Origin of the sequence: Serratia sp. BNK-17, from assembly GCF_048684935.1 — a bacterium.
Lineage (GTDB): Bacteria > Pseudomonadota > Gammaproteobacteria > Enterobacterales > Enterobacteriaceae > Serratia > Serratia nematodiphila.
Window position 1 is genome coordinate 675740 of sequence record NZ_JBLQTR010000001.1, and the last position, 55861, is coordinate 731600.

57 protein-coding genes and 2 tRNA genes (2 of these 59 cut by a window edge) are annotated in these 55861 nt (G+C 60.7%); 22 read left to right on the forward strand and 37 right to left on the reverse strand.

The annotated features are described in order from the left end of the window. A protein-coding gene (gene ada / locus ACMGF7_RS03355) for a bifunctional DNA-binding transcriptional regulator/O6-methylguanine-DNA methyltransferase Ada (protein WP_049242853.1) crosses the window boundary here: on the reverse strand, nt 1–299 show its 5' portion. 757 nt of this gene lie to the left of the window's left edge; the window shows 299 of its 1056 coding nt (coding positions 1–299); it begins with the start codon at nt 297–299; the stop codon falls past the left edge of the window. Between the two features lie 237 nt (nt 300–536). Here ada and leuE point away from each other — a divergent pair, with 237 nt between their 5' ends. Both leuE and ACMGF7_RS03365 read left to right on the forward strand, forming a co-directional pair. After that, complete coding sequence (gene leuE / locus ACMGF7_RS03360) at nt 537–1175, forward strand: leucine efflux protein LeuE (RefSeq protein WP_004940625.1); 639 nt, start codon at nt 537–539, stop codon at nt 1173–1175. A 159-nt stretch (nt 1176–1334) separates the two neighbouring features. Next, nucleotides 1335–2834, forward strand: coding sequence for an aldehyde dehydrogenase family protein (locus ACMGF7_RS03365; RefSeq protein WP_049242855.1), 1500 nt, complete (start codon nt 1335–1337; stop codon nt 2832–2834). A 33-nt stretch (nt 2835–2867) separates the two neighbouring features. On the opposite strand, the gene feaR is transcribed toward ACMGF7_RS03365, so the two are convergent. The 3 genes from feaR to ACMGF7_RS03380 all read right to left on the reverse strand — a co-directional run bounded on the left by feaR (nt 2868) and on the right by ACMGF7_RS03380 (nt 5059). Next, complete coding sequence (gene feaR / locus ACMGF7_RS03370) at nt 2868–3767, reverse strand: transcriptional regulator FeaR (RefSeq protein ID WP_049242857.1); 900 nt, start codon at nt 3765–3767, stop codon at nt 2868–2870. A 138-nt stretch (nt 3768–3905) separates the two neighbouring features. Next, nucleotides 3906–4547, reverse strand: coding sequence for a DsbA family protein (locus ACMGF7_RS03375; RefSeq protein ID WP_197798681.1), 642 nt, complete (start codon nt 4545–4547; stop codon nt 3906–3908). Nucleotides 4548–4654: 107 nt separating this feature from the next. Next, nucleotides 4655–5059 carry an Exc2 family lipoprotein gene (locus ACMGF7_RS03380; protein ID WP_015376778.1) on the reverse strand — a complete coding sequence of 135 codons (405 nt, stop codon included), beginning with the start codon at nt 5057–5059 and terminating at the stop codon, nt 4655–4657. A gap of 193 nt (nt 5060–5252) precedes the next feature. Between ACMGF7_RS03380 and ACMGF7_RS03385 the strand changes: the two genes are divergently transcribed. Continuing rightward, nucleotides 5253–5501: a hypothetical protein gene (locus ACMGF7_RS03385; RefSeq protein ID WP_004940639.1), complete on the forward strand. Its 249-nt coding sequence runs from the start codon at nt 5253–5255 to the stop codon at nt 5499–5501. On the opposite strand, the gene ACMGF7_RS03390 is transcribed toward ACMGF7_RS03385, so the two are convergent. After that, a complete protein-coding gene (locus ACMGF7_RS03390; protein ID WP_049188727.1) occupies nt 5498–6265 on the reverse strand; it encodes an NAD(P)H-dependent oxidoreductase in 768 nt (255 codons plus the stop codon). The genes ACMGF7_RS03385 and ACMGF7_RS03390 overlap by 4 nt on opposite strands. Nucleotides 6266–6348: 83 nt before the next feature. Between ACMGF7_RS03390 and ACMGF7_RS03395 the strand changes: the two genes are divergently transcribed. Continuing rightward, nucleotides 6349–6729, forward strand: coding sequence for a winged helix-turn-helix transcriptional regulator (locus ACMGF7_RS03395; protein WP_004940645.1), 381 nt, complete (start codon nt 6349–6351; stop codon nt 6727–6729). On the opposite strand, the gene ACMGF7_RS03400 is transcribed toward ACMGF7_RS03395, so the two are convergent. Beyond that, the gene (locus tag ACMGF7_RS03400; protein WP_049242861.1) at nt 6726–7307 is read right to left on the reverse strand and encodes a flavin reductase family protein; all 582 of its coding nucleotides are present in this window, start codon (nt 7305–7307) and stop codon (nt 6726–6728) included. The genes ACMGF7_RS03395 and ACMGF7_RS03400 overlap by 4 nt on opposite strands. A 174-nt stretch (nt 7308–7481) precedes the next feature. Here ACMGF7_RS03400 and ACMGF7_RS03405 point away from each other — a divergent pair, with 174 nt between their 5' ends. The 5 genes from ACMGF7_RS03405 (at nt 7482) to ACMGF7_RS03425 (ending at nt 13118) form a co-directional block, all read left to right on the forward strand. Further along, complete coding sequence (locus tag ACMGF7_RS03405; protein ID WP_033634060.1) at nt 7482–9083, forward strand: ABC transporter substrate-binding protein; 1602 nt, start codon at nt 7482–7484, stop codon at nt 9081–9083. A gap of 277 nt (nt 9084–9360) precedes the next feature. Further along, on the forward strand, nt 9361–9885 hold the full coding sequence (gene cybB, locus ACMGF7_RS03410) for a cytochrome b561 (RefSeq protein WP_080356249.1): 525 nt from the start codon (nt 9361–9363) through the stop codon (nt 9883–9885). A 53-nt stretch (nt 9886–9938) separates the two neighbouring features. Beyond that, nucleotides 9939–11225, forward strand: a complete 1287-nt coding sequence (locus ACMGF7_RS03415) for a hypothetical protein (RefSeq protein ID WP_049243214.1) — start codon at nt 9939–9941, stop codon at nt 11223–11225. After that, nucleotides 11222–12397, forward strand: coding sequence for a hypothetical protein (locus ACMGF7_RS03420; protein ID WP_164095445.1), 1176 nt, complete (start codon nt 11222–11224; stop codon nt 12395–12397). The genes ACMGF7_RS03415 and ACMGF7_RS03420 overlap by 4 nt, the downstream gene beginning before the upstream one ends. 16 nt (nt 12398–12413) lie before the next feature. After that, on the forward strand, nt 12414–13118 hold the full coding sequence (locus tag ACMGF7_RS03425; protein WP_164095444.1) for a hypothetical protein: 705 nt from the start codon (nt 12414–12416) through the stop codon (nt 13116–13118). A gap of 3 nt (nt 13119–13121) precedes the next feature. Here ACMGF7_RS03425 and ACMGF7_RS03430 read toward each other — a convergent pair whose 3' ends face one another. After that, nucleotides 13122–14219, reverse strand: coding sequence for a hypothetical protein (locus tag ACMGF7_RS03430; protein WP_049243215.1), 1098 nt, complete (start codon nt 14217–14219; stop codon nt 13122–13124). Between the two features lie 457 nt (nt 14220–14676). Between ACMGF7_RS03430 and ACMGF7_RS03435 the strand changes: the two genes are divergently transcribed. Beyond that, the gene (locus tag ACMGF7_RS03435) at nt 14677–14994 is read left to right on the forward strand and encodes a hypothetical protein (protein ID WP_420286355.1); all 318 of its coding nucleotides are present in this window, start codon (nt 14677–14679) and stop codon (nt 14992–14994) included. A 94-nt stretch (nt 14995–15088) separates the two neighbouring features. On the opposite strand, the gene ACMGF7_RS03440 is transcribed toward ACMGF7_RS03435, so the two are convergent. The 8 genes from ACMGF7_RS03440 to gpt form a co-directional block, all read right to left on the reverse strand. After that, a complete protein-coding gene (locus tag ACMGF7_RS03440) occupies nt 15089–15307 on the reverse strand; it encodes a TM2 domain-containing protein (protein ID WP_019454291.1) in 219 nt (72 codons plus the stop codon). A gap of 456 nt (nt 15308–15763) precedes the next feature. Continuing rightward, on the reverse strand, nt 15764–16543 hold the full coding sequence (locus tag ACMGF7_RS03445) for an alpha/beta hydrolase (protein ID WP_049243207.1): 780 nt from the start codon (nt 16541–16543) through the stop codon (nt 15764–15766). Between the two features lie 231 nt (nt 16544–16774). Continuing rightward, a tRNA-Thr gene (locus ACMGF7_RS03450) sits at nt 16775–16850 on the reverse strand. A 190-nt stretch (nt 16851–17040) separates the two neighbouring features. After that, complete coding sequence (gene proA / locus ACMGF7_RS03455) at nt 17041–18294, reverse strand: glutamate-5-semialdehyde dehydrogenase (protein ID WP_019454296.1); 1254 nt, start codon at nt 18292–18294, stop codon at nt 17041–17043. A 9-nt stretch (nt 18295–18303) separates the two neighbouring features. Beyond that, nucleotides 18304–19407 carry a glutamate 5-kinase gene (proB, locus tag ACMGF7_RS03460; protein WP_015376738.1) on the reverse strand — a complete coding sequence of 368 codons (1104 nt, stop codon included), beginning with the start codon at nt 19405–19407 and terminating at the stop codon, nt 18304–18306. Nucleotides 19408–19523: 116 nt separating this feature from the next. After that, nucleotides 19524–19925 carry a sigma factor-binding protein Crl gene (gene crl, locus ACMGF7_RS03465; protein ID WP_033651027.1) on the reverse strand — a complete coding sequence of 134 codons (402 nt, stop codon included), beginning with the start codon at nt 19923–19925 and terminating at the stop codon, nt 19524–19526. 60 nt (nt 19926–19985) lie between these two features. Beyond that, nucleotides 19986–21233 carry an esterase FrsA gene (frsA, locus tag ACMGF7_RS03470; RefSeq protein WP_049241373.1) on the reverse strand — a complete coding sequence of 416 codons (1248 nt, stop codon included), beginning with the start codon at nt 21231–21233 and terminating at the stop codon, nt 19986–19988. 303 nt (nt 21234–21536) lie between these two features. Then, entirely contained in the window at nt 21537–21995 is a 459-nt protein-coding gene (gene gpt / locus ACMGF7_RS03475; RefSeq protein ID WP_004930253.1) for a xanthine phosphoribosyltransferase, read from the reverse strand. Between the two features lie 339 nt (nt 21996–22334). Between gpt and pepD the strand changes: the two genes are divergently transcribed. Further along, nucleotides 22335–23795, forward strand: coding sequence for a beta-Ala-His dipeptidase (gene pepD, locus ACMGF7_RS03480; RefSeq protein WP_049241371.1), 1461 nt, complete (start codon nt 22335–22337; stop codon nt 23793–23795). A gap of 42 nt (nt 23796–23837) precedes the next feature. On the opposite strand, the gene dinB is transcribed toward pepD, so the two are convergent. Continuing rightward, a complete protein-coding gene (gene dinB / locus ACMGF7_RS03485) occupies nt 23838–24899 on the reverse strand; it encodes a DNA polymerase IV (RefSeq protein ID WP_021505001.1) in 1062 nt (353 codons plus the stop codon). A 183-nt stretch (nt 24900–25082) separates the two neighbouring features. Between dinB and ACMGF7_RS03490 the strand changes: the two genes are divergently transcribed. Beyond that, nucleotides 25083–25979 (forward strand): glycerophosphodiester phosphodiesterase family protein, encoded by an 897-nt coding sequence (locus ACMGF7_RS03490; protein ID WP_164095996.1) that lies wholly within the window; start codon nt 25083–25085, stop codon nt 25977–25979. 31 nt (nt 25980–26010) lie between these two features. On the opposite strand, the gene nqrM is transcribed toward ACMGF7_RS03490, so the two are convergent. Genes nqrM through ACMGF7_RS03530 form a run of 8 tightly spaced genes read right to left on the reverse strand, consistent with a single transcriptional unit; the run spans nt 26011 to nt 33120 of the window. After that, nucleotides 26011–26238 (reverse strand): (Na+)-NQR maturation NqrM, encoded by a 228-nt coding sequence (gene nqrM / locus ACMGF7_RS03495; protein ID WP_004930244.1) that lies wholly within the window; start codon nt 26236–26238, stop codon nt 26011–26013. 7 nt (nt 26239–26245) lie between these two features. After that, nucleotides 26246–27277 (reverse strand): FAD:protein FMN transferase, encoded by a 1032-nt coding sequence (locus ACMGF7_RS03500; RefSeq protein WP_197842942.1) that lies wholly within the window; start codon nt 27275–27277, stop codon nt 26246–26248. Then, a complete protein-coding gene (gene nqrF, locus ACMGF7_RS03505; RefSeq protein ID WP_197842943.1) occupies nt 27278–28501 on the reverse strand; it encodes an NADH:ubiquinone reductase (Na(+)-transporting) subunit F in 1224 nt (407 codons plus the stop codon). Between the two features lie 15 nt (nt 28502–28516). Beyond that, entirely contained in the window at nt 28517–29113 is a 597-nt protein-coding gene (gene nqrE, locus ACMGF7_RS03510) for an NADH:ubiquinone reductase (Na(+)-transporting) subunit E (protein ID WP_015376732.1), read from the reverse strand. Between the two features lie 6 nt (nt 29114–29119). After that, nucleotides 29120–29749 carry an NADH:ubiquinone reductase (Na(+)-transporting) subunit D gene (locus ACMGF7_RS03515; protein ID WP_004930232.1) on the reverse strand — a complete coding sequence of 210 codons (630 nt, stop codon included), beginning with the start codon at nt 29747–29749 and terminating at the stop codon, nt 29120–29122. Beyond that, nucleotides 29742–30536: a Na(+)-translocating NADH-quinone reductase subunit C gene (locus ACMGF7_RS03520; protein ID WP_015376731.1), complete on the reverse strand. Its 795-nt coding sequence runs from the start codon at nt 30534–30536 to the stop codon at nt 29742–29744. Before ACMGF7_RS03520 ends, ACMGF7_RS03515 begins: the two co-directional genes overlap by 8 nt. Further along, nucleotides 30526–31767: an NADH:ubiquinone reductase (Na(+)-transporting) subunit B gene (locus tag ACMGF7_RS03525; protein WP_164095997.1), complete on the reverse strand. Its 1242-nt coding sequence runs from the start codon at nt 31765–31767 to the stop codon at nt 30526–30528. Before ACMGF7_RS03525 ends, ACMGF7_RS03520 begins: the two co-directional genes overlap by 11 nt. Before the next feature lie 3 nt (nt 31768–31770). Continuing rightward, nucleotides 31771–33120 (reverse strand): Na(+)-translocating NADH-quinone reductase subunit A, encoded by a 1350-nt coding sequence (locus tag ACMGF7_RS03530; protein WP_049241361.1) that lies wholly within the window; start codon nt 33118–33120, stop codon nt 31771–31773. A gap of 554 nt (nt 33121–33674) precedes the next feature. Between ACMGF7_RS03530 and dpaA the strand changes: the two genes are divergently transcribed. Next, the gene (gene dpaA, locus ACMGF7_RS03535) at nt 33675–34445 is read left to right on the forward strand and encodes a peptidoglycan meso-diaminopimelic acid protein amidase (RefSeq protein WP_197763862.1); all 771 of its coding nucleotides are present in this window, start codon (nt 33675–33677) and stop codon (nt 34443–34445) included. Here the strand turns inward: dpaA and ACMGF7_RS03540 are convergent. Then, nucleotides 34380–35183, reverse strand: a complete 804-nt coding sequence (locus ACMGF7_RS03540; protein ID WP_004930222.1) for a class II glutamine amidotransferase — start codon at nt 35181–35183, stop codon at nt 34380–34382. The genes dpaA and ACMGF7_RS03540 overlap by 66 nt on opposite strands. A gap of 101 nt (nt 35184–35284) precedes the next feature. Then, nucleotides 35285–35866 (reverse strand): D-sedoheptulose 7-phosphate isomerase, encoded by a 582-nt coding sequence (gene lpcA, locus ACMGF7_RS03545; RefSeq protein WP_004930220.1) that lies wholly within the window; start codon nt 35864–35866, stop codon nt 35285–35287. Between the two features lie 246 nt (nt 35867–36112). On the opposite strand from lpcA, the gene fadE reads away from it, so the two are divergent. Then, on the forward strand, nt 36113–38569 hold the full coding sequence (gene fadE / locus ACMGF7_RS03550; RefSeq protein ID WP_049241357.1) for an acyl-CoA dehydrogenase FadE: 2457 nt from the start codon (nt 36113–36115) through the stop codon (nt 38567–38569). A gap of 284 nt (nt 38570–38853) precedes the next feature. Then, a complete protein-coding gene (locus tag ACMGF7_RS03555) occupies nt 38854–39006 on the forward strand; it encodes a Hok/Gef family protein (RefSeq protein ID WP_004930217.1) in 153 nt (50 codons plus the stop codon). Between the two features lie 73 nt (nt 39007–39079). On the opposite strand, the gene mtnK is transcribed toward ACMGF7_RS03555, so the two are convergent. Then, nucleotides 39080–40279: an S-methyl-5-thioribose kinase gene (mtnK, locus tag ACMGF7_RS03560; protein ID WP_075685768.1), complete on the reverse strand. Its 1200-nt coding sequence runs from the start codon at nt 40277–40279 to the stop codon at nt 39080–39082. A 146-nt stretch (nt 40280–40425) separates the two neighbouring features. On the opposite strand from mtnK, the gene mtnA reads away from it, so the two are divergent. Further along, nucleotides 40426–41454 carry an S-methyl-5-thioribose-1-phosphate isomerase gene (mtnA, locus tag ACMGF7_RS03565; RefSeq protein ID WP_197800769.1) on the forward strand — a complete coding sequence of 343 codons (1029 nt, stop codon included), beginning with the start codon at nt 40426–40428 and terminating at the stop codon, nt 41452–41454. 17 nt (nt 41455–41471) lie between these two features. Here mtnA and ACMGF7_RS03570 read toward each other — a convergent pair whose 3' ends face one another. The 3 genes from ACMGF7_RS03570 to ACMGF7_RS03580 are packed head-to-tail and all read right to left on the reverse strand — an operon-like array spanning nt 41472 to nt 43311. Beyond that, nucleotides 41472–42014, reverse strand: a complete 543-nt coding sequence (locus tag ACMGF7_RS03570) for a 1,2-dihydroxy-3-keto-5-methylthiopentene dioxygenase (protein WP_049241352.1) — start codon at nt 42012–42014, stop codon at nt 41472–41474. Continuing rightward, on the reverse strand, nt 42011–42700 hold the full coding sequence (gene mtnC, locus ACMGF7_RS03575; RefSeq protein ID WP_197800770.1) for an acireductone synthase: 690 nt from the start codon (nt 42698–42700) through the stop codon (nt 42011–42013). Before mtnC ends, ACMGF7_RS03570 begins: the two co-directional genes overlap by 4 nt. Then, nucleotides 42697–43311 (reverse strand): methylthioribulose 1-phosphate dehydratase, encoded by a 615-nt coding sequence (locus tag ACMGF7_RS03580; protein WP_075685772.1) that lies wholly within the window; start codon nt 43309–43311, stop codon nt 42697–42699. Before ACMGF7_RS03580 ends, mtnC begins: the two co-directional genes overlap by 4 nt. A gap of 142 nt (nt 43312–43453) precedes the next feature. Here ACMGF7_RS03580 and ACMGF7_RS03585 point away from each other — a divergent pair, with 142 nt between their 5' ends. Continuing rightward, nucleotides 43454–44614 (forward strand): pyridoxal phosphate-dependent aminotransferase, encoded by a 1161-nt coding sequence (locus ACMGF7_RS03585; protein WP_171403020.1) that lies wholly within the window; start codon nt 43454–43456, stop codon nt 44612–44614. Beyond that, nucleotides 44602–45375 carry an amidohydrolase gene (locus ACMGF7_RS03590; RefSeq protein WP_197842948.1) on the forward strand — a complete coding sequence of 258 codons (774 nt, stop codon included), beginning with the start codon at nt 44602–44604 and terminating at the stop codon, nt 45373–45375. Before ACMGF7_RS03585 ends, ACMGF7_RS03590 begins: the two co-directional genes overlap by 13 nt. Here ACMGF7_RS03590 and hpxK read toward each other — a convergent pair whose 3' ends face one another. From hpxK to ACMGF7_RS03610, 4 genes are all read right to left on the reverse strand, one after another. Then, nucleotides 45376–46620 carry an allantoate amidohydrolase gene (gene hpxK / locus ACMGF7_RS03595; protein ID WP_197842949.1) on the reverse strand — a complete coding sequence of 415 codons (1245 nt, stop codon included), beginning with the start codon at nt 46618–46620 and terminating at the stop codon, nt 45376–45378. After that, nucleotides 46617–47861 (reverse strand): pyridoxal-phosphate-dependent aminotransferase family protein, encoded by a 1245-nt coding sequence (locus ACMGF7_RS03600; RefSeq protein WP_015376720.1) that lies wholly within the window; start codon nt 47859–47861, stop codon nt 46617–46619. Before ACMGF7_RS03600 ends, hpxK begins: the two co-directional genes overlap by 4 nt. Nucleotides 47862–48069: 208 nt before the next feature. Next, nucleotides 48070–48909, reverse strand: coding sequence for a MurR/RpiR family transcriptional regulator (locus ACMGF7_RS03605; RefSeq protein ID WP_088381257.1), 840 nt, complete (start codon nt 48907–48909; stop codon nt 48070–48072). 136 nt (nt 48910–49045) lie between these two features. Continuing rightward, nucleotides 49046–49924, reverse strand: coding sequence for a siderophore-interacting protein (locus ACMGF7_RS03610; RefSeq protein WP_049241344.1), 879 nt, complete (start codon nt 49922–49924; stop codon nt 49046–49048). Nucleotides 49925–50158: 234 nt separating this feature from the next. Here ACMGF7_RS03610 and ACMGF7_RS03615 point away from each other — a divergent pair, with 234 nt between their 5' ends. Continuing rightward, complete coding sequence (locus ACMGF7_RS03615; RefSeq protein ID WP_049241342.1) at nt 50159–52399, forward strand: TonB-dependent siderophore receptor; 2241 nt, start codon at nt 50159–50161, stop codon at nt 52397–52399. 105 nt (nt 52400–52504) lie between these two features. Here ACMGF7_RS03615 and ACMGF7_RS03620 read toward each other — a convergent pair. Together ACMGF7_RS03620 and dnaQ are read right to left on the reverse strand one after the other, a co-directional pair. Then, nucleotides 52505–52581 (reverse strand) — tRNA-Asp (locus ACMGF7_RS03620). Nucleotides 52582–52725: 144 nt separating this feature from the next. Beyond that, complete coding sequence (dnaQ, locus tag ACMGF7_RS03625) at nt 52726–53469, reverse strand: DNA polymerase III subunit epsilon (RefSeq protein ID WP_004930195.1); 744 nt, start codon at nt 53467–53469, stop codon at nt 52726–52728. Between the two features lie 72 nt (nt 53470–53541). On the opposite strand from dnaQ, the gene rnhA reads away from it, so the two are divergent. Further along, nucleotides 53542–54009: a ribonuclease HI gene (rnhA, locus tag ACMGF7_RS03630; protein ID WP_004930193.1), complete on the forward strand. Its 468-nt coding sequence runs from the start codon at nt 53542–53544 to the stop codon at nt 54007–54009. On the opposite strand, the gene ACMGF7_RS03635 is transcribed toward rnhA, so the two are convergent. Continuing rightward, entirely contained in the window at nt 54006–54725 is a 720-nt protein-coding gene (locus ACMGF7_RS03635; RefSeq protein ID WP_004930191.1) for a class I SAM-dependent methyltransferase, read from the reverse strand. The genes rnhA and ACMGF7_RS03635 overlap by 4 nt on opposite strands. A gap of 44 nt (nt 54726–54769) precedes the next feature. On the opposite strand from ACMGF7_RS03635, the gene gloB reads away from it, so the two are divergent. Further along, a complete protein-coding gene (gloB, locus tag ACMGF7_RS03640; RefSeq protein WP_015376716.1) occupies nt 54770–55525 on the forward strand; it encodes a hydroxyacylglutathione hydrolase in 756 nt (251 codons plus the stop codon). Nucleotides 55526–55596: 71 nt separating this feature from the next. Further along, on the forward strand, nt 55597–55861 hold the 5' portion of the coding sequence (mltD, locus tag ACMGF7_RS03645) for a murein transglycosylase D (RefSeq protein ID WP_004930188.1). Its footprint extends 1118 nt past the window's final position; the window shows 265 of its 1383 coding nt (coding positions 1–265); the start codon lies at nt 55597–55599; its stop codon lies off the right edge, out of view.

Sequence of the window (55861 nt, forward strand, 5' to 3'; positions counted from 1 at the left end):
GGCGCTTTCTCCGCCCGTTCGATATAGCGGCAGGCCTCGGCTATCTGCCGCGCATGCTGCTCTGTCAACGGCGTCAGCCCCTGGCGGCAGCGTTTGCAGGGCCGATAACCCGCCGCCTCCGCCTGTTCCGCATCGTCGAACAGCTCCACGTTTTGCCGATTCGGCTGGCGTGACGGGCAGGAAGGCGAGCAATACACGCCGGTGGTTTTCACCGCGTAGATAAAGCGGCCGTCGGCGTGCTTGTCGCGGCTGACGATCGCCAGCCAGCGCGGATCGGCGCTGTCGATTACGTTTTTCATCATCCGTTCCTCACTGCGGTTTCGATGTTAACCAGCATAGTGACGGGCCGTTGGCGAAACACGCCGACTCTTGCTTTTTAATTCGACGCCGACGTTTTCAACAATCTTTCGACAATTTTTAACCAACAACATGAAGTTTATTACGTTGCCAACCCGCTTGCACGGCGTTAGGATCGCGGCCGGCCACGGGCGTGGCCAGTGTTTTTGCCTGTTAGTTGCGCGCATGGAGAGGTTATTGTGTTAGAGAGTTTTGGCGTCCTGAATTTATGGACCTATTTGGCCGGGGTGGTCTTCATCATCATTCTGCCGGGGCCGAATACGCTGTACGTGCTGAAAACCGGCATATCGCGCGGCGTGCGCGCCGGCTACACCGCGGCGCTGGGCGTGTTTATCGGCGATGCGATCCTGATCTTCTGCGCCTATATCGGCGTGGCGTCGCTGATCCGCACCACGCCGTTCCTGTTTACCCTGGTGCGTTTTCTCGGCGCGATTTACCTGCTGTTCCTCGGCGCAAAAATCCTCTACGCCACCTTCGTGCAGAAGGCGCAGGCGCAACAGCAGCAAATTGAAGGCGGCCACAGCATTCTGCGCAAGTCGCTGACGCTGAGCCTGACCAACCCGAAAGCCATTCTGTTTTACGTGTCGTTCTTCGTGCAGTTCATCGACTTCAACTACGCGCACACCGGGCTGTCGTTCACCATTCTGGCGCTGATCCTCGAAGCCGTCAGCTTTATCTACATGAGCACGCTGATCTTCTCCGGCGCGATGCTGGCGCATTTCTTCAACCACAAGAAAGGCCTGGCGAAGCTCGGCAACGGCCTGATCGGCCTGCTGTTCCTCGGTTTCGCCACCCGTCTGGCGACCCTGAGCTCGTGATCCTTTCCGGCCGGCGCCCGCCGGCCGCGGTTTACTCTCCCGTCACGGCAAAATGACACGCAGGACAAACCGAATGTCAGGCAGACCAAAGCCGCCGCTTTCCCGCTGATCTAGACTCTCAGGGTTAACGATAACCTGATGAGCCTGATCGGAGGATGTATGTCTGACAATACCGTAGCCGTGCTGGATAGCGTGTCGCGTTTTCTCGATCGTCAGCATGGGCTGTATATCGACGGCCAGTGGCGCGCGTCCGCCGCGGAAGGCCGCCTGGCGGTGTACAACCCCGCCAATGGGCAGCAGATCGCCACCACCGCCGACGCCAATGAACACGACGTCGCGCTGGCGGTGCAGTCCGCCCACAAAGCCTTCAGCGAAGGCGTCTGGGCGCAGCGTCTGCCGGTAGAGCGTGAACGCATCCTGCTGCGCTTCGCCGATCTGGTGGAGCAGCACGCCGAAGAGCTGGCGCAGCTCGAAACCCTTGAGCAGGGCAAATCCATCAACATCGCCCGCGCCTTCGAAGTCGGCAGCACCCTGAACTGGATGCGCTACACCGCCGGGCTGGCGACCAAAATCACCGGCCAGACGCTGGATGTCTCCATTCCGATGCCACCGGGCGCCAAATATCAGGTTTATACCCGCAAAGAGCCGATCGGCGTGGTCGCCGGCATCGTGCCCTGGAACTTCCCACTGATGATCGGCATGTGGAAAGTGATGCCGGCGCTGGCCGCGGGCTGCTCCATCGTCATCAAGCCGTCGGAAACCACCCCGCTCACCCTGCTGCGCATGGCCGAACTGGCGAGCGAAGCCGGCGTGCCGCCGGGCGCATTCAACGTGGTCACCGGCCGCGGCACCGTGTGCGGCAAGGCGCTGACCGAACATCCGCTGATCGCCAAAGTCAGCTTTACCGGCTCCACGCCGGTGGGCAAAAGCATCGCGCGCGCGGCGGCGGATCGCCTGACCCGCGTGACGCTGGAGCTGGGCGGCAAAAACCCGGCCATCGTGCTGAAAGATGCCGATCCGCAGCAGGTGATCGAAGGCCTGATGCTCGGCAGCTTCCTCAACCAGGGGCAGGTGTGTGCCGCCAGCTCGCGAATCTATATCGAAGCGCCGATTTATGATCGGTTGGTGGCCGGATTCGAACAGGCGGTGAAATCGCTGTCGGTCGGGCCGGGGATGGATACCGGCGCGCAAATCAACCCGCTGGTGTCGCTCGCGCACCGCAACAAGGTGGCGGCCTATCTGGACGATGCCCGGGCGAAAAACGCCGAGCTTATCGGCGGCGCGGCCGGGCCGGACGCCAACGGCTTCTACATTCCGCCGACCCTGGTGATCAACCCGGACGATCGGCTGAACCTGACGCGCGAAGAAGTGTTCGGCCCGGTGGTCAACCTGATCCGGGTGGCGAGCGCCGAAGAAGCGCTGAGCAAGGCCAACGACACCGACTTCGGGCTGACCGCCAGCCTGTGGACCACCAGCCTGCAGCAGGCGATGGCGCTGACGCCGCGCATTCAGGCCGGCACCGTGTGGGTCAACACCCATACGCTGATCGACCCGAACATGCCGTTCGGCGGGTTCAAACAGTCGGGCAGCGGCCGTGATTTCGGCCCGGATTGGCTGGATGCCTACACCGAAACCAAATCGGTCTGCATCCGCTATTGAGTGAAGCGGCGCGGGCCTGGCCCGCGCCCTGACTTACTGATACTGCCGGCGATACTCGCTCGGCGACATGCCGAAACGCTGCTTGAAAGCGGTCGAGAAATGGCTGTGATCGGCGAAGCCCCAGTCGAGGCCAACTCCGGCCAGCTTTTCTTGCCCGGCGGCGCTGCGCAGCGCCTGCGCGCACAGATCCAGCCTGCGGTTCCTGATGTACTGGGCCACCACCAGCCCCTGGCGGGCGAACAGCCGATACAGACTGCGCAGCGACACCCCCAACTCGGCCGCCACCCACTCAGGGCGCAGCTGCGCCGACTGAATATGCCTGTCGATCAACACCAGCGCCTTGTCGAAGACCGGTTGTTGCCCCTCCGGACGCGCCTGTTCGAGCGCCAACGCCGGGCGCAGCAGCGCCGCCAGCGCATTCAGCACCGCCTCGCTTTCCGCCGCGGCGAGCTGAGGATCCTGCATGCTGCTCAGCACCAGCTGGCGGCTGAGGCGCACCGCGCTGAGCTCGGCCCCGAGACGCTGCGCACCAGGCGGCGGCAGCGGCAGGCAGCCGCGCGGCAACAACAGGGAGATTTGGCGCGAATCGCGCTGGAAGGTGAAGCTGCTGGGCCGTGAGGCATCGATCAGCGTCATGTCGCCGGGGGAGAGCAGCGTTTGGCGATCGCCCTGCTCCATCAACGCACTGCCGCGCAGCTGGATGACGGTGAAAAAGTGCGCGCCGTCGCTGCGGGCGATCTCACGCGGCGTGCGGTACAACCGGGCCTGGGACACGTCGACCACGCTCAGGCGCAGGGCATGGGCGCGAAACTCCTGCATCGCCCCGCGAAAGCCGGGCCCCAACGTTTTCGCGCAGAATCGGCCGCAGGCGGTGTTGATTTTCCCCAGCCACTCTTCGAAGCCGACGTCCCGGAGCGTTGCCAATGCCGTCATGATCTCTCCCTTCAAACAGCAGCGGAGCTGCGCCGTTGAACAGAAAAACACCATAACAATCCGTTAACACACAATCAATGGCGAGCGGGGGATTTGGCGCCGCGATCACAGATCACCGGGCGCCGGGGAGGCATCGCCTTAAGGCTGCGTATCCAACAGATGGCGCACCACTGCCGCGTACTCTTTGGCGTAACCTTCGACGCTGGTGCTGGCCATGCCGGCATTATCTATCTTGTATTTGCCTGCCACGTAGAACGACGGGGTGCCGCGCACCTCGAACGCTTTCACCGCTTCGTTCTGCTTGGCGATCAATCCTTTGACCAGCAGGCTGTGGCGCGCGTTTTCGTAGGTGGCGGCATCGATGCCGGCCGCCGTGAACACCCGCTGAATATCCTCGGCGCCGTTGACGGCGCGCTGTTTCTGCACCGCGTCAAACATCGCCCCTTCAATCTTGTCTTCCACGCCCAGCACCGTCGCCACCGCCCAGGCCTCGGTCAGCTCATTGCCCAGCTTGCCCATCAGGCTGACGTGATATTTGGTGACTTTCTCGCCGGCGGGCAGCGCCTGCGCGACGGTGCTGCCTACGCGGTAGGTTTCGGCGAACTGATAGCAAGGGCCGCAGTAGAAGGAGAAAAATTCCACCACCGCCGGCGCGGCGGCCACCGGCTTATCCAGCCGGGTATATTGCTCGCCCGCACGGTAATCCGCGGCCTGCACTGCGGGCAGCGCCAACATCAATACGACGGCGGCGGCGAACGAACGCTTAACTTTTGCCAACATAAACACTCCTGGTTTCTTCTATGAACATCGTCCTTAGCGGCGGTTTTTATAATCAAATAACCGCCAGAAGGCCAGTTTTTATTACCTTCTGTTTATGTGGGATTAAGTCAGCGCCCTTCGTAGCCGTCCCAATAGGCGCCCACCGCTTCCTGCGACAGCACCTGGCGGCGTTTAGGATTGTCGGTGCTGCTGTAGGCGCGATTGATGAAAATGGTTTTGTGTTCCATGTTCTGCTGGAATTCCGCGCTGGCCAGGTAGTCGGCCTTTTTCTGCGCTTCGCTGCGCGCCACGCCCGCCGCGCGATCCTTTTTCCCCTGCTGATAGAACTGTTCGAACATCGGCACGGCGTTTTTAATGCTGCCGTTCACATCGGTGCGGAATTGCGGATCGAAGTCGTCGCGGGTTTGATAAACGTAGTGTTTGGCATGCTGCTCTGCGCTGCTGAGGGAGTGAGTGCAGGCGCTGAGCGCCAACAGCGGCAACAGCAGCGCCGCGCTTTTCAGTCTTTTCATGTCGTCTGTCCCTGTCAGTGAGGAAGGTTCCTTTAGCGCCAAGAGCATAGCGCCGGCCGCCGTTGAACGTCAAACGACAAAATACGCATCACTTTGTTTTATATTAATATTATATACATTGATTGGTATTCATTGCCTGAAACACTATGCTTTAACAGAACAGGGTAAACACTCACCGACAGCGAGGCGGCCAATGAAACCGATCGACAAAAGCGTGGGGGAGTACGACCTCACGGCGGAAAAAAAAGCGGGCATGATCACCGGCACCATCCGCGGTGAACTGCCGGACAGCGACGCGAACCTGCCGCTGCTGCCCTTCTCCGGCACCTTCGCCGGCCCGAGCGTGGCCGAAGCCATAGCCGATATTCAGCAGCAGTTCCCCGACATCGAACCGGCGATTATCGACGATTTGCGCGAGGAACTGCTGAAGGCCGGGTTCTAAGCCGGATCTCGGTGCCGCACGAACGGGCTGTAGACCGGCGCGCCGGGCTTCAGCGCCAGATCGGCGTCAAAATCTTCATTACGGTTGAACGGCACCGCCGGCCAGGCGGCAAGGTCGCTTAAGCCAGCCCGATACGCCTGCGTCACCTGCGCCAACGCGGCGTTTTGCGCCTGCCGCTCCTCGCCCGCCAGCCCGCCGCGCACGCCATAGACCAGGAACGGCTCCAGCACGCTAAAGCCGATATAGTGCAGCGCATGCATGATCGGCCACAGCATCAGCCGCATGTCGCCGTCGCGCCCGTCCGGCGCGCAGGCCTGGGCGGAAGCGCCGGCGGTGACGGTCAGCAGCGCCCGCTTGCCGCGCATCACGCCGTTCTCATGGCGGTGGCGGCTGTCGTAGAGCCCGCCGTAAACGAACACCCGATCCATCCAGCCCTTGATGATGGCCGGCGCGCCGAACCACCAGAAAGGGAACTGCAGCACCAGCGTATCCGCCCAGCGCAGCAGCTCGATATGCCGCCGGATCTCCGCCGGCAGCGCCTGGATCGTCCAGTGATGGCGCTGCTCCTGCATCGCATCGAACCGGTCCGCCTGCTTTCTGCTGGGGTAGTGGCCGGCGCCCTCGCGCGGATCAAACCCCTCCTGATACAGATCGACCGTTTTCACCTGATGCCCCTGCGCCAACCAGGCCTGCCGCGCCTGTTCGGCCAAATGGGCATTGAAAGAATGCGGCTCGGGGTGAGCCAGCACAATCAGCACGTTCATCCTGTTTCTCCCGTTGTAAGGTGGTGCTGTTATGCTGTGGCTTTATCGCCCCCTTGGCAATTACGCACCTGAAGGTAACCCCAATGGCTTATCCCGGCGACGTCTATTCGAGCAAGTGCTCCGCGCGCGATGCGCTGGCGCTGATTTCCGGCAAGTGGGTAATGTTGATCCTGCCCGCGCTGGCGCAGCGGCCGATGCGCAACGGCGAGCTGCTGCGCCGCATCGACGGCATTTCGCAGAAGGTGCTGACGCAAACGCTGCGCCAGCTGGAACGCAACGGGCTGCTCGAGCGGCTGGATTTAAGTGAAAAGAATCAGGCCCATGTGGAATACCGCCTCAGCGCCGTCGCCTGCTCGCTGGTCGAGACGCTGACGGCGCTGGATAAGTGGGCGGAATACCATTTCCCCGAGCTGGACGCCGCCCGCGAGCGCTATGATGCAGACCGCAAACGCGAGGCCGATTAAAGCGGTTTGGCCCGCAGCGTCTCGCCGATGCGCACGAAGTTGCCCGCCCCCAGATGATGAATGGTGTGCAGATCCGCATTGGCGGCGGTGAAGTGCCAGCGCCCTTGCTGGAACACTCGCTCATCCGCCGCCGCGCTCAACACCTCGCCGAAGCAGGTGTCGTATTTTTCCTGCGCGCCGCTTTCCGGCAGCAAGCGACACTCCAGCCACGCCACGCAGCCCTGTTCGATCAGCGGCACCTGCAGCGTGGCGCTCGGCGTCGCTGCGATATGGAAACGGGAAAATTTGTCTTCATCCAGCCCGGACACGCTGCCCACCGCGTAGGTGGCGTCGATGAACATCGCCGCCGGCACGCAAATGCCGAATGCGCCGCTCTCCTCGATCATTTGCCGGCTATGCGCCCCTTTGTCCACCACGATGGCGATGCGCGGCGGGCTGAACTCCACCGGCATCGACCAGGCGGCGGCCATCACGTTGCGTTTGGCGCCGTCATGGCTGCGGCTGGTGATCAATACCGTCGGACCGTGATTCAGCAGGCGGCTGGCGTGTTCGAGGGCGACAGGACGAAAGTGGCTCATCGGGAAATCCTTGCGAGTGACTGTTTGCCCAGCAGTGTAGATCTGCGCCGCAATGGCAGGCAACGCGAGGCGCACAGAATGCACCGATGAGGCGCTTGTTCCCCATCTCGCCATCCGTTATCTATAGTTAAATCAATTCGCCGGTAACGGCTCATTCCACCTGAGGATCTTGCCTTGACGTTTTTAAAACACCCTATCGCCGGATTGGCGCTGGCCGGCTGCGGTCTGTTGTCGGCGGGCGGCGCGCTGGCCGCTTCCGATGCGCTGGTGTACTGCACCGTCGCCTCGCCGGAATCGTTCAACCCGCAGCTCTCCAGCTCCGGGCCGACCTTTATCGCCACCTCGCAGGTGCTGTACAACCGCCTGGTGACGCTGCGCGAAAGCGATAAAACGCCCGCCCCTTCGCTGGCCACCGAGTGGAGCGTCAGCCCGGACGGCAAGACCTACACCTTCACCCTGCGCCAGGGCGTGAAATTCAACAGCAACAAATACTTCACCCCAACGCGCGACTTCAACGCCGAAGACGTGGTGTTCACCGTGATGCGGCAGAAGGATCCCGCCAACCCGTATCACAAGGTCTCCGGCGGCAACTATGAATACTTCACCGACATGGGCCTGGATAAGCTGATCACCAAGGTGGAAGCGGTGGACGAGCACCACGTGCGCTTCACGCTGAGCCAGCCCAACGCCGCCTTCGTCGCCGACTGGGCGATGGATTTCGCCTCGATCCTGTCCGCCGAGTACGCCGACGCGATGCTGAAAAAGGGCACGCCGGAATACGTCGACAACTGGCCGATCGGCACCGGGCCGTTCGCGCTGCAGCAGTACAAGCAGGATTCGCTGATCCGCTACATCGCCAACCCGCACTACTGGCAGGGCGACGTGGCCAGCAAGCACCTGATCTTCTCGATTACGCCGGATCCGCAAACCCGGCTGGCCAAGCTGAAAACCAACGAATGCCAGATCATCCCGGCACCGCTGCCGGAGCAATTCGCCGCCATCAAGGCCGACGGCAACCTGCAACTGCACGACATTACCGGGCTGAACGTCGGCTATCTGGCGTTCAACACCCAGAAAAAACCGTTCGACAACCTGCTGGTGCGCCAGGCGCTGAGCTACGCGGTAGACAAGAAAGCGATCGTCGCCGCCGTGTTCAAAGACAGCGGCACCCCGGCCAACTCGCTGCTGCCGCCGGGCATGTTGGGCTACAACGATAAACTGCCGGAGTACGCCTACGATCCGCAGAAGGCGCGCGAACTGCTGAAGCAAGCCGGGCTGGAGCAGGGCTTTGAGACCGACATCTGGTCAATGCCGGTACAGCGCCCCTACAACCCGAACTCGAAGCGCATCGCCGAGATGATTCAGAGCGACTGGGCGAAGGTGGGCGTGAAAGCCAAGATCGTCACCTGGGAGTGGGGCCAGTATCTGGCCGGGCTGCGCAAAGGCGAGCAACAGAGCGCGCTGTACGGCTGGGTGTCCGACAATGGCGATCCGGACAACTTCGCCACCCTGCTCGGCTGCGCCGGCGTGCAGAGCGGCGCCAACGTGGCGCGCTGGTGCGATAAGGATTATGACAAACTGATCCAGCAGGCGATCCAGGAGAACCAGCCGCAGGCGCGCGCCAGGCTGTATCAACAGGCGCAGGTGATCTTCGCCAAACAGGCGCCGTGGCTGCCGCTGGCCACCGGCAAAGTGTTCTACGCCACCCGCAGCAACCTGAGCGGCTACGTGGTGGACGTGAACGGCAGCGACTTCGCCAAGGCCAAATTGAACTGATCCCGGGCGCCGCAGCGAGGGCTGCGGCGCACCCGCCTCATCGCTTAATAAGCTGCCAGCCTCTGAACCTACCGCGCATTAACTTCACAACTTACGATGCTAACTACCTCCCCTGCCGCCAGGCACTTAACCCACTAAATTCATAGCTTAATAAGCGGCGTAACCCCTGGCATTTTGCTTAAACTGCATGCAGGCGCTTTCCTCGCCTGTAACATTTCGTTACCATCGGCACACAGACCCTTTAACATCAAAAGGTAACCCGGTGCAGAACACCTACATGCCGTTGCAAATTCGCCTGCACTGGCTGGTGGCGATCCTGCTGGTCATCACCTGTGTCACCATCGAGCTGCGCGGCTATGCCGAACCGGGCAGCGCCCCCTGGTACGCGCTGGTTATCACCCACTTCAGCTGCGGCGTAACGGTGTTTGCGCTGATGATCGCCCGTCTGTTCCTGCGCTGGCGCTACCCCTCGCCCGCCATCGCGCCCAAACCGCCGAAGTGGCAAACCGGCCTGGCGCACCTGACGCACGCCCTGATTTACCTGCTGCTGCTGACGCTGCCGGTACTGGGGGTGTATTCGCGCTATCTGGGCGGCAAGGAGTGGTATCTGTTCGGCCTGTCGATGCCGTTCGCCGACGTGGCCGATCGGCCGCAGGCACGAATGATTATCGGCTGGCACAAAACGCTGGCCTCATTCGGCTACTGGCTGATCGGCCTGCATACCGCCGCCGCGCTGTTCCACCACTATATCGTCAAGGACAATGCGCTGGTGCGCATGCTGCCGCTGATGAAAAAACGCTGAATACCCGGCGCCAGGGATGAATTTTCGGGCCACGCCCACTGACAGGGAATGACATGCAAACCCAATTTTTTAATGTGACCGTCGAACAATGCGCCTGCCAGCAGACGGCGCCCGACAACCTGGTGAGGATCATCGCCTCCGGCCAGACGTTCTTTTTTTACCGCGACGACTTCAGCGACAGCGAAAATCTGCTGGCCAGGCTCGCCGCCGGCGATCGAGTGAAGATCGGTGCCCACCGCCTGCAAGACGGCAGCTACTGGCTGCACTGGCTGCTGCACGGCACGAAAGGCCGGCTGGAGCCTGACAGGACGCTGAAATACAAGCTGAAATACTTCGCCCTGCTGCTGCTGGGCGCGGTGCTGGCCGGCGGTTTCCCGGCGGCCTTTTTCATCATGGACGGGGAAGATTCCTGGCTGACCATCGTCCTGTTCTTTATCGCCATCATCGCCGGCCTTATCGGCATCGGCATGGCGCTGTTCGTCGGTTCGGAGCTCCTGCTGATCGGACACCGCGGCCGCAGGCGCCTGCTCCGGGCGCTGGATCGCGTGCTGCTGGGGCAAGACGTCACGCCGCCCGGCTCGCTCAGCCTGAAAATCCCCGGCATCAAATACCGGGCCGTCCGCGCAGACGCTGTGCCGGCGACCGCACCGCTGCAGACCGCGCCTCCCCTCCCGGACGGCGTCGAGACCTCCGGCATCGAGACGGTCAACGCCCTGAACTACGAACTTTGCCACTATGAGATCCCGCGGCAGGTGCAGTATTTGGATACGTATGCGTGGCGTCAGAAGGAGACGCACTTCGCGTTGACGACCCGCGCGCTCAATGTCCCCAATACCAAACTGCATCCGGTATTTCGTCGGCAACATCCGCTTTTCATCGCCAAAGGCGATCCGCTGCAGGTGCTGTATTGCGAGAACGACGTCATTCCCGAGTTGCCCAAAGTGCGTGGGATCATCAATCATCGCGATCGCCAAACCTATCTCATCGGCGGCAGCCGCTACTTCACCGAAGCCGGTCTTAACCTGTGCGCGCGCGTTGTCTTCATTTTTGGGGCAATCGTGGCGTGTTTTGTACTCGGCATGATGGTGGTGGATAACGCCGATACCCCGGCCGGCTTTCACCTGGATGCCTGGACCCTGAAGCGTCTCGGCAGCGAATTGCCGCCGATTATTCTGCTGCTGATGCTGATGGTCAGCGGCCTGGCGCTGTTGATCGAGGGGGTCGCCCAGATCTGCCGCCTGTACTCTTTTGACCAGCACCGCACGTTTAAAACGTTTAAATACCTGAGAAATCTGCGCCGCAGTTTATGGCGGCAGGCTCAGGTGACGGAGCTGAAATGATGACGTTAGCGCTTTATAAAAGACCCCTTATTATCCTGACGCTGTTTTTGGCCAGCGCGCTGGGCGTCTATTTGCTCGCCCCTGAGCAACGCTATGAGCAGTGGCAATGGACTCAGGGCGACCAGGCGTTGCCGACGATAGCCCGTTACGATCTCATCCACAGCTACCCGGCGCAGGACGGCGCCCTGCTGCTCACCAGCAAAAGAAGTGAAGACCGCGCGTACAATAGCTTTTACGGCTGGGCGGCCAACTACCTCAGCCAGGTGCTGTTTGCCGGCCCAAAAGGGTTACAGATGCTGGGGGAACTCGACGACTTGATCCATGATGCGGTTTGCGGCGAGCAGGAGTGCGTGCTTTTTCTCTCTAAGGGCCGCAGACTGGTTGATGTGCAACGGGGCACCATCGGGGCGCTGATCCCCTGGCCGGAGGGCGACGACAACCGGCCTTCCTTTGTCGGCGGCAAACTGGTGGCGCAACCGGGAAAACGCGCGCTGTATCTCATCAGCACCGAAGGCGTATTCTACAGCCCGGACTTCGGCGCCCATTGGCGGCAGACGCTGGATCTGCCGGCGCTGCTGGACGCGCGGCAACTGCTGGGCTTTGAGCGCGGCGAGGAGGACTCACCGACGGCTTACGCCTCCGGTAAGCGCAAATCCGTACCCGAGATCTTCACCGCCGTTGATGGCGATCGCGTGCATTTCTGGATGAACCCGGTGCTCGGATCCGGCGCGTTACACATCGCCGTTAACGGTAAAACCGGCGAGGTGATTGAACTGCATTGGCTGCTGGTGCGCGTGGAGGAAAGCGCACAGGCCCCGGACGGCGGCATCTACCTGATCGCCCAAACGCTGGACAGAGGAGTGTATCAGCTTCTGCGTTATCAATCCGACGGGCAGTTGAAGGTGCTGCTGGAGACCGGCGATAAATCGCTGTATCAGCTCTGGGCGGGCAACGATAAGCTGGTCGCCCAAACGGATAACGGCGATGCCCGTCTTTCGCTGATTTTCGATCTGCGCTCATCCGAAGTGCGCTACCGACAGCCGTTGGAGTACCGCTACAACGGGCGCGACGACGCACGCCAAACCGTGATCGAACCGGAAAGCCACTATGGCGATGACGGGGAGACCCCGGCGCTGCCCTACTTCATTCGCTATCGCTCCACCACGCCGTGAACATAAGGAACTTGCCATGCTGTTAGGTTATGGCGCCGGCGTCGCCGGCCTGCTGGCGCTGTTATTGGCCCTGCTGCTCGCCGGCATCCTGCTCGCCTGGTGGGGCTGGCGATATGCCGCCGCCCGCTGCGGCCGCCCGCGCCCGCCGCTTTCCTGGGGCGGCTATCTGTTGGCCTCGGCGCTGGCGATCTACCCGGTAGCGTTCGCGCTGATGCTGATCGACATTGCCATCCAGGATCTCAAGAGCCAGCGGGCGGAAGAACGCTGGAATCGGCGCAGCTACCTGACGCTCGAGGCGGCCAGGCCGTTCGGCGAAATCACCCTGCCAAAGGGAAGCTGGGTAAACCGGCAGGAGCCGCGCCAGCCCGGCACCGAAGACAGCCCCATCACGATGGACGGTGTAACCGCCGTGCGCTTCCCTCAGCCGCAAAGCGTGGCCGGCGTGCCGATCATCGCTTTTGAGGTTTTACCGCCGGTGATGGAGCTGGCGGATGCGCATACCTTCACCCGTCCAACCGGCCAAAGGGCGCACTGCGAAGCCGGTTGGCTGGTCTCTTTCTCTTTGCCGTCGGATCAGCCGACCCCGCAGTGGGAGGAGTGGCAGGCCGGGCTGCCAGCGGCGGCGTTTCGGCCCAGCGACTGGATCTTTAGGGAGTGCTTCTCCGGCAGCCCGATCGCGGTGCTGACCTTGCACAACGGCGAAGTCAGGGTGCTGCCCTAAGCCTTACGCCGTGGCGTTGGGCAAACGCACGGTCACGCGGTTATTGGCCGTGGGCAGCTGCAGCGGCGCTTCCTGCCAGCTCACCGCGATAACCAAGACCGGCGGGGCCGGCACGCGCGGCTCACGCCCGTCGGGCCCCAGGCTGTAGGCATCCCATTCAATCACGAACACGCCGCCGTCTTGCGGCTCGACCCGTTCAACGAAAAAGGTGGTGTCTGAACCACGCCCACCAGCAGGTTTGTGCGCATAAGAGAGCAGGCAGAACCACTCGCCGGCGAAATAGAGGTGGTACAGGCCATCCACGATATGCTCGCCGCGGAACTGGCAACCGCCGACGCTGAAGGCATCACCCGCCGGGGATTCCGCCACGCGTTCGAGATCGCACACGAAGCGATCGGTCGGCCGGTTATCCAGCCACAACGCATAAGGCGGTGCGTGCAGCAGCGCGGCGGGATCGTCTGCATAGCGCAGATCGGGCGGCAACATCAAACGCGCCGCCAGCGCGCGGCCGCTGGGCAAGGTGATCTCCAGACGATCCGCCGGTTCCTCTATCCACTGCGGCACCCACAGACCGCGCACCTGCCGCAACGGCGTGGCCTCCACCTGCCGACACTTCGCCCGCAGCCGCGCCAGCGCCTCGGCGGAACCGGCGGCTAAGGCTCCCTGCTCACGATCGGTCAGCGCGGGCAGCGCGTACATCACCCGGGCGGCAGGCTCGTACACCGTCAGCCCCTCTCCCTCGCGGCTGCGGGTCGGGATCAGGCGCAACCTGCCGCCGTCCACGTCCTGCGGCTCGGCACTGGCGCCATGCACCATCGCCCCGTCGCGCAGCAGCAGCGTCCAAAAACTGGGGCCGCCCATGCCCAACTCCCCCACGCCGCCTATCTGCCGGTCACTGTCACCGGCGTGCGCCATTTCAATCGGCTGCGAACGCCAGTCGGTCTTGCGCCACTCTGCCACCTCTTCGGGGTCTTGCGCGCCTTTAGCGGCGTACTTCGCCCATTGCAGCACGGCAAACAGCGCGATGCACAGCACGCCGACAATCGGGTGATCCTGCCAAATCAACACCCAACCGACGATCAAAAGGGCCCAGACGGCCATGGCGATATCCTTTTCCAAGAGAAAACCGCCTGATTCTAGCGCAGGAAACGCAAAGGGTTGAAGCCTATGCCATGAATAATTAGCCGTTAGATAGAAAGGTAGTAATTTCGGCATTATTTCTGTGACTATGAAGATCACATAAATAACGCTTCACAGAGTGCTTTTAACGTAAAAAGATAACTCCCCGCATCTCAATATAACATTTACTCCTTGTTAAAAACTGGAAAATGAAAGCGAAAAAAAACCGCAATAATTTGTACACACTCCAATCATTGACTATGTTTAGATATACTATTTACATGTATCCAAACACACGCAAGCACACTTGCAGAAATTTAAAAATTCCGTTTTTATCGGGCGATAAAATATTTCATCAACAATATTCTGGGGAGCGACAATCAAAATCGTTACAGGCATTATCCTTACCTCTGTGGCCGCCTTCAGCGGCGCGTCCTACGTGGCCGATGCTGAGCCCACTACCGGCAGCGCGGAAATAATGCCGGAACACGCGCACGCCGTGATGGAAAATGACGGCCCGGCGCCACAGCACGACGCCGCCGGCAAAAAAGAACTCTCCATGCCGGAATCGAAATATATCGGCATGAAGGTCAAAACCGATTACACCATCAACAGCAGCACTATGATGATGTCGGCCAAATCGATGTTCCCAGCGCCAAACAACAAACAGCCGATGGAACTGGCGACCGATCTCACCACGCTGGGCCTGGCGGATTATGATGATCACCCCGCGTGCTCTCCAGTTCGAATAAAATGATGAGCAAAGAGATACACGGTAAGATTATGATAAAGAAACAGTAATGGAATGAAAAACGGCGCGTCCTTTAACAGGAAGCACCGTTATAAAATCATTAAATCAGGCCAGAATTGTATTTCTGGTTGAATTTCTCTTCCGACTGGAACAGATAAATAATGCCTTCGATAAAGCCGACAATCGCCGGGATCCCCGTCCAGCAGAACAGCAGGTAGAACAGCCCCCACCACTTCATACCCAGGTAAAACTTGTGAATGCCCAGCCCCCCCAGGAAGATGGCCAGCAGGGCCGCCGCGAGCTTGTCTTTTCTGCTCATAGTGCACTTCTCCTTACTTCTCACCGAACCACCGGCATGTCCAAAAACGGATGCCGCGCCACTGAGCGCCGCATCGCAATGCTTGAGGAGGAAAACATTCACCCATCAAGGCTCAACAGGGGTAAGTATAACAGTGATTAATTAAACGGTTGTTTAACCGGGGAAAGGCAGGCAAATGACGTACGGCAAGAGAAGGAATATTCCTGCGGCGAAGGCTCAATAGTTTAATATCTTTTTGTTTTTAAAGTAAATAATTCACATACATTCATGACTATCACGCCAGCCGTTGACGCCGCGCTAAGCGTGTTGCCTCTTAGGGGGCCAGATCCCTGTCGGCTATTTTATTTTCCCTGGTGACTTCCCACTGGCAATCTAGGTGACTCGCATTGAAAGGATTCGCAGCGTCAGCCCGGACTAACAGCAATAAAATCGATCTTGAATAACGCGATGTCTATTCTAAAGCCCGTCATATTGGGGACAATGCCCAGCGATCAGGTTTGCCACCTGTGCATAATCCTTAATAACGCCGGGATGGCGCCGCCCGGTGCAAAAAACAAAGCTACAGCGCTGTTCATTACCGATCAACTTCTCCGCCAGATTTCTGGCTCGCAGCTTAGGCGTGGCGTTCATTCTAAGGATCTGCATTTTCTCTGTTTCATTACTTTGGGGATGAAGTTTTTCTTCATACTCTCCCACCATCAGCGTGACCTGATTGACATGCTCATCAATGGTTAACTTGCCGTCAGGAATCAACGCCCCATTGCCCCACCAAATGGATGGGCTGGCCGCTAAATAATTTTGAAATGCATCAGGATGATTAAACAGGGTATACAACACAAAATGACCACCGTGCGAGTGGCCTGCCAGCGTTTGCTGGTCTGCGTTGACAGGATAATGCGCTTCGATCCATGGTTTAACGCATGCGGCAATAAATTGATAAAACGCTGCCGCTCCGCCCCCCTCCGCAAACTCTTTCTCTCCTGAGGGAACCGTATAATCACGGGTTCTTGCCTTCAAGATATCCACCCCGTCTTGATAGCCAATGCCGATATAAAGAATATCCCCATCGCGTTTTCTGTTGTTACGTTCCGTCACGACCGAAAACTGGGAGTTAGCATCCAAAAGATACAGCGGGTTCAAATTACCGCCAATCCCCCTGCGGTGAGAGATAAAGACTCTGTATCTTTGACCATTAAAGACAAAACACTTCGTTCTTGAAATTAAATCTTCACACATAACAACCTCACTTGTTTAAATGAATTAATCACGTCAATGCCTTTATTCTCAGAGAAGAAAAAGACGGTGAGGTCCCAACGTAGCAACGCATATTCCCGTTTACGACGTTTGTGTGTTGTGCGGTTTATGGTACACAAGCCCAGGTATTGCATCATGCACCAGATTAATAGACTTTAGCGTTGCGGCAGAGTCGGTGACGGTGTGTACGAAAGGGAAAGTTAAAAAGTGAGGTGGTGCCGATAATAGGAGTCGAACCTACGACCTTCGCATTACGAATGCGCTGCTCTACCAACTGAGCTATATCGGCATCGAGCCAAGCCTGCGGGGCAAGCCGGATGTGCGTTGAACAAGGTAGACCTGCGCGCGAAATGAGTCAATAGCCGCCGGGGCGTTTGGTCGTTTTGCAAGCAACCACACTGCGGCACACTCAACCTTCCCCAAAAACAATCAGGGCGCAGCACGCTGCGCCCTGACCTCTTTATGACCGCAATCCGGCCTTAGCTGCGCACCAGATCGTCGCCGTAGCCGATCCACTTGTAGGTGGTCAGCGCGTCCAGGCCCATCGGGCCGCGGGCGTGCAGTTTCTGGGTGCTCACCGCCACTTCCGCGCCCAGGCCGAATTGGCCGCCGTCGGTGAAGCGGGTGCTGGCGTTGACGTACACCGCCGAGGAGTCCACCGCGCGCACGAAATGCTCGGCGCTGCTCAGCGAGCGGGTGAGGATCGCGTCGGAGTGGTTGGTGCCGTGGGTGCGGATGTGGTCGATGGCCTGATCGATATCGTCCACCAGCAGCACGTTCAGATCCAGCGACAGCCATTCGTCGTCGTAATCTTCCGCGTTCACTGGCACCACCGTCGCCGGGCCGCCCTGCAGCAGCGGCAGCGCATTTTCCGCCGCGTGCAGCGTCACGCCCACCGCCGCCATTTTGGCGCTCAGCGCCGGCAGGAACTCGGCGGCGATGCTGCGGTTCACCAGCAGCGTCTCCAGCGAGTTACAGGCGCTGGGGCGCTGGATCTTGGCGTTTTCAATCACCGTCAGCGCCTTGTCGAAATCGACGTCGGCATCCACGTAGGTGTGGCACACACCGATGCCGCCGGTGATCACCGGGATGGTCGATTGCTCGCGGCACAGCTTGTGCAGACCGGCGCCGCCGCGCGGGATCAGCATGTCGACATAGCGGTCCAGGCGCAGCAGTTCGTTCACCAGCGCGCGATCCGGGCTGTCGATCGCCTGCACCGCCGCCGCCGGCAGGCCGCACTGTTCCAGCGCCTGCTGGATCACTTTCACCGTCGCCTGGTTGGTGTTGTGCGTCTCTTTACCGCCGCGCAGGATCACCGCATTACCGGTTTTCAGGCACAGGCTGGCGACGTCGATGGTGACGTTCGGCCGCGCCTCGTAAATCACGCCGATCACGCCGAGCGGCACCCGGCGGCGCTCCAGCTTCAGCCCGCTGTCCAGCAGGTTGCCGTCCAGCACGTGGCCGACCGGATCGTTCAGGCGGCATACCTGGCGCACGTCGTTGGCAATCGCCGCCAGCCGCGCCGGGGTCAGCAGCAGGCGATCGAGCAGCGCTTCGCTCATGCCGGTGGCGCGCGCCTGCGCCATGTCTTGTTCGTTCGCCAGCAGGATCGCTTCACTGTTGGCTTCCAACCTGTCGGCCATCACCGACAGCACCTGATTCTTCTTCGCCGTGCTCAGCACCGCCAGCTGCCAGGAGGCCTGCTTGGCGGCCTTCCCCATCTGCTCCAGCATGCTCACTCCTTAACTGACAATCATATCGTCGCGGTGCACTGCCACCGGACCGTATTCGTAACCGAGGATCTCGCTGATTTCCTGCGAGTGGTGCCCGGCGATCATGCGCATCGCATCGCTGTTATAGCGGCTGACACCGTGCGCCAGATCGCGCCCCGCCAGGTTGCGGATGCGGATCACTTCGCCGCGCGAGAAGTCGCCCTTCACTTCGCGGATGCCTTTCGGCAGCAGCGAGCTGCCGCGCGCCATCATCGCTTCCACCGCACCGTCATCGACGGTGATCTCACCGGCCGGCGGCGCGCCAAAGATCCAGCGCTTGCGGTTTTCCAGCGGGGTTTCCAGCGCGTGGAAACGGGTGCCCACCGGTTTGCCCTCGATCACGTCCGCCACCACGCCCGGCTTGCTGCCCGCGGCGATCACCACGTCGATGCCGGCGCGGCAGGCCACGTCGGCCGCCTGCAGTTTGGTGCCCATGCCGCCGGTGCCCAGACCGGAGACGCTGTCGCCGGCGATGGCGCGCAGCGCGTCGTCGATGCCGTGCACTTCACGGATCAGTTCGGCCTGCGGGTTGTTGCGCGGATCGGCGGTGTAGAGGCCCTGCTGATCGGTCAGCAGCAGCAGTTTATCGGCCCCGGCCAGAATGGCCGCCAGCGCCGACAGGTTATCGTTGTCGCCCACTTTGATTTCGGCGGTGGCGACGGCGTCGTTCTCATTGATTACCGGCACGATGCGGTTGTCCAGCAGCGCCGTCATGGTGTCGCGCGCGTTGAGGAAGCGCTCGCGGTCTTCCAGATCGGCGCGCGTCAGCAGCATCTGCCCGACGTGGATGCCGTAAATGGAGAACAGCTGTTCCCACAGCTGGATCAGCCGGCTCTGCCCTACCGCCGCCAGCAGCTGCTTGGAGGCGATGGTGGCGGGCAGCTCGGGATAGCCCAGGTGTTCGCGCCCGGCGGCGATGGCGCCGGAGGTGACGATGACGATGCGGTGGCCCGCGGCGTGTTGCTGCGCGCACTGGCGCACCAATTCGACGATGTGGGCGCGGTTCAGACGCAGCGATCCGCCGGTCAACACGCTGGTGCCCAATTTCACAACCAATGTCTGGCTGCCGTTCATAGTATTTCTGCCGTGTGTAATGATGAGAAGAAGAGTGCAAAGGTCTTTGTAACAGGAGAGACGCGTTATGCCAACAGGCACAACGCGAAATCAGCACAATACGTGGTCAAACGGGGTCAGGCGGAGAGTTTGATCAGTTTTTCTTTGAAATCATCGGCGGGTTCCAGCCCCAGTTCCATGGTCGCCAGCAGTTCGCCCAGGCGGCGATGGAAGTCGCGCAGGGTATCTTCCAGTTTGGCGTTCACTTCATCATCCTTAATGTTTTGCGTCGTCCAGTTGCCTTCCTTGTCGAACAGGCCGAATTGGTACGAATAGGTGAAGCGCGCCTCTTCCGCCTGCAGCTCCATCCACCAGCCCCAGAACTCACGCTTCTCCGGAGCGGGCTTTACATTGACGCAGACGGCCAAACAATCAAAGAAAAACCGGTCGTTCTCACATTGCCCTTCACGCAGGTACGGCCCCAAGCTGGCAAAACGTTTCATTAGTCGGCTTTTAGGGTGACCACTCGGTAACGTCATTCTCTAACCTCCTCAATGTAGACCACTCTTTTTAACAAATTGTTAAAATTTAGCAACTAATTAACGCATTTTATCCTTCAGCCAACCGGACATCTGCAGCAACGCCCGGTGGAAGCTGTCGTAAACCGGGGTGCGCGGGATGGCGATCAGCTTGCCGCTCACCGAGGAGGTGACGATCAGCTGCGACTCCTCTTTCGGGCTGAGCGTATCGCGCTCCCAGTAGCCGGAGATCATCGGCGTCGGGCAGCGGCGCCCCAGCAGCCCCTGCATTTTCAGCGAGTAGCTGTTCAGCTCCACCTTCAGCACGTTGTCCGAGGCGTTAGCCATGCCCATGCGGCTGGCCAGCACGTCCATATACATGTCCGGCACGTTCAGCTGGGTGCTGCTGTCGCACAGCAGGCGATGCACCACCGGCCCCAGGCAGGCTACGCCGCGCAGCCGCTGCGGCTCCAGGTAGGCCAATCGCACCGCCACGTTGGCGCCGAAGCGGAAGCCGAAGGCGCTCACCCGCTGATGATCCACCCACGGTACCGAGGCCAGCTGGATCAGCACCTGCTGGTGCAGGTAGCTGGAGTCCTGCGTCAGCTTCCATTTGCAGGAAGAACCGATCGACGGCATGTCGAGCGTCAGCATGGCGATGCCGTGCGGCGCCAGGTAGTCGCGGAACAGGCGGTGGTAGTCGGTCTGCAGCGTATCGAGGCTGCCGCACATCAGCACCGTCGGGAACGGCGCTTCGCCCTTCTCCGGCATGTGCAGGAACCCGGTGACGCTGCCGCCGCCTTCGATGCGAAACTCCAGCTCTTTCAGCTGATACGGCAGCAGCAGCGCCGCCTCTTCGTACGCACGGTTAGCCAGCATCTCCGCCTGTTCGGCCAGTTCGTCGCCCTTCAGGTGCGGGTAGCCGGCGATGCTGTACAGGCTCGCGGCCTTCAGCCAGTATTCGCCGCCGAGCAGCGGATCCTGCTGCTCCGTCGCCCGCTGTTGCCACTGCATGCCCTGATGGATCCATTCGTAGATCCAGTTGCCGTTGCGGTAGCCCACCACGGTATCCAGCCGCTGCGGGTTGCTGCGCTCGGCGTCGGAGGCGGCAATGCGCGCCAGCACTTCGTGGATTTCGATCGGGCTGACGCCGCGCCAGGCCCACAGTAGCGGGTTCAGCATGCGGTACCAGCTGCCGGTGGTGTCGCCTTCCAACGCGGAATGCATGGCGGCGCTCACTTTGTTGCGCGCGCGCAGCACCAGCGTCGAGGTTTCAGGGTGTTTGAATTTGGGCTTGAAAAGAATTTCAGAAAGGTTGGCCTGTGCCATGGTAACAACAGCCTCCGTAAATCTGGCGATAGGCCGCAACAGGCCTACTTAACTGGGGGTAGTGTACCTAACTCTGGCGGGATAAACCAAGATAACGCAAACGCCCGGCATAACCGGGCGTCAGGCGGCTGACAAAGGAGGAAACAGCGTGGTTTTTCCTCCTTTGTGGTCAACGGCCGAAAATCAATAAATTGATTTTCCTTATTTTTTATATCTTGCCTTCGGTAAGCCTGACAACGCCATCACGTTTATCCTTAAACAAACGCCCGGCATAACCGGGCGTTGACTTGGAACTGGCTGGGCTTAGCGACCGCCGATAGGGGGAACGAAGCTGACGCCCATGTCCCACGGCTGTTCGATCCAGGTATCCTGCGGGATGTCGATCACGTAGTCGTCCACCAGTGGACGGCCCGCCGGCTTGGCGAAGATGGTGACGAAATGCGCTTTCGGGTACATGTCGCGGATCGCTTTTGCGGTGCCGCCGGTATCCACCAGATCGTCTACTACGATGAAGCCTTCACCGTCGCCTTCGGCGCGCTTGAGCACTTTCATTTCGCGCTGGTTGTCATGGTCGTAGCTGGAAATGCAGACGGTATCCACATAGCGAATGCCCAGTTCGCGCGCCAGCAGACCCGCCGGCACCAGGCCGCCGCGGCTGACGGCGATGATGCCGGTCCATTTGTCGGCAGGCAGCAGGCGGTGCGCCAGCTTGCGTGCATGTATTTGCAGCATATCCCAGGTAACAACGTATTTTTCGCTCATAGAATCGTGTCCCAGCCGGCTGGTGAAGCGGCTTACTTTATAGTTCAGGGGAAAAAAGGTTGCGCGAGATTATAGAGACTGGCCGCGTTGAATTCCAGCTGTACCGAGGAAAACCTCGCGATTTCCGCCGCGCGGCTTTTCGGTGATTGATGCTGAAAAAGCGAACGTTCCCGCCGCAAAGCCGTGTGATCAAGCGCTTAAACCGCACAATACGGGGCGCGCGCCGCCGGAAATAAAGTGATATTCTCTAACGATCGTGCCACGACGCACAGATACCCGCTCACCTCAACCGCGCGGCACGCCCGTCCTGTCGGAGCCTGCCGTCACAGGAGACTTATAGTGTCTGAATTGTCTCAGCTTTCGCCACAGCCGCTGTGGGATATTTTCGCCAAGATCTGTTCTATCCCGCACCCTTCTTATCATGAAGAAGCGCTGGCGCAGCACATCCTCACCTGGGCCAAAGAGAAGAACCTGCACGCCGAGCGCGATCAGGTCGGCAATATCCTGCTGCGCAAACCGGCCACCAAAGGCATGGAAAACCGCAAGCCGGTGGCGCTGCAGGCGCACCTGGACATGGTGCCGCAAAAGAATAACGACACCGTGCACGACTTCGCCAAGGATCCGATCCAGCCTTATATCGCCGGCGAGTGGGTGAAAGCGCGCGGCACCACGCTGGGCGCCGACAACGGCATCGGCATGGCCTCCGCCCTGGCGGTGCTGGCCGATGACAGCGTTGAGCACGGCCCGCTGGAAGTGCTGCTGACCATGACCGAAGAAGCCGGCATGGACGGCGCCTTCGGGCTGCAGCCAAACTGGCTGCAGGCAGACATTCTGATCAATACCGATTCCGAAGAAGAAGGCGAAATCTACATGGGTTGCGCCGGCGGTATCGACTTCATCACCACCCTGCCGCTGCAGCGCGAAGCGGTGCCGGCCGGTTATCAAACCCTGAAGCTGACCCTCAAGGGCCTGAAAGGCGGCCACTCCGGCGCCGAGATCCACGTCGGGCTGGGCAACGCCAACAAACTGCTGGCGCGCTTCCTGTTCGCCCATGCGGCGGCGCTGAACCTGCGCGTGCTGGATCTGAACGGGGGCACCCTGCGCAACGCCATTCCGCGTGAAGCCTCCGCGGTGGTTGCGGTGCCGGCGGAAAAAGCCGACGCGCTGAAAGCGCTGAGCCAGGAGTTCCTGGCGGTGCTGCAGAACGAACTCTCCGCCAAAGAGAAGAACATCACCGTGCTGCTGGAGCCGGCCACCAGCGCTTCGCAGGCGCTGAGCGCCGACAGCCAGCAACGCTTCCTGGCGCTGCTGAACGGCACGCCGAACGGCGTGATCCGCATGAGCGACGCGGTCAAAGGCGTAGTGGAAACCTCGCTGAACGTCGGCGTGGTCACCACCAGCGAAAACGAAGCGGAAATCATCTGCCTGATCCGCTCTCTGATCGACAGCGGCAAAGATTACGTGGTCGAGATGCTGACCGCGCTGGGCCAGCTGGCCGGCGCCAAGGTGGCGCCGAAGGGCGGCTACCCGGGCTGGCAGCCGGACGCCGACTCGCCGGTGATGCACCTGGTGCGCGAGCTGTATCAGGAGCTGTTCAACAAGACGCCGAACATCATGGTGATCCACGCCGGCCTGGAATGCGGTCTGTTCAAAAAGCCGTATCCAAACATGGACATGGTATCGATCGGGCCAACCATCACCGGCCCGCACTCGCCGGATGAGCAGGTGCATATCGAAAGCGTCGGTCTGTACTGGAAGCTGCTGACCTCGCTGCTGAAAGCGATCCCTGAGCGCGCGTAATCTGCGCGCTTAACGCAAAAAGCCGGCTAATCGCCGGCTTTTTTATTCCCAAGGCAGCGCCAGCTGCCGCTCCAGCTGCGGATCGAGCAGCGTCACATGTAGCCCCACCAGCCGCACGCCGCGCCCTTCACGCCGTTCGCGCCACGCCTGCCGCGCCACCGCCAGCAAATCCTGCTGATTCAGCACCGGGAACACGTGCTCCTGGGTGGTTTGCTGAAAATCCTGAAACTTCAGCTTCACGCCCTGTCGGGCGATATGCAGATCCGGCTTCACCTTACGCAGCCGCATCTCCAGCTCGGGGTAGAGTTTGTCGATAATCAGCGTTTCGCAATCTTCCCAGTCGTGAATGTCCTCCGCCAGCGTGCGCTCCACGCCCACCGATTTACGCAGCCGCTCCGCCGAGATTTCGCGCCGATCGATGCCCTGACACCGCTCCCACAGCACCCGGCCGAACTTGCCGAAGCGCTTGAGCAGCTGCGCCAAATCGTATTGCTGCACGTCGGCGCAGGTGATAAGCCCCACTTCCTCCAGCCGTTTGGCGGTCACCTTGCCGACGCCGGGGATTTTGCTGAGCGGCAGCTGCTGCAAAAACGCCGGCACCTGCGCCGGGGTGATCACGTATTGCCCATTCGGCTTGTTCATCTCGGAAGCGATTTTGGCGAGAAACTTGATCGGCGCGACGCCGGCCGACGCGGTGAGGTTCAGTTCGTCGGCGATCGCCTGACGGATCTCCTGAGCGATCAGCGTCGCCGAGCCGTTGCATTGCGGGCTGTCGGTCACGTCGAGATAGGCTTCATCGAGCGACAGCGGCTCGATCAACGGGGTATAGCGGGCGAAGATTTCACGGATATGCAGCGAAGCCTCTTTGTAGGCCGCCATGCGCCCCGGCAGCAGGGTGAGATGCGGACACAGCTTGAGCGCCATCGCCGTAGACATGGCGCTATGCACGCCGTAGCGCCGCGCCGGGTAGTTGGCGGTGCTGATCACCCCGCGCCGATCGGCGCTGCCGCCAATCGCCAGCGGGATATCGCGCAGGCTGGGATCGTCGCGCATTTCCACCGCCGCGAAGAAGCAGTCCATATCGACATGAATGATTTTACGCATCGCACCCTCCAGTAACACTGTATAAGTATACAGTCAGATACCGAAAGCTCAAGGCCGCAGGCTTCGATGAAAGCGCCGTTTCCGCCAGATATTTCCGCGTTGTTAAAAAAGCTTAATTTTTCAATAGTATGATTTCCGCCATCCCGTGCGGCTCACCACAACGATAACGACAAGGTACTCTACATGATCAGATTTTCTCACTGGCTGCTGGCTTCCGCGCTGTCGCTGAGCGCGTTGGCGGCCAGCGCCGCCACCGGTCACGCGCCGGCGATCGTCGCCCATCGCGGCGGCACCGCCGATGCGCCGGAAAACACCCGCATCGCCATCGAAACCGCGCTGAAAAACGGTGCCGACGCCATTTGGATCACCCTGCAAGAATCCAAAGACGGCGTCATCGTGCTGTATCGCCCCTCGGATCTGAAGGCGCTGACCAACCGGCAGGGCCCGGTCTCTGCCTATACCGCCGCGCAATTGGCCGAGACCGATGCCGGCTGGGCGTTCGCCAAAGGCGATGCGCATCCGTTCCGCGGCCAGGGCATCGGCATTCCGCGGCTGGACGAGGTGCTAAAGGCGTTTCCGCACGTCACCTTCTATCTGGACATCAAATCCCCGGACGCCGATCCGGCGCAGTTTGGCCAGGCGCTGCTGGCGACGCTGGAAAGCACCGACAGCCTGAACCGCACCCGCGTTTACTCTACCGATGCCAAATACCTGCAGGCGCTGCCGCCGGCCGTCCCGCGCTTTGAAAGCCGCGACGAGACCCGCACGCTGCTGGCCAACGTCACCATGGCGCACCAGTGCGATGTCAAACCGGACAACCGACAGCCGCGCTGGTATGGGCTGGAGCTGAAGCGCGAGGTGGAAGTGGTAGAGAAGTACACCCTCGGCGAAGGGCGCTCGAAGGCGTTTCTGACCTGGGATAAAGAGTCGATGGATTGTTTCCGCTCGCAGGGCCCGGCGCACATCATTCTGTTCGGCGTCAACACGCCGCAGGAGTATCAGCAGGCGCTGGCGCTGGGCGCCGACGGCGTGATGGTCAACTCGCCGGCCGAGGCGAAAAGCTTCCGCAAGGCGAAATAAAAAACCCGGCCAAGGCCGGGTTTTCGCTTCGCTACAGAATGCGGTGCTTGTCCAACTGCTCGCGCCGCTGCGCCGCTTTGGCTTCGCGCTTTTTGCGCGCATCGCACGGCTCCGGGCAGTCGCAGACTTTCTCCATCCCCAGCGCGGTGATGCCGCCGCAGCTGCCCTGCAGGCTTTTGCGTTTGAACACGTAACCCAGCGACATCCCGCCGACGATCAGCAGGAACAACACGAAGGTAGCGGCGAATACCGTCAACATAGCAACCTCACGAACGCTTTTTCAGATAGGGTTTGAACGCGTCCGAATAACGCTCCTCAAACCCGTCGGCGGTTTTCACGATCATGAACACCGGGATACCGAGCAGGTTGGCCAGCGCCATGCCGCGCTCTGGCCCCATCACGTTCAGGCCGGTGGACAGGCCGTCGGCGGTCATGCAGGTCGGGCTCAGCACGGTGATCGACACCAGCCGATGATGGATCGGCCGCCCGGTGACCGGATCGATGGTGTGCGAATAGCGCACCCCGTCCTGTTCGAAGTAGTTGCGATAGTCACCCGAGGTGGCGATCGACATCTCCCCCGGCTGGATCACCAGCTGCGCCTGCTGCTGCGCGCCGGCGGTCGGGCGCTCGATGGCAATGCGCCACGGCTTTTGCTCGCCGTTGCGCCCGCGGGTACGAACTTCACCGCCGATATCCACCATGTAGTCTTTCACGTGTTGCGATTGCAGATACTCCGCCACCACGTCCACGCCGTATCCTTTGGCAATCGAAGACAGGTCGACATACAGCTCGGGGATGTTTTTCACCAGCGCGCTGCCCTGCACCGACAGCTTGTCGGCGCCGGTCCAGGCGCGGCGGTGCTCCAGTTCCGCCTCGCTCGGCACTTTGTCCGGTCGCCCTTCCGGGCCGAAACCCCATAGGTTGACCAGCGGCCCGACGGTCACGTCCAGCGCGCCATCGGTGACGCGGTTGATGCGAAGCGCTTCGCGCACCACCTCAGCGGTGGCCGGCGAAACCGGGAACGGCCGGTCAATGTCGCGGCTGGCGTTGAAGCGGCTCAGCTCGGAGTCCGGCCGGTAGGTGGACATCTGGTCGTTCACCTGCTCCAGCCGTTTGTCGATCTCCGCCTGCATCTCGCGCGCCGACGGCGTATCGTCACCGGTCACGTAACGGATCGAATACGAGGTGCCCATGGTTTTACCCGTCAGGTCCACCTGTTCCGGCCCACAGCCGGTCAGCAGCAGGGTGGCGCTCAGCGCCACGCCCGTCAGCCAGTTCTTCATCGCCAATGCGCGCATTTAGCCACCAAAGTCATCCAGCATGATGTTTTCGTCTTCGACGCCCAGATCTTTGAGCATCTTGATCACCGCGGCGTTCATCATCGGCGGCCCGCACATGTAAAACTCGCAGTCCTCCGGCGCCGGGTGGTTCCTCAGGTAGTTCTCCAGCAGAACATTATGGATAAAGCCGGTGTAACCGGTCCAGTTATCTTCCGGCTGCGGATCCGACAGCGCCACGTGCCAGGTGAAGTTTTCGTTCTCCGCCTGCAGCTGGTTGAAGTCGTCTTCATAGAACATCTCGCGCAGCGAACGCGCGCCGTACCAGAAGGTGATCTTGCGCTTCGAGTTCAGGCGCTTGAGCTGGTCGAAGATGTGCGAACGCATCGGCGCCATGCCCGCGCCGCCGCCGATGAAGATCATTTCGGCGTCGGTGTCCTTGGCGAAGAACTCGCCGAACGGCCCGGAGATGGTCACCTTGTCGCCCGGCTTCAGCGACCAGATATAGGAAGACATGATGCCCGGCGGCACGTCCGGATTGTTCGGCGGCGGCGTGGCGATACGCACGTTGAGCATGATGATGCCCTTTTCTTCCGGATAGTTGGCCATCGAGTAGGCGCGCACCGTGGTGTCATTCACCGTCGAGCGGTAGCGGAACAGGTTGAACTTGTCCCAGTCGCCGCGATACTCCTGCGGCACGTCGAAGTCGGCGTAGCTGATGTCGTGCGCCGGCGCTTCGATCTGGATGAAACCGCCCGCGCGGAACGGCACGTCTTCGCCATCGGGGATCTTCAGCTTCAGCTCTTTGATAAAGGTGGCTTTGTTATCGTTGGAGATAACTTCGCATTCCCATTTCTTCACGCCGAAGATCTCTTCCGGCAGCTCGATCTTCAGGTTCTGCTTCACGTTCACCTGGCACGCCAGGCGGCAACCCTCTTTCGCTTCGCGCTTGTTGATGTGCGAGAGCTCGGTCGGCAGGATATCGCCGCCGCCCTCTTTGATCACCACCCGGCACTGGCCGCAGGAGCCGCCGCCGCCGCAGGCCGAGGAGACGAAGATCCCTTGGCTGGAGAGCACGTTGAGCAGCTTGTCGCCCGCCGGCGCATGGAAGCTTTTATCCAGATCGCCGTTGATTTCCACCGCGATGTCGCCGGTGTTCACCAGCTTCGATTTGGCGAACAGGATCAGCAACACCAGCACCATCACGATGGCGGTGAACATCGCTACGCCTAAAATAATTTCCATAAATTCTTCCCGCCTTTACAACTGAACACCGGAGAAGGACATGAAGCCCAGCGCCATCAGTCCGGTGGTGATAAAGGTAATGCCCAGGCCGCGCAGCCCTGCCGGCACGTTGGCATACTTGAGTTTTTCGCGGATCCCCGCCATGGCGACGATCGCCAGCATCCAGCCGGTGCCGGAACCGATGCCGTACACCACCGATTCGGCGAAGTTGTAGTCGCGCTGCACCATGAAGGACACGCCGCCGAAGATGGCGCAGTTCACGGTGATGAGCGGCAGGAAGATGCCGAGCGCGTTATACAGCGACGGGAAGAAACGATCGAGGATCATCTCCAGAATCTGCACCAGCGCCGCGATCACGCCGATGAAGGTGATGAAGTTGAGGAAGCTCAGATCGACGCCTTCCACCAGCGCGCCGTCGCGCAGGATCAGGTTGTAGACCAGGTTGTTCACCGGCACCGAAATGCCGAGCACGATGGTCACCGCGATGCCCAGGCCAAAGGCGGTCGAGACCTTCTTCGACACCGCCAGGAAGGTACACATCCCGAGGAAGAACGCCAGCGCCATGTTCTCGACGAACACCGCGCGCACAAACAGGCTGATATAGTGTTCCATCGGCCTTTACTCCTTTTCGATCTGCGCCGGCTTCAGGGTGCGCAGCACCCAGATCAGCAGGCCGATGATGAAGAACGCGCTCGGCGCCAGCAGGAACAGGCCGTTCGGCTGATACCAGCCGCCGTTCTGCACCGTTTCCAGCACCGGTACGCCAAACAGCTTGCCGGAGCCGATCAGCTCGCGCAGGAAACCGACCAGCACCAGGATCACCCCGTAGCCCAGCCCGTTGCCGATGCCGTCCATAAAGCTCTCGATCGGCGGCGACTTCATGGCGTAGGCCTCGGCGCGCCCCATCACGATGCAGTTGGTGATGATAAGGCCAACGAACACCGACAGCTGCTTGGAGATCTCGAACGCATAGGCGCGCAACAGCTGATCGACCACGATCACCAGCGAGGCGATGATCGCCATCTGCACGATGATGCGCACGCTGTTGGGAATATGGTGACGGATCAGCGAGATGAAGAAGCTGGAGAACGCGGTTACCAGCGTCACCGCAATGGTCATCACCACCGCCGTCTCCAGCTTGGTGGTCACCGCCAGCGCCGAACAGACGCCCAGCACCTGCAGGGCGATCGGGTTATTGTCGAACAGCGGCCCCAGCAGGACCCGCTTTATCTCTTTGGAATCAGCCATTTTTCAGCGCTCCTTCACGAACTTTTTTCAGGAACGGGCCGAAGCCGTGCTCGCCCAACCAGAAATCAAACGTATGCTGCACGCCGTTGGAGGTCAGCGTGGCGCCGGACAGGCCGTCCACCCCGTGCACATCCCCCTGACGCGCGCCGCCTTTCACCACGCGGATCGCCGGCTGGCCGTTATCGTCGAACAGCTGCTTGCCGACCCACTGCTGACGCCAGGACGGGTTCTCGACCTCACCGCCCAGCCCCGGGGTTTCCCCCTGGTCGTAGTAGGTGATGCCCTTGACCGTGTTGCCGTCGTTATCCAGCGCCACGAAGGCGTACATCATCGACCACAGACCGGTGCCGTACACCGGCAGCACAATCTTGTTCACCTGGCCGCTTTCATCGCGCACCAGGTAGATTTCCGCCTGGTTGCTGCGGCGCTTGATGCCGGCCGGATCGTCGCCCGCCGCCAGCGCCACGCTTTTGGCGTCGTCGCGCAGCGCAGCGCCCAGATCGAACGCCGCCGCTTTGCCGGCGACAAACTCGCCGCTGTTCAGATCCACCAGGCGCGGTTCGATGCGCTCGCTGTACAGGCGCTTGACCTGCTCGCTCTCCATTTTCGGCTGCAACAGGCCGGCTACGTCGAGAATATTGCGCTGCTTATCGAGCAGCTTTTGCTCCTGCTGTTTGGACTTCAGGCCGACGGCGGAGCCCGCCACCACCACTGAACACACCAGACACAGCAGCAGCACTACCAGCAGCGTTTTACCGATGCCGTCATTTTTCGCTTCATTCGCCACGGGCTTGTCTCCGCTTGATGTTGGCCTGCACCACCAGGTAATCGAACAGCGGCGCGAACAGGTTGGCGAACAGGATCGCCAGCATCATGCCTTCCGGATAGGCGGGGTTGACCACCCTAATCAGCACGCACATCACGCCAATCAGAATGCCGTACCACCATTTCCCCTTATTGGTGAAGGAGGCGGAAACCGGGTCGGTCGCCATAAAGATCATGCCGAAGGCGAAGCCGCCCAGCACCAGATGCCAGTACCACGGCATGGCGAACATCGGGTTGGTGTCCGAACCGATGGCGTTGAACAGCATGGCGGAAGCCACCATGCCGAGCATTACGCCGGCGACGATGCGCCAGGAGGCCACTCGGCCGAACAGGATAATCGCCCCGCCGATCAGGATCATCAGCGTGGACACCTCACCGATCGAGCCGGGAATATTGCCGAGGAAAGCGTCCATCCAGCTGATGGACTGGCCGGTGGCTACGTTGCTCAGGCTGTGCGCCCCGCCCGCGCTCCACTGCGCCAGCGGCGTCGCGCCGGAGAAACCGTCCGCGGAAGTCCACACCAGATCGCCGGAGATCTGCGCCGGATAGGCGAAGAACAGGAAGGCGCGGCCGGCCAACGCCGGGTTGAGGAAGTTGCGCCCGGTGCCGCCGAAGATCTCTTTGGCCACCACCACGCCGAAGGTGATGCCCAGCGCGGCCTGCCACAGCGGCAGGGTCGGCGGCACGATCAGCGCGAACAGGATAGAGGTGACGAAGAAACCTTCGTTGACCTCATGCTTGCGGATAATGGCGAACAGCACTTCCCAGAAACCGCCGACGACGAACACCACGGCGTAGATCGGCAGGAAGTAACAGGCGCCCAGCACCATTTTGCTGACCCAGCCGGCGTCGGCCGCCAGCGAGGCGCCGAGCCACTGCGCCAGGCGATAATGCCAGTCGCCCGCCAGCACCTGTTGCAGCGCGTCGCCGCTGTACAGATGGTGCAGCGCCGGGATCGCCTGCTGGCCGACGTTGTACATGCCCCAGAACATCGCCGGGAACACCGCCAGCCACACCAGGATCATCATGCGTTTCAAATCGATGGCGTCGCGCACGTGCGAAGCGCCGCGCGTCACCGTGCCGGGGGTGTAAAACACCGTGGTGGTCGCTTCATACAGCGGATACCACTTTTCCAGTTTGCCGCCCGGCGTGAAGTGATGCTCTATCTTCTCGAAATAATTCTTCAGGCCCATCGGTTATCCTTCCTGCTCAATCTTGGTCAGCACCTCGCGCAGCACCGGCGCGTACTCATACTTGCCGGGGCAAACGAAGGTGCACAGCGCCAGATCTTCCTCGTCCAGCTCCAGACAACCCAGCGCCTGCGCGCTGTCGCTGTCGCCCGCCAGCAGATCGCGCAGCAGCAGCGTCGGCAAAATATCCAGCGGCATCACCCGCTCGTAGTTGCCGATCGGCACCATGGCGCGCTCGCCGCCGTTGGTGGTGGTCGAGAAGGCGAACAGTTTGTTCTTCAGGAAGTGGCCCAGCGTGGTGCGGGTAATGGAAAACTTGTTCGGCGAGGGCACGATCCAGCCGAACAGCTCTTTGTCGCGCCCTTCTTCCAGCACCGACACCTGCGAGTGGAAACGGCCGAGCCAGGCGTTCGGCCCGGCGGCGTGCATGCCGTTCAGCACCGAACCGGAGATCACCCGGTTCTCGCCGCCTTTCAGGCGGCCGGCGGTCAGCTCATCGAGGCTGGCCCCCAGGCGGGTGCGCAGCAGCGCCGGCTGCGCCACCTGCGGCCCGGCCAGCGCCACCACACGGCGGGTATCGAGCTTGCCGGTGGTGAACAGCGTGCCGATGGCGATCACGTCCTGGTAACCGATGTGCCAAACGGTTTTCTTCAGGCTGACCGGTTCGAGGAAGTGAATGTGGGTGCCCGCCAGCCCGGCGGGATGTGGGCCGGCGAATTCGCTGTAGGCGATCTGCGGGCCGCTCTGCTGACCAACCGAAGCGCCGGCGGCATGGCACACGTGCACCTTGCCTGCCGTCAGGCGCGCCAGCACCACCAACCCGGCGTTGAACGCCGCCTGCTGCTCGGCGATGATCACCTGCGGATCGGCGGCCAACGGCTGGGTGTCCATAGCGGTGACGAAAATGGCGCGCGGTTCGCTGCCGGGAGCCGGCGTCTTGCTGAACGGACGGGTGCGCAGCGCGGTCCACAGGCCGCTGGCGATCAGTTCGCTTTCGACCTGTTCTCGCGGCAGCTGGCTCAGTTCACCCAGCGGGTAGTGCGCGAACTCGAGCTGATCGTCGCCGCCGTTTTCCAGCGCAATCACCACCGATTGCAATACGCGCCGCTCGCCGCGGTTAATCGCGGCGATGCGGCCGCTGGCGGGAGCCGTGAAGAAAACCCCGGGGTTTTTCTTGTCTTCGAACAACGCCTGGCCTTTCTTAACGGTATCGCCTTCCTGCACCAGCATGGAGGGGCGCATTCCGACATACTCTTCCCCAAGCAGGGCGACATGCTGAATGTTCGGGCCATCTTGGATCGCCTGAACCGGAGCCCCGGCTATCGGCAGATCTAACCCTTTTCTGATCTTAATCATAGGATTTATACGATGTAGTTTGGTTTACACGTCTGACCGGCCCCAGAGGCGGGTGCGGACGATGCCAGGATTGCCGGGCAGTGCGCATGGCGGCACGCCCAACATGAACTTTCTCGCAGTGAATATATGGGGTAACGCGCATTCCCTTGATTCCCCCCTTTCCGTTGTTTGCGTGATAATCGATGTGTTAACGGCCTGTAGCCAAATAACCACCAAAACGGCCGGGTTATATGCCATAACCCCTGCCGCTTCAATCGCTACCGCGCGTTAAATTGAAGAGGGAATATTAACATTGTTCGCAACATTGTTCTGCGTTCCGTCGTGACTTGGGTCAAGCAAACGCAATTAAATTTCGCCTGTTTTTCACTACTTATCGTTAAAATCTGCCGGTCATTTCACTTTTATCGAGCTTTGTCGTTTTTTTATACATATCACGTATTGCTAAAAATAAACGCGCTGGTAATCTGGCGGTGTTTTGCAGCAGTAAAAACAATAATCAGTGGCATGCTGGCCAGGTTGATTGCGCCGGCAGATAAATATAAGCAGGAATTATAATGAGCAAAATCGCGCTGTTGTTTGCGATGCTTGTTTCTATGCCGATGATCACGGCCTGCAGCGCCAGCGAGCAGGTACCCGAAGCGCCGGTAGTTAAACAGCAATTATTGGGTTCGCCGGTCTATATTCAGATCTTCAAAGAGGAACGCAAGCTGGAATTGTATGCCAGAATGGGCAATGAATTCCGCCTGGTCAACACGTTCCCGATCTGTAATTTCTCCGGCGGGCTGGGTCCTAAACGTCGTGAAGGCGACTTTAAAAGTCCTGAAGGCTTTTATAGCGTTGACGCGCGCCATCTGAAACCCGACAGCAAGTATTATCGGGCGATCAATATCGGTTTCCCTAACGATTACGATAAGTCGCAGGGCTATTCCGGCGCTTATCTGATGATCCACGGCGAATGTAAATCGATCGGCTGTTACGCGATGACCAACACCTATATGGATGAGATCTATCGCTACGTCGAAGCCGCCTTCGCCTATGGCCAAAGCCGCGTCGACATCAGCATCTACCCGTTCCGCATGACCGATCAGAACCTGAAACGCCATGCGTCATCCAGCTATATCGCCTTCTGGCGCCAGCTGAAGCCGGGCTACGATTACTTCGCGAAGAACCGCCAACCGCCGACAATGGGCGTGGTCAATGGCCAGTACGTCTTGGGTCAACCGCTGTTGAGCAGCGGCGGCATGATGACGCAGTACGCGTCAGCCAGCCCGACGCCCAACACCAACCCCTTCGCTCAGAACAAGCCGCTCACCGAAGTGAAATAACGCGAACTCGCCTGGCTCAATCTTGTGCCAGGTTTCGTTGGCGGTCAGCGGTTGGGTGGCGATCACCGTGACCACATCGTTCGGTGTGGTCTGCTGCTGAAAATCAATCTCCACGTCCTGATCAAGCAGCGTCGCCTTGCCGAACGGCGCGCGGCGCGTGATCCAATACAGGTTGGTGGAGCAATACGCCATCACGAAGCGCCCGTCCGACAACAGCATATTGAATACCCCTTTCTTGCGCAGCTGGCTTGCCAACAGGCCAATGTAGCGGAATACCGCCGGCCACTGGCTCGGGGTGCGCGGATATTTCAGCGCCAGCTGGTGCAGCAGCCAGCAGAACGCATATTCGCTGTCGGTCTGGCCGACCGGGCGGAACGTGCCGGTATCCAGCTGGCGATAGCCTTTCAATTGGCCGTTGTGCGCGTAGGTCCAGTTGCGGCCCCACAGTTCACGGGTGAACGGATGGGTGTTTTCCAACGCCACTTCGCCGCGGTTGGCCTGGCGAATATGGGACACCACCGCGCAAGACTTGATCGGGTAGTCCTGCACCAGGCGGGCGATCGGCGAGTTGAAGCTCGGCTGCGGATCCTTGAATGTGCGGCAGCCGTTCCCTTCATAGAAGGTAATGCCCCAGCCATCCTTATGCGGCCCGGTGCGGCCGCCGCGCTGTACCAGGCCGGTAAAGCTGAAGCAGATATCGGTCGGTACGTTTGCGCTCATCCCGAGCAGTTCACACATCGCCAGCACTCCTTAACCACACTGACACAGGCTGTGCGGGCACGGCATACATGCGGCGCCCGCAGTCTTATTCATGGGGAGCTGCAGCCCCCCGAAGGCTATTACGCCTTAACCATCTCTTTTTCGATCAGCTGAATCAAGATGTGAATCGCTTTAATGTGGATCTCCTGGATGCGATCGGCGTAGCCGAAGTGCGGCACGCGAATTTCCACATCGGCGGAACCCGCCATCTTGCCGCCGTCCTTGCCGGTCAGGGTGATCACTTTCATCCCCTTGGCGCGCGCCGCGTCGATGGCCTTGATGATGTTGCCGGAGTTGCCGGAGGTGGAAATGCCCAGCAGCACGTCGCCTTCGCGGCCCACCGCTTCCACATAGCGCGAGAACACATACTCATAGCCGAAGTCGTTGCTGACGCAGGACAGGTGGCTCACGTCCGAGATGGCAATCGCCGGGTAGCCCGGGCGGTTTTCGCGGTAGCGGCCGGTCAGCTCTTCGGCGAAGTGCATCGCGTCGCAATGGGAACCGCCGTTGCCGCAGGAAATCACTTTACCGCCGGCTTTGAAGGAATCCGCCAGCAGCACCGCCGCGCGTTGGATGGCGTCGATGTTGGCGTCGTCATTGATAAATTTCGCCAGGGTATCAGCCGCTTCGTTCAGTTCACTGCGAATAAGGTCGTGGTACATGAGGAACCTCTTGTTATCGTCAAATCTTCCGCTCCGCAGTGTACCGGATCGCGGAAACAGCGAGAAGCATTCTCAGCCAAACAGCACGCCGGTTAAGGAAGCGGAGAGGTTTTTGATGATTGGTGCTGTCAGTTTGTGACCTGAGTTGTAATTAAACTGTAAACGCATTGATAAAAATTCTGCCTTGTACTAAAACCTATTACATACACACAACAGGTCAGACCTCTTACTACTTCGGAGCTTCTTATGATGGTTCTTAGTATTGTCGTTTTACTGGCGCTCCTCGGCGTGGTGTTCTACCACCGAGTGAACCTTACCCTCAGCAGCCTGATCCTGGTGGCGTACACTGCCGCCATGGGCGCGATCGGCCTGTGGAGCTTCTGGCTGTTGCTGCCGCTGGCGATCGTGCTGCTGCCGCTGAACCTTTCCTCTGTGCGTCGCTCTCTGCTCTCCGCGCCGGCGCTGCGCGCCTTCCGCAAGGTGATGCCGCCGATGTCCACCACCGAGAAGGAAGCGATCGACGCGGGCACTACCTGGTGGGAAGGCGATCTGTTCCGCGGTGCGCCGGACTGGAACAAACTGCACAGCTACCCGAAACCACGCCTGACGGAAGAAGAGCAGGCGTTTATCGACGGCCCGGTGGAAGAAGCCTGCCGCATGGCCAACGACTTCCAGATCACCCATGAACTGGCCGATCTGCCGCCTGAACTCTGGGCATACCTGAAAGAACACCGTTTCTTCGCGATGATCATCAAGAAAGAGTACGGCGGCCTGGAATTCTCCCCTTACGCTCAGGCGATGGTGCTGCAAAAACTGGCCGGCGTTTCCGGCATCCTGGCGATCACCGTCGGCGTGCCAAACTCCCTCGGCCCGGGCGAACTGCTGCAGCATTACGGTACCGAAGAACAGAAAAACCACTATCTGCCGGGCCTGGCGCGCGGCGACGAGATCCCTTGCTTCGCGCTGACCAGCCCGGAAGCGGGTTCCGATGCCGGCGCGATCCCGGACGTGGGCACCGTGTGCATGGGCGAATGGCAAGGCAAGCAGGTGCTGGGCATGCGCCTGACCTGGAACAAGCGCTACATCACGCTGGCGCCGGTCGCCACCGTGCTGGGCCTGGCGTTCAAACTGCATGACCCTAACCGCCTGCTGAGCGACAACGAATCCCCGGGCATCACCTGTGCGCTGATCCCGACCAGCACGCCGGGCGTGGAAATCGGCAACCGCCACTTCCCGCTGAACGTGCCGTTCCAGAACGGCCCGACCCGCGGCACCGACGTGTTCGTGCCGATCGATTACATCATCGGCGGGCCGAAAATGGCCGGCCAGGGCTGGCGCATGCTGGTTGAATGCCTGTCGGTCGGTCGCGGCATCACCCTGCCGTCCAACTCCACCGGCAGCCTGAAATCCATCGCCCTGGCGACCGGCGCCTACGCGCACATTCGCCGTCAGTTCAAGATCTCCATCGGCAAGATGGAAGGGATCGAAGAGCCGTTGGCGCGCATCGCCGGCAACACCTATGTGATGGACGCCGCCGCTTCGCTGATCACCTATGCACTGGTGCAGGGCGAGAAACCGGCCGTGCTGTCGGCCATCGTCAAATACCACTGTACGCACCGCGGCCAGCAGTCGATCGTTGACGCCATGGACATCGCCGGCGGTAAAGGCATCATGCTGGGCGAATCCAACTTCCTGGCTCGCGCTTATCAGGGCGCACCGATCGCCATCACGGTGGAAGGCGCGAACATCCTGACCCGCACCATGATGATCTTCGGCCAAGGCGCGATCCGCTGCCATCCTTATGTGCTGGATGAAATGGCGGCGGCGCAGAACAACGATCTGAACGCCTTCGATAAATCGCTGTTCGGCCACCTGGGCCACGTCGGCAGCAACAAGGTACGCAGCTTCTGGCTGGGCCTGACCAACGGCCGCACCAGCGCCACGCCGACCAAGGACGCGACCCGTCGTTACTATCAGCAGTTGAACCGCCTGAGCGCCAACCTGGCGTTGCTGTCGGACGTTTCCATGGGCGTGCTGGGCGGCAGCCTGAAGCGCCGCGAGCGCATCTCCGCTCGCCTAGGGGATATCCTCAGCCAGATGTACCTGGCTTCCGCCGTGCTGAAACGCTTTGACGACGAAGGCCGTCAGAAAGAAGATCTGCCGCTGGTGCATTGGGGCGTGCAAGACAGCCTGCATAAAGCCGAACAGGCGCTGGATGATCTGCTGCGCAACTTCCCGAACCGCTTTATCGCCGGCGCGCTGCGCTTCGTGGTCTTCCCGTTCGGCCGCGTGCATAACGCACCGTCCGATCGCCTGGATCATCAGCTGGCCAAGATCCTGCAGGTGCCTTCCGCCACCCGCAGCCGTCTGGGGCGCGGCCAGTACCTGACGCCGAGCGAGCATAACCCAATCGGCCTGCTGGAAGCGGCGCTGGCCGACGTGATGGCCGCCGAGCCGATTCACGAACGCCTGTGCAAGGCGGTCGGCAAAAACCTGCCGTTCACCCGTCTGGATCGTTTGGCGGAGCGCGCGCTGGAAGAAGGCAAGATCAGCGCCGACGAGGCGAAGATCCTGGTGAAAGCCGAAGAGAGCCGCCTGCGCTCCATCAACGTAGACGACTTCGCGCCGGACGCGCTGGCGGCCGCCAAGCCGGAAAAGCCGGCGGCGCAATCTAAGCGCCAGCAGCAGACCGAAGCGGCTTAAGGTTCACTTCACGTATCCAAGGGGCGATCATCATCGCCCCTTTTTCTTTTGCTTTCATGACAAACTGCGCACCGCGCCGCAGGTTGGCGCAACGGCGGATTTTACGGGAGGGAAGTTCGGGTAGGCTGCGCCGCGGGTGCTCTGGATCTTTCTGTCCGGCGCCTTGGCAAAGGAGAGAAAGAGAAAGGCCCCGAGTCGATATTATCAACCCGAGGCCACTCTGATGCCAAGCAACATCAGGTTAGCCTCTTACCCGCCGCAAGGCAAGGATAGGGAGGTCAAAAATGCAGCAAAAACGGGTCGTGCTTAAACTGGTGATCGTCTGTATGACGCTGATCGCGTTCATCTGGCTAACCCGCGGTTCGCTGTGCGAACTGCGCATCAGGTTGGGAGACTCGGAGGTTGCGGCCACTTTGGCTTACGAATCCGAACGGTAAGGCAACCCAACGGCGGGGTTCGCCCCGCCCGTTGGCTGATGATGTCAGGCTGGATCCACGAGCACCCGCCTTTTCAGCCTTGCTGACGAATGCGCGCCAACAGCGCGTCGATATGCTCGATCTGCGGTGCATTGACGATCAGCGTGCGCCCCAAACCCAGCGCATGACGCTGGCAGTCGAGGCGCATGTCAGCGTCGGCGATGCTGTCCAGATCGGCGACGTGCGCCAGGCCGATGGTGCGCCGAATCAGTTCGGTGCCGCAGTATCCTATCGCGTCGCTCCAGACCTGCTGCAGGAACTGCTCGGCGTAACCCGGCGTCGCCAGCGCCGCATCGCGGCTTTGCTGATGGCACAGCGCCAGGAAACGATCGGCAAAGATCAGCCACAGCTCGCGCACATCCTGCAGCCGCTGCTCGCGCCCGGCGGCGGCGTCGCGCGGCCCGAACAGCCCCGGCTGGCCGCAATAGTTGAGCAGCAGATTGCCTAACGCAGTGCCGACATCGAAACCGATCGGGCCGTAGAAACCGAATTCAGCGTCGATCGCTTTCAATCGCCCTTCCGCCACGAAAATTGAACCGCTGTGGATATCCCCGTGCAACAGCGCCTCCGCCTTGCTGAGGAAGCGATGTTTCAGGCCGGCGACCGCCAACTTCAGCGGCGCATCCTCGCGCAGCGCCTGTACCTGCGGCAACAGCGCCGCCTCGAACTGATTGCGCTCATGGTCGATATAGGGATCGGTAAAGAACAGATCTTCGGTGATCTGGCACAGTTCGGGGTTGGTGAAACGGCTGACTTCCGCCTTTTTCTGCTGCGCCGGCTGATAAAAATCGGAGGTGTGGAACAGCGTCTGCGCCAGGTATTCCGCCAGCTGACCGGCCGCCAGCGGATGATAGTTCCCCTGCACCAGTTCGCTGCGCCAGATGCGATGATCGGAGAGATCTTCTTGCACCATCACCGCCAACTCAGGATCGTGATGCAAGACTTTTACCGTATGCCGCGGGCAGAAACCGCCGTGGATCAACAGCGTTTCCGCTTCGATGCGCGCCCGATCCAACGTCAGCGGCCAGGATTCGCCCACGCAGCGCACGTAGGGCAGCGCCTGTTTGACGATCACCCGGCTCACGCCTTCGCGATCGCGGATCTTGAACACCAGGTTCAGGTTGCCGTCGCCGATCTCGTCGGCGCTGACCAGCGCCTGCGGATCGGCCACCTGCCCGTATTGGCGGGCGTATTCAACGGCATCGGCAGCCGTAAACGTACGATAAAGCGACATTCCCCAACCCCTCTGTTCTCTCTCGCTGCCCCCAGCGATTCTGTTTATTTAGACGTAAAAGCATTTGGACGTCTATACATCTGGAAGTCATGTTGGCAGAATAGCGTTTCAGATGCAATAACCTCGCAACAAGGAATTAACCGCCGATGCAAGCGCTTAACACCACCAGTTTGACCCTGCAGGACAACCGCCTTTGGATCCTCGATCAGCAAGCCCTGCCGCAGGAAAAGCGGTGGCGCGCTTGCGACAGCGTGGAGGAGTTGGTCGGGCACATTCACAGCCTGCGGGTGCGCGGCGCACCGCTGATCGGGCTGTCCGCCAGCCTGTTGTTGGCGCTGCTGGCGGAGCGCGGTCTGCCGCGCGCCGAGCTGGAGCAGGCGCTGCACACGCTGCGCGCCGCCCGCCCGACGGCGGTTAACCTGATGAACAATCTGGATCGCATGAAGCTGGCGCTGGCGGAGTCTGACTGGGCGCCGGCGATGGTGAACGAAGCGCTGCGGTTGGTGGAGGAAGATCGCCTGCTGTGCGATCGCATCGCCGATCGCGGCGCTGGTCTGGTCAAGCCCGGCAGCCGCCTGCTGACCCACTGCAATACCGGCGGGTTGGCCACCGCCGGCGTCGGCACCGCCATCGGCGTGCTGCTGCGCGCCCACCAGCAGGGCAAGGTGCAACAGGTATGGGTCGATGAAACCCGGCCGCTGCTGCAGGGCGGCCGTCTGACCGCCTGGGAACTGGGCGAGCTGGGCATTCCCTATCGCCTGATCTGCGATTCGATGGCCGCCAGCCTGATGGCGCAGGGCCAGGTCGATGCGGTGTGGGTCGGCGCGGATCGCATCGCCGCCAACGGCGACGTCGCCAACAAGATTGGCACTTACAGCCTGGCGGTGCTGGCGCACTACCATGACATTCCATTCTACGTGGCTGCCCCGCATACCACCCACGATCCGCACTGCCCAGACGGCGCCGCCATCCCGATCGAGCAACGCGCGGCGGCCGAAGTCACCGGCGTTTCAGGCAGCTTCGGCGCCTGCCAGTGGGCGCCGGCCGATGCGCCGGTCTACAATCCGGCGTTCGACGTCACGCCGGCAAAACTCATCAGCGGGTGGGTGTTCGACAGCGGCGTGATCACGCCGCAACAGGTTGAAGCGGGGATCTTCCGGCGGACGCTGGGTTAACGCCCGCCGGTTAACGATCAGTCCAGACGCGGATAGGCATCGGCGATCTTGTCGCCGGTGAAATGCGCCACCCAGCCTTCCGGGTTGTCGAACACCCGGATCGCGGTAAAGTGCGGCGCCGAGCCCATATCGAACCAGTGACGGGTGTTGGCCGGCACTGAGATCAGATCGTTCTTTTCGCACAGGATCTGGAAGATCTTGCCGTCCAGATGCAGGCAAAACAGCCCCGCCCCTTCAACGAAAAAGCGCACTTCATCTTCGCCGTGCGTATGTTCGGACAGGAATTTTTCACGCAGCGCCTGGCGCTGTTCGTGGTCCGGTCGCATGCTGATCACGTCCCAGCTCTGGTAGCCCTTTTCCGCCACCAGCCGGTCGATCTCATGCTGGTAGGCGGCGATCACCGCCTCCGGCTGCGGATTGTCGCCCAGCTCGCGATCCGCCTGCCAACGCTCAAAGCGCACGCCGATCTGCGCCAGCTGGCGCTGGATTTCCTGCGCGTCGCGGCTCTGCCACAGCGGCTGCTGCGACGCTGTATCACTGAAAATGGTCAATCCACTCATGAGACAAACTCCCCTAAATCGATGTGATCAAAACGGCTGACCTGTGGATGCCGGCTTTGTGCGTCCGCCTCATCGCGGATCAGCTGGCAGGTATGCCAGCCGGCGGCCTGCGCCGCGTCCAGCTCCTGGTGGATATCGGACAGGAACAGCAGTTCGTCGGGCGCGATGCCGATAGCCTGCGCAATGTTGCGGTACGACGCGGTTTCACGCTTGGCGCCGACGTGCGTGTCGAAATAGCCGCTAAACAGCGGCTGCAGATCGCCGGCGTCGCTGTGGCCGAACAGCAGCTTCTGCGCCTCCACCGAACCGGAGGAATAGACGTAAAGCTGCAGCCCCTGACGCTGCCAGGCGGCCAGCTGCCCCGCGACCTCCGGGTACAGATGCCCGCGGAAATCCCCTTCGCGATAGCCGCTACGCCAGATGATGCCCTGCAGCGCCTTGAGCGCGGTGGATTTGCGGTCTTCATCCATAAAGCGGTACAGCGCGGCGATCAGCGCGTCGAGATCCGCCTGTGGCTGGTCAATTTCAGTGCGCAGCGCCGCCAGCGGCGCGGCGACTTCGCTCTCCGTGGCGTGACGGCGAACAAAATCCGCCAGCCGTTCACGGGCATAGGGAAACAGCACCTGATGCACGAAGCGAATATCGCTGGTGGTGCCTTCAATATCGGTCACGATAGCGCGGATCATTTCGCCTCCAGCAAGCGACGTTGCAGTTCACACTGGAACAGGAATTCCAGCCCTTCGAGATGGCGGCGGGCTTCCGCCACCTGGCTTCCCCAGCAATAGAGACCGTGGCCGCGCACCAGAAAACCGTACTGCAGCGGCGTGACTTCGGCATAGGCCGCCACGCGCGACGCCAGCCGGGGAATGTCCTGATCGTTATCGAAAATGGGGATCGCCACGCTGTCCAGGTGGCTGCGCTGGCCGGCGAGCGACTTTTGCATTTCGTACCCCTGCAGCACCAACGCATCGCCGCGTTCCACCCGCGACAACACGGTGGCGTTGACGGAATGGGTATGCAGCACCGCGCCAAGGTGCGGGTACAAGCGATAGAGCAGCGTATGCAGCCCGGTTTCCGCCGACGGCGTACGGCCGCTCGGCACATGATTGTCAGCAATATCCACCCGCAGAAAATCGGCGGCGCTCAGGCTGCCCTTGTCTTTGCCGGACTCGGTAACCAGGCATTGACGTTCGTCGAGGCGCAGCGACATGTTGCCGCCGGTCGCCGGACACCAGCCTTTGTCGCCAATCCAGTGGCAGGCCGCCAGTAACGCGGCAATTTGCGGATTCTCCGTCATTATTATCGTTTCCCGTTCGCTAAAGCAGTCAGCAGGCAGGCTAAGCACTTTTTCGCATTTAGCCATCTAAGCGTCTTGATTGCCAAATACTAGCATCGTGTTATATTGACGGCAATATAAGCGCCTGGAGTATTCACCTGCTATGAGCACTTCCGCATTGATTCCCGAAAGTAAACTGCCTGCCCTGGGCACCACCATCTTCACCCAGATGAGCGCGCTGGCGCAGCAACATCAGGCGATCAACCTGTCGCAGGGCTTCCCCGATTTCGACGGGCCGGACTACCTGAAAGCACGCCTGGCCTGGCATGTCGCCCAGGGCGCCAACCAGTATGCACCGATGACCGGCGTGGCGGCGCTGCGCGAAGCCATCGCCGACAAAACCGCCGAGCTGTATGGCTGGCAGCCGGACGCCACCGCCGAAGTGACCGTCACCGCCGGCGCTACCGAAGCGCTGTTCGCCGCCATCACGGCGCTGGTTCGCCCCGGCGATGAGGTGGTCTGTTTCGATCCGAGCTACGACAGCTACGCGCCGGCGGTGACGCTGGCCGGCGGCGTACTCAAACGCCTCGCCCTGCAGCCGCCCGCGTTTGCCGTGGATTGGCAACGGTTCGCCGCCGCGCTGTCGCCGCGCACCCGCCTGGTGATCGTCAATACGCCGCACAATCCGTCCGCCACCGCCTGGCAGGCGGAAGACCTGCAGCAGCTGTGGCACGCCATCGCCGAACGCGAGATCTACGTGCTCAGCGACGAAGTCTACGAACACATCTGCTTCGCCAAAGGCGGGCACGCCAGCGTATTGGCCCACCCGCAATTGCGCCAACGGGCGATCGCGGTGTCCTCCTTCGGTAAAACCTTCCACATGACCGGCTGGAAAGTGGGTTACTGCGTGGCGCCCACCACGCTGAGCGCCGAGGTGCGCAAGGTGCATCAATACCTGACCTTTTCGGTTAATACTCCGGCGCAGCTGGCGCTGGCGGATAGCCTGCGCGCCGAGCCGGAGCACTGGCGACAGCTGCCGGCATTCTACCGCGCCAAGCGCGACCGCTTCGTGCAAGCGCTGGCGAGCAGCCGACTGGAAATTTTACCCTGCGCCGGTACATACTTCTTGCTGGCGGACTACAGCGCCATCTCCGATCTGGACGATGTGGCGTTCTGCCATTGGTTAACCGAGCACGTGGGCGTGGCGGCCATTCCGCTGTCGGTCTTCTGTGCCGATCCTTTCCCCCATAAATTGATCCGGCTGTGCTTCGCTAAGCAGGACGCCACGCTGGATGCAGCTGCGGAGCGGTTATGTCGACTTTAAAAATTACCCTGTTGCAGCAACCGCTGGTCTGGCGCGACGGCCTTGCTAACCTGGCCGCCTTCGACGCGTTGCTGGCGCCGATCGTCGGGCGCGATCTCATCGTCTTGCCGGAAATGTTCACCACCGGTTTTGCCATGGATGCCGGCGAGAGCGCCCTGCCCGAACAGCAGGTGATCGACTGGCTGCACGGCTGGGCGGTGAAAAGCCACGCGTTGATCGGCGGCAGCGTGGCGCTGAAAACTGACGAGGGGGCGGTCAATCGCTTCCTGCTGGTGGAGCCGGGCGGCCAGGTGCACGCCTATGACAAACGCCATCTGTTCCGCATGGCCGGCGAACACCTGCACTACCAGGCCGGCAACCGGCGTGAAATCTTCGAGTGGCGCGGCTGGCGCATCCTGCCGCAGATCTGCTACGACCTGCGTTTCCCGGTCTGGGCGCGCTATCAGCAGGATTACGATCTGGCGCTGTATGTCGCCAACTGGCCGGCGCCGCGCAGCCGCCATTGGCAAACGCTGCTGGCGGCGCGGGCGATTGAAAATCAGGTGTATGTGGCAGGCTGCAACCGGGTGGGCGAAGATGCCAACGGCCTGAACTACAGCGGAGACAGCCTGATCATCAGCCCGCAGGGCGAGATCCTGGCGGATGCCGAGCCCGGCGCAGCCGCGCGGCTGGACGCCGAGCTGTCGCTGGAAAGCCTGCAGAGTTACCGCAGCGCCTTCCCGGCCTGGCGCGACGCCGACAGCTTTCTGCGTCTTGACTGATCAAACACTCTCCCAGCCGGCGATCATCAGGCAATAGGCCTGGATCGCCAGCGCCACGTCCGCCTGCCGCACCGCTTCGGCCGGATGATGGCTGACGCCGCCGGCGCAACGCACAAACAGCATGCCGACCGGCCAGTGCGCCGCCACGGCGATGGCGTCGTGTCCGGCGCCGCTCGGCAGCGCCAAACTCTGCCCCTGTACCTGCTCGACGGCCGCCTGCCAGCGGCGCTGCAGATCGCTATCGCAGGCGGTGGCGTCGATGCGATAAAACGCCTCGCTGGCGAAGCGCACTCCGCGCCGCGCGCAGATCGCTTGCGCCTGCGCCAGCAACGCCGTCAATAGCGTCGCCAGCGGTGCATCCTGCGGGCCGCGCACGTCGAGCGTCAAGCGCACCTCGCCGGGGATCACGTTGACCGCGCCCGGCAGGCTCTCGATGCAGCCCACGGTGGCCACCAGGTGCGGATCGGCGGCGCAGGTCAGGGTTTCTACCGCCATCATCCATTCCGCCGCGGCCGCCAACGCATCTTTGCGCTGCCCCATCGGCACCGTGCCGGCGTGGCCCGCCTCCCCGCTAAAGACACAGTTAAGCCGACGCGCGCCGTTGATCGCCGTCACCACCCCCAGCGCCAGGTCGGCCGCCTCCAGGCACGGGCCCTGTTCGATATGCAGCTCAAAATAGGCGCGGATGTCGTGTGGCGCACGGCGCGCCTGTAGAATCGCCGCCGGATCCAGCCCGAAGTCACGCATCGCCTGCGCGATGCTAACGCCGTCGGCATCGGTACGCACCAGCCACTCTGCAGACCACTGGCCGGTCAGGCCGCGGCTGCCGAGCAGCGTCACGCCGAAGCGCGCCCCCTCTTCATCCGCAAAACCGATCACCTCCAGCGCCAACGGCAATCGGCGCCCCTGGCGGTGATAGCGCGCCACCACTTCCAGCGCCGTAAGCACGCCGAGCATGCCGTCATAGCGCCCGGCGTTACGCACCGTGTCCAGATGCGAACCGAGCAGCAGCGCGGGGGCGCCGGGCGTTAAACCTTCATAGCGGCCGCAGATATTGCCGACGCTGTCCTGCCAAACCGCCATGCCGCTCTCGCGCATCCATTCGCCAACCTGCCGGTTGGCGCGCCGATGTTCCGCTGAAAGATAAAGGCGCGTGAGCCGATCGGGCTCCGCGCTGATCGCCGCCAGCTCGTCACAGCGCGCCATCACTCGTACGGCGGCCTGCTGCGCCTCCAGCGGCGTCATCCATGATGTCCCGCATCATAAACGTTCCAGGCGGCCTGCAATGCCTCGCCCTGCCTACTGGCGAAACCGAGGCGGTTCAACACCGCCTCCAGCGCCGCCAGCGTTTGCAGCACGCAATCCTTGCGCGCGTTGTAGCCCATGGTGCCGATGCGCCAGATTTTTCCCTGCAGCGGGCCGAACGAGGTGCCGATCTCGATGGCGAAGTCGTTCAGCATCATCTGCCGCACCTGTTCGCCATGTACCTGCGGCGGGATCATCACGCCGAGCACGTTATTCATGCGGTGTTCAAGATCGCCGAATACCGCCAGCCCCATGCCCCGGATGCCCGCCAGCAGCGCCGCGCCGTGCAGCCGGTGGCGGGCGATGGCGTGCTCCAGCCCTTCTTCGAGGATCACCCGCGCACATTCCCGCGCCGCGAACAGCATGCTGGTGGCTTCGGTATGGTGATTGAGGCGCTCCGGTCCCCAATAATCCATGATCATGCCGATGTCGAAATAGTTGGAGTAGATCATCTCGTCGTCGCCGTCGGCGTGCTCGGCGGTTCGGATCCCCTGCTCCACGCATTTACGGCGGCGCACGATCTCTTCAAACTGCGGGCTGAGGGTGACCGGTGAACTGCCGGAGGGGCCGCCCAGGCACTTCTGCAGCCCAGCAGAGACCGCATCCAGCCCCCAGGCGTCGGTCTCCAGCGGGTTGCCGCCGAAGGAAGCGGTCGCATCGGTGTAAAACAGCACGCCGTGGCGGCGGCAGATATCACCCAGCTCATGCAGCGGCTGCAGCATGGTGGTGGACGTGTCGCCCTGCACCGTCAGCAGCAGGCGCGGACGCACCCGCTTAATCGCGTCTTCGATGCGATCGGCGCTGAACACCTCACCCCACGGTACCTCGATCGTATGCACCTCGGCACGGCAACGGCGGGCGATCTCGCACAGCAGATGTCCGAAGCGGCCAAATACCGGCACCAGCACCTTATCGCCCGGGCGAATGGCGGAAACCAGCAGCGCTTCGATGCCGGCGCGCGAGGTGCCGTCCACCAGCATCGTCCAGCGGTTTTCGGTGCGGAACAGCGCGCGATACAGCGCCATGACCTGATTCATGTAACCGGTCATCGCCGGATCGTACTGGCCGATCAGCTGGCTCGACATGGCGCGCAGCACGCGCGGATCGGCGTTGATCGGCCCCGGCCCCATCAGCAGGCGCGCCGGCGGGTTAATCTGATCGAATTGCGAGATATCCAACATGTTCATTCCCTGTCAGCTTAGTAAGTTATTGAGTTATGCCTTCAGCGTCGACATGACGTTTGTTTGCTGCCCAACAGCCTACTCCCGATAGGGATTCAGTTGAAACAAAAGATTCTTATGATCAATTAATGAAACCAAAGTAACACAATGAGGTGACCGATCCGCCTTAAACGGCGGAGGGGGAAGGAAGGAATATGATCTGCCGTGCTTAACGCAGCTCCAGTTCGTCCAGCGTCTGGAACAGTTCAGCGACGTGATGAATGCGCTGTCGCCCCTGCGCCAGCCTCTCATGCAGCAACGCATTGCTGAGCAAACTGGCCAGGCTCATGGCGGCGGCATAGCTGTCGAAGGCCGACACGCTGTCGAGCGGCACGGTCAAGTGCCAGCTGGCCAACGAAAACAGCGCCTGCGCCTGCGGTTCGCAGATCAGCAGCGTCGGCACCCCGCGGCTTTGCAACAGCGTCAACACCGCCTTTATCTGGCGCGGCCGGCGGCGGAACGCCACCACCACCGCCATGTCCTGCGGTGTCAGCCCCGCCAGATCTTCCGCCAGCGTCTGCCCCGGCTGCGGCGCCAGCAGCACCTGTTCACGCACCTGCATCAGTTGCTGACGCAGGTGCATCGCCACCGGATAGCTGTTGCGCAGCCCCAACAGCATCACGCCGCGCGCCCGCGCCAGCGCGGCGATGGTCGCACTGAACTGTTCGGCATCGATCTGCTTTACCCAACGGGTGAGATTGGCCATTTCCTGCTTATAGTGCCGCGCCAGCAGCGTATCGCCCTGCACCGCATCGCGGCTATCGGTCAGCGGCATGCCACTCTGGCGCAGGGTGCGCAGCTCATCGCGCATGGCGCGGTAGTTGGGGTAGCCCAGCCGTTTGAACAAGCGGCTGACCGTGGCTTTGGAAACGCCGCTCAGGCGCGCCAGCTCGGCGCTGTTGTAGCCGATCAAATCGTCATAGTGATCGAAGATGAAGTCGGCCACCCGCTGCTCCTGCGGCGTCAGCTGTGGGTAGTCGCGGCGCAGACGTTCGTCGAACCGTTGCATTATTGTTCTCGCTGTAACCTTTGTTTCAGCGGAACATAGCACGGCCGAACTACCCGCTGGCAAGCGATTATTCGTTGATGGGAAATAACCGCGGCCAGCCCCTCTTCGGCAGCGTCGCCGGAAAAGGGCGGCGCATTCAGCACCAGTAGGCCATAAAGTTAACGGTAGCGCGGTCCAGATCGCGTTCGCCGATCAGATAACGGCGCAGGGTTTTCACCGCCGAAGACTCGGCCGCCACCCAGGCATAGAAAGCGTTGCCGCCCGCCGCCCGCTCCCACAACACCTCATCGCTCAGGCTGCTTTCCGCCAAAGACTGCGCTTGCGCGCACGCCGAAGCGGGAATATCCACCCGCTGGCGCACCGCTTCCGCCAACAACGTGCCATGCGCCAACTGGCGGCCCACATCGCGCGGCAGCCAGTAAACCTCGGCGAACGGGAAGCGGGTCAAATCCAGGCAATCCCCCGCCTGCGGCACTTCGAAGAATGCCTGCACGCGCGGCGGATTGGTCTGCTGCGCCAATTGCTCCAGAATGCCCATCGCCGCCGGCACGGCCGTTTCATCGGCGATCAACAGCGCCTGCTGCAACTGCGCCGGCGGCGCCCATTCGTAGCCGCCGCTGTCGCCGTCGAAGTCAGCGTTGGGGGCGACGGTCTGAATGGCATCACCCGGCTCGGCATGAGTCGCCCAGGCGGAGGCCGGGCCGTTCACGCCATGCAGCACGAACTCGACGTCCATCTGATTCTGCTCACGGCGCAGCGCACGCAGCGTATAAGTGCGCATCACCGGGCGCCGCTCTTTGGGGATCGCCATGTAATCGCCATACCAGTCCGGGCTATTGGCCAACTGCGGGATCTGGCCGTCCGCCGCCGGGAACAGCAGTTTGATGCGCTGATCCGGCGCTTCCAACTTCATCCGATGAATATCCGCACCTTCAAACACGCAGCGCACCAGCGAAGGTGAAATCAGCGTTTTGCTTTTCAAGGTGATATCAAAAATTCTGTAGCTGGCGGACATGTTCTCGTTTCTCCGGCAACGGCTGTCGCTTGAACGTATGGCCGATCGGCTGCCGTGTTGACGGCGTGGGTTGCTCGATCGCGCAGCGGGTAAAATGTTAATAAAACTAATTAATTACGTTAATGTATCGCAAAAAATCATATCATGATTTTATTGATAACAAGAAACGTTATTGATAAAAGAATCATTCTCAAAAATAACGCAATAACAATATCACCTGGGAAATAAATAACGATGAAACGCAAACACCTTTGGGTTTTGAATCCTTGTCTGCTGGCGATGCTTGCGCCGACGGCTTGGGCAGAAGATCAGAAAGCCGGCGCCGAAGAGCAGATGGTGGTCTCCGCCAGCCGTTCACACCGCAGCACGGCGGAAATGGCGCAAACCACCTGGGTGATCGAAAGCCAGGAGATCGAACAGCAGGTTCAGGGCGGCAAAGAGATCAAGGACATGTTGGCGCAGCTGATCCCCGGCATGGACGTCAGCGGCCAGGGCCGCACCAACTATGGCATGAATATGCGCGGCCGCTCGATGATGGTGATGATTGACGGCGTGCGCCTGAACTCATCGCGCAGCGACAGCCGCCAGTTGGATTCGATCGATCCGTTCAATATCGATCATATCGAGGTGATTTCCGGCGCGACCTCGCTGTACGGCGGCGGCAGCACCGGCGGCCTGATCAATATCGTCACCAAAAAAGGACAACAGGAACAGCAGGTCGAGTTGCAGGTCGGCGGTAAAACCGGCTTTGGCGGCCATAACGATCACGACGAGAACGTGGCGGCGGCGGTCAGCGGCGGCAACGACAACGCCTCTGGGCGCCTGTCCGTTTCTTACCAGCGCTATGGCGGCTGGTATGACGGCAAAGGCAATGAGGTATTGATCGACAATACCCAAACCGGCCTGCAGTATTCCGATCGCCTCGACGTGATGGGCACCGGCACCCTCAACATCGACGATCATCAACAGCTGCAGCTGACCACCCAATACTACAAAAGCCAATCCGACGGCGATCACGGCCTGTTCCTGGGAGAGAACTTTGCGGCGGTGACCGGCAACGCCAAGGCATATAACAGCGGTAACTTAAATTCCGACCGCATCCCCGGCACCGAGCGCCACCTGATCAACCTGCAATATTCCAACACAGATTTCCTCGGCCAGGATCTGGTGGCGCAGGTCTACTACCGCGACGAAACGTTGACCTTCTACCCGTTCCCGACGCTCGCGGGCAAAGCACCGAACTATTACGTCAGCAGCATTGGCGCTTCGCAGCAAAAAACCGATTTCTACGGTGGCAAGCTGACGTTAAACAGCAAACCTGTCGATGCACTGACGCTGACTTACGGCATTGACGCCGAGCATGAAAGCTTCAACGCCAACCAGCAGTTCTTCAACCTGGCTAAGGCTCAGCAGTCGGGCGGCATGACGCTGGAGAACGCTTACAGCACCGGCCGCTACCCGAGCTATACCACCAGCAACCTGGCGTCGTTCCTGCAGGCCAGCTACGACATCAACCCGATCTTCACCCTGAGCGGCGGCGTGCGTTATCAGTACACCGAAAACAAGATTGATGACTTCGTCGGTTATAACCAGCAGCAGGCAATCGCCACCGGCGCCGCGACGTCCGCCGACGCTATACCGGGCGGGAAAACCGACTACAACAACGCGCTGTTCAATGCCGGCCTGCTGGCACATCTGACCGAGCGCCAGCAAACCTGGTTCAACTTCTCTCAGGGCTTTGAGATCCCGGATCCGGGCAAATATTACGGTAACGGCACCTACGCGTTGAACGGCGGACATTACCAGTTGCTGAAGAGCGTTAACGTCGGCGATTCCAAGCTGGAAGGCATCAAGGTCAATGCCTACGAGCTGGGCTGGCGCTATACCGGCGATAATCTGCGCACGCAAATCGCCGCCTACTACTCGCTGTCCGACAAGAGCATCGCCATCAACAAAACCGACATGACCATTAACGTCAATGCGGATAAGCGCCGCATCTATGGGCTGGAAGGGGCCGTGGACTACTTCTTTGAAGACAGCGACTGGAGCGCCGGCACCAACTTCAACGTTATCCGATCCGAAACCAAGGTCAACGGCGAATGGAAGAAGCTGGTAGTCGATACCGCCAGCCCATCGAAAGTCACCGCTTATGTCGGCTGGGCGCCGGGCGACTGGAATCTGCGTTTACAGTCGCAGCAAACCTTCGACGTGTCGGACGATGGCGATTACACCAAGGCCAATTCCACCCAGGGCCGCAAAATCGATGGCTACAACACCCTCGATTTCCTCGGCAGCTATACCCTGCCGGTAGGGAAAATCAGCTTCAGCGTGGAAAACTTGCTGGACAAGGAATACACCACCGTTTGGGGCCAACGCGCGCCGATCCTGTACAGCCCGACCTACGGATCGCCTGAGCTGTACAGCTATAAAGGCCGCGGACGCACCTTCGGCTTGAACTATTCGGTGTTATTCTGAGGATAAGGGGCCGGTCTGCCGGCCCCGTTCATTGGGCCGCGCCGTTTTTCAGAGAACGGAAACGACGAAGCCCTGAGTTATCGCTAACTCAGGGCTTCTGAATAGTGGCGGAACGGACGGGGCTCGAACCCGCGACCCCCTGCGTGACAGGCAGGTATTCTAACCAACTGAACTACCGCTCCGCGCCATTCCCTCTTGCGGGGGAACGAGGCGCATATTACGGACGCCTCTCGGTTCCGTCAACGCCTTTTTCTCCGCAAATGAACCGTTTGCACAGTTTTTCAACGAAGATTCATCCAGTGAGGTTTTTTCACGCAAAAACGCCGTTATTCCGCCGGCGCCCCGCGCCACAGGCAGCTACCGCCCTTCTTCGCCACCAGATCCAGACGCGCCTCATGCGCCTTCACTTCTTCGTCGCTGGCGTAGACCACTTTCATCGCCGTCGCCGGGCGGACAATGCGTTGTATTTCTTGCGCGGCGTCATTTTGCTGGGTATCCCCCTCCATCTGGAACGCTATCGAGGTCTGACCGCCGGTCATCGCCAGATAAACTTCCGCCAGGATCTCGGCATCGAGCAATGCGCCGTGCAGCGTACGCTTGCTGTTGTCTATCTCATAACGGCTGCACAAGGCATCGAGGTTGTTGCGCTTGCCCGGGAACAGGCGACGCGCCATCAACAGGCTGTCGGTGATGGTGCAGAAGGTCTCGGTCTTCGGGATGCCCTGCTGCAACATGCGGAATTCGTGATCCATAAAGCCGATATCGAACGCCGCGTTATGGATCACCAGCTCGCCGCCGCGGATAAAGTCGAGGAATTCCTCGGCAACCTGATCGAAGGTCGGCTTGTCGGCCAGGAAGTCGTCGCTGATGCCGTGTACGCCGTAGGCTTCCGGATCCACCAGCCGATCCGGCTTGATGTATACGTGGAAGTTGCGCCCGGTCAGGCGGCGGTTAATCACCTCCACCGCACCGATTTCGATGATGCGGTGCCCTTCGTAGTGCACCCCAAGCTTGTTCATACCGGTGGTTTCGGTATCGAGGACAATCTGTCTGGTGGTTGTAGAGATCATATTGCAGTGCTCACAGCGCTCGTTTATGTCAGACTTGGCTTTTATAAAACTGATAGGAAGAGTCTACCAGAGATGCTCAAACAGGTAGAAATTTTCACCGACGGCTCCTGCCTTGGCAACCCCGGCCCCGGTGGCTACGGCGCGATACTGCGCTATAAGCAGACGGAAAAAACCTTCAGCGAAGGATTCCGTCTGACCACCAATAACCGCATGGAAATGATGGCGGCGATCGTGGCGCTGGAAGCGCTGACCGTGCCCTGCGCCGTGACGCTCAGCACCGACAGCCAGTACGTGCGCCAGGGCATCACCAGCTGGATCCATAACTGGAAGAAACGCGGTTGGAAAACCGCCGACAAAAAACCGGTCAAAAATGTCGATCTGTGGCAGCGGCTGGATCAGGCCATTCAGCGCCACGAGGTGAAGTGGGAATGGGTCAAGGGCCACGCCGGCCATCCGGAGAACGAACGTTGTGACGTGCTGGCGCGTGAAGCGGCCGGTAAACCGACGCAGGAAGACGTCGGTTACCAACCGGAAGCCTAAGGCAGCTTGCGATAGCTCTTGGTCGCGCCCACCGCGCGGCTGAGAGACGGCTTTCTCGCCCCCAGTTTCATCGGCGTGGGCGTCAGCGGCAAGGTGCGCTTACGCGCCACAATCACGCTCATGCAGCCCAGCGCCGGCAAATGGGTGCATAAAAATTTGCCGCCCTTGCGGTGCCACGGCAGTACGTGAAAACGCGCCTGGTGCAACACCTCGTAATTCAGCAGACTGAGCCAATCCAGCAGCCGCATCTGGGTAAACATGCGGCTGACATAGGGCTGGCGACGACGCAACCCGGGCGCCAGCTTGCCCAACCCCAGCAGGCTGAACGGATTGAAACTGCTGATGACCAACCAGCCGTCGTCGATCAACACCCTGTCCACCTCACGCAGCATGCGGTGCGGATCGTCCGCATAGGACAGCGTATGCGCCAACAGGCAGGCATCTACCGACTTGGCGGCAAACGGCAGTTGATAAGCATCGGCGACCACCTGCAGCCCTTCCCCCTCCAGCCCTACGTTAACCTGATGGGAGATTGCACATTTATCCGTGGCCAGCTCGGCGCTGAGCATGCCCATCTTCAGCAGATGGAAACCGAACAGCTTGGGCCACCAGGGTTGCAACTGCCGCTCGAGCGCTTCACGATAGTACTCCCCCCACGGCAGCTCAGCCCAGGACTGCGGGCCGGTGAGCTTTTGTAGAGTATGGGCTGGTTTCATGATTTATTATCTTCTTTCAAGCCGTTGCCAACGAGAGGTACACCATGAATCTTATCAGCATTCCCGCCTTCCAGGACAATTACATTTGGTTATTGGATGACCGACAGGGGCGCTGCATTATCGTCGATCCGGGTGAAGCGCAGCCGGTACTTGAAGCGTTGCAGCGCCTGCAGCTGGCGCCGGCGGCGATCCTGCTGACTCACCATCATCACGATCACGTCGGCGGCGTGGCGCAGATTGTCGCGCAGTACCCCGGCCTGGCCGTCTATGGGCCGCAGGAAACCGCGGACAAAGGCGCCAACCACATCGTCCATGACGGCGACACCTTTGATATCGATGGCCGCCAATACAGGACTATCGCCGTTCCCGGCCATACGCTGGGCCATGTGGCATTCTATAGTGCCCCTTATCTGTTCTGCGGCGACACCATTTTCTCCGCCGGCTGCGGCAGGCTGTTTGAAGGCACCGCCAAACAAATGTACGACTCATTTCAACAACTCGCGCAACTTCCCGATAACACCTTAATTTGCTGCGCGCATGAATATACTCTTTCAAATCTTAAGTTTGCGCGGGCTATTTTGCCGGAAGATCGAGAGATTGAAACATATCAACAACATGTTGAAGCGTTAAGGGCAAAAGGCCAAGCCAGCGTGCCGACTACATTGCAATTAGAGCGCAAAATTAACCTGTTTTTACGTTGCCATGATACTGATTTACAAAAGAAATTAGGCTTTAATTCACCACCGAAAAGCCTTCATTCAGTTTTTTCCGAATTACGCCTGCGGAAAGATAACTTCTAAGCTTTTAGTTGTGTTATTTGGCGAAGCAAAGTATTATTGCTCGTCTTTTAAGCAACTACATTGACACACACATGAAGGCTAAAGCGATATTTCTCGCCTCAGTCTTGCTAGTGGGTTGCCAGTCGTCCAGGCAGGACGCACCGGCGCCAGAACAGCATGCACAGAGTTTGTCTTCGGCTGGTCAAGATGGTGAAGCAGGAGAGTACACAGCAAATGGCCGAGCGAGCTCGGCGCGGTGGTTGGATAACAACAGTCCCGCCGCGCAACAGGACCTGTGGAACTTCATTAGCGACGAGCTGAAGATGGAGGTTCCGGAAAATTCCCGGATCCGTGATC

Coding starts and splice junctions, on each gene's coding strand:
- ACMGF7_RS03425 (WP_164095444.1), top strand. CDS start 12,414: ATGCTGTTAGGTTATGGCGCCGGCGTCGCCGGCCTGCTGGCGCTGTTA.
- ACMGF7_RS03585 (WP_171403020.1), top strand. CDS start 43,454: ATGAGCACTTCCGCATTGATTCCCGAAAGTAAACTGCCTGCCCTGGGC.
- nqrF (WP_197842943.1), bottom strand. CDS start 28,501: ATGGAAATTATTTTAGGCGTAGCGATGTTCACCGCCATCGTGATGGTG.
- rnhA (WP_004930193.1), top strand. CDS start 53,542: ATGCTCAAACAGGTAGAAATTTTCACCGACGGCTCCTGCCTTGGCAAC.
- ACMGF7_RS03430 (WP_049243215.1), bottom strand. CDS start 14,219: ATGGCCGTCTGGGCCCTTTTGATCGTCGGTTGGGTGTTGATTTGGCAG.
- mtnK (WP_075685768.1), bottom strand. CDS start 40,279: ATGTCGCTTTATCGTACGTTTACGGCTGCCGATGCCGTTGAATACGCC.
- ACMGF7_RS03400 (WP_049242861.1), bottom strand. CDS start 7,307: ATGAGCCACTTTCGTCCTGTCGCCCTCGAACACGCCAGCCGCCTGCTG.
- feaR (WP_049242857.1), bottom strand. CDS start 3,767: ATGACGGCATTGGCAACGCTCCGGGACGTCGGCTTCGAAGAGTGGCTG.
- ACMGF7_RS03375 (WP_197798681.1), bottom strand. CDS start 4,547: ATGTTGGCAAAAGTTAAGCGTTCGTTCGCCGCCGCCGTCGTATTGATG.
- mtnC (WP_197800770.1), bottom strand. CDS start 42,700: ATGATCCGCGCTATCGTGACCGATATTGAAGGCACCACCAGCGATATT.
- ACMGF7_RS03380 (WP_015376778.1), bottom strand. CDS start 5,059: ATGAAAAGACTGAAAAGCGCGGCGCTGCTGTTGCCGCTGTTGGCGCTC.
- ACMGF7_RS03525 (WP_164095997.1), bottom strand. CDS start 31,767: ATGGGCCTGAAGAATTATTTCGAGAAGATAGAGCATCACTTCACGCCG.
- ACMGF7_RS03395 (WP_004940645.1), top strand. CDS start 6,349: ATGGCTTATCCCGGCGACGTCTATTCGAGCAAGTGCTCCGCGCGCGAT.
- hpxK (WP_197842949.1), bottom strand. CDS start 46,620: ATGACGCCGCTGGAGGCGCAGCAGGCCGCCGTACGAGTGATGGCGCGC.
- ACMGF7_RS03445 (WP_049243207.1), bottom strand. CDS start 16,543: ATGTGTGAAGATTTAATTTCAAGAACGAAGTGTTTTGTCTTTAATGGT.
- ACMGF7_RS03440 (WP_019454291.1), bottom strand. CDS start 15,307: ATGAGCAGAAAAGACAAGCTCGCGGCGGCCCTGCTGGCCATCTTCCTG.
- crl (WP_033651027.1), bottom strand. CDS start 19,925: ATGACGTTACCGAGTGGTCACCCTAAAAGCCGACTAATGAAACGTTTT.
- ACMGF7_RS03365 (WP_049242855.1), top strand. CDS start 1,335: ATGTCTGACAATACCGTAGCCGTGCTGGATAGCGTGTCGCGTTTTCTC.
- ACMGF7_RS03555 (WP_004930217.1), top strand. CDS start 38,854: ATGCAGCAAAAACGGGTCGTGCTTAAACTGGTGATCGTCTGTATGACG.
- ACMGF7_RS03500 (WP_197842942.1), bottom strand. CDS start 27,277: ATGCGCGCATTGGCGATGAAGAACTGGCTGACGGGCGTGGCGCTGAGC.
- fadE (WP_049241357.1), top strand. CDS start 36,113: ATGATGGTTCTTAGTATTGTCGTTTTACTGGCGCTCCTCGGCGTGGTG.
- gpt (WP_004930253.1), bottom strand. CDS start 21,995: ATGAGCGAAAAATACGTTGTTACCTGGGATATGCTGCAAATACATGCA.
- ACMGF7_RS03490 (WP_164095996.1), top strand. CDS start 25,083: ATGATCAGATTTTCTCACTGGCTGCTGGCTTCCGCGCTGTCGCTGAGC.
- ACMGF7_RS03390 (WP_049188727.1), bottom strand. CDS start 6,265: ATGAACGTGCTGATTGTGCTGGCTCACCCCGAGCCGCATTCTTTCAAT.
- frsA (WP_049241373.1), bottom strand. CDS start 21,233: ATGGCACAGGCCAACCTTTCTGAAATTCTTTTCAAGCCCAAATTCAAA.
- ACMGF7_RS03385 (WP_004940639.1), top strand. CDS start 5,253: ATGAAACCGATCGACAAAAGCGTGGGGGAGTACGACCTCACGGCGGAA.
- ACMGF7_RS03570 (WP_049241352.1), bottom strand. CDS start 42,014: ATGAGTGGATTGACCATTTTCAGTGATACAGCGTCGCAGCAGCCGCTG.
- proB (WP_015376738.1), bottom strand. CDS start 19,407: ATGAACGGCAGCCAGACATTGGTTGTGAAATTGGGCACCAGCGTGTTG.
- cybB (WP_080356249.1), top strand. CDS start 9,361: ATGCCGTTGCAAATTCGCCTGCACTGGCTGGTGGCGATCCTGCTGGTC.
- dinB (WP_021505001.1), bottom strand. CDS start 24,899: ATGCGTAAAATCATTCATGTCGATATGGACTGCTTCTTCGCGGCGGTG.
- ACMGF7_RS03530 (WP_049241361.1), bottom strand. CDS start 33,120: ATGATTAAGATCAGAAAAGGGTTAGATCTGCCGATAGCCGGGGCTCCG.
- proA (WP_019454296.1), bottom strand. CDS start 18,294: ATGCTGGAGCAGATGGGGAAGGCCGCCAAGCAGGCCTCCTGGCAGCTG.
- ACMGF7_RS03615 (WP_049241342.1), top strand. CDS start 50,159: ATGAAACGCAAACACCTTTGGGTTTTGAATCCTTGTCTGCTGGCGATG.
- ACMGF7_RS03590 (WP_197842948.1), top strand. CDS start 44,602: ATGTCGACTTTAAAAATTACCCTGTTGCAGCAACCGCTGGTCTGGCGC.
- ACMGF7_RS03605 (WP_088381257.1), bottom strand. CDS start 48,909: ATGCAACGGTTCGACGAACGTCTGCGCCGCGACTACCCACAGCTGACG.
- ACMGF7_RS03515 (WP_004930232.1), bottom strand. CDS start 29,749: ATGGCTGATTCCAAAGAGATAAAGCGGGTCCTGCTGGGGCCGCTGTTC.
- ACMGF7_RS03580 (WP_075685772.1), bottom strand. CDS start 43,311: ATGACGGAGAATCCGCAAATTGCCGCGTTACTGGCGGCCTGCCACTGG.
- lpcA (WP_004930220.1), bottom strand. CDS start 35,866: ATGTACCACGACCTTATTCGCAGTGAACTGAACGAAGCGGCTGATACC.
- ACMGF7_RS03420 (WP_164095445.1), top strand. CDS start 11,222: ATGATGACGTTAGCGCTTTATAAAAGACCCCTTATTATCCTGACGCTG.
- dnaQ (WP_004930195.1), bottom strand. CDS start 53,469: ATGATCTCTACAACCACCAGACAGATTGTCCTCGATACCGAAACCACC.
- mtnA (WP_197800769.1), top strand. CDS start 40,426: ATGCAAGCGCTTAACACCACCAGTTTGACCCTGCAGGACAACCGCCTT.
- gloB (WP_015376716.1), top strand. CDS start 54,770: ATGAATCTTATCAGCATTCCCGCCTTCCAGGACAATTACATTTGGTTA.
- ACMGF7_RS03635 (WP_004930191.1), bottom strand. CDS start 54,725: ATGAAACCAGCCCATACTCTACAAAAGCTCACCGGCCCGCAGTCCTGG.
- ACMGF7_RS03540 (WP_004930222.1), bottom strand. CDS start 35,183: ATGTGTGAACTGCTCGGGATGAGCGCAAACGTACCGACCGATATCTGC.
- ACMGF7_RS03610 (WP_049241344.1), bottom strand. CDS start 49,924: ATGTCCGCCAGCTACAGAATTTTTGATATCACCTTGAAAAGCAAAACG.
- nqrM (WP_004930244.1), bottom strand. CDS start 26,238: ATGTTGACGGTATTCGCCGCTACCTTCGTGTTGTTCCTGCTGATCGTC.
- ACMGF7_RS03415 (WP_049243214.1), top strand. CDS start 9,939: ATGCAAACCCAATTTTTTAATGTGACCGTCGAACAATGCGCCTGCCAG.
- nqrE (WP_015376732.1), bottom strand. CDS start 29,113: ATGGAACACTATATCAGCCTGTTTGTGCGCGCGGTGTTCGTCGAGAAC.
- dpaA (WP_197763862.1), top strand. CDS start 33,675: ATGAGCAAAATCGCGCTGTTGTTTGCGATGCTTGTTTCTATGCCGATG.
- ACMGF7_RS03600 (WP_015376720.1), bottom strand. CDS start 47,861: ATGTTGGATATCTCGCAATTCGATCAGATTAACCCGCCGGCGCGCCTG.